This window comes from Candidatus Stygibacter australis (assembly GCA_030765845.1).
In the GTDB taxonomy this organism is placed as follows: Bacteria; Cloacimonadota; Cloacimonadia; order Cloacimonadales; family TCS61; genus Stygibacter; species Stygibacter australis.
The window spans coordinates 1-57,671 of record JAVCDJ010000037.1; the positions used below are offsets into that span (position 1 = coordinate 1).

General features: G+C 38.0%; 33 protein-coding genes (1 of these 33 running past the window's edge). 23 read left to right on the forward strand and 10 right to left on the reverse strand.

All coding sequences use genetic code 11. The features are described 5' to 3' along the window. Positions 1-216: 216 nt before the first annotated feature. Positions 217-438, reverse strand: coding sequence for a hypothetical protein (locus tag RAO94_02065; protein MDP8321116.1), 222 nt, complete (start codon positions 436-438; stop codon positions 217-219). 676 nt (positions 439-1,114) lie between these two features. Then, positions 1,115-1,519, reverse strand: coding sequence for a hypothetical protein (locus RAO94_02070; GenBank protein ID MDP8321117.1), 405 nt, complete (start codon positions 1,517-1,519; stop codon positions 1,115-1,117). Between the two features lie 262 nt (positions 1,520-1,781). Here RAO94_02070 and RAO94_02075 point away from each other — a divergent pair, with 262 nt between their 5' ends. The 4 genes from RAO94_02075 to RAO94_02090 are packed head-to-tail and all read left to right on the forward strand — an operon-like array spanning position 1,782 to position 5,437. Next, positions 1,782-2,612, forward strand: coding sequence for a PHP domain-containing protein (locus tag RAO94_02075; protein MDP8321118.1), 831 nt, complete (start codon positions 1,782-1,784; stop codon positions 2,610-2,612). Beyond that, positions 2,609-3,172 carry a hypothetical protein gene (locus tag RAO94_02080; GenBank protein MDP8321119.1) on the forward strand — a complete coding sequence of 188 codons (564 nt, stop codon included), beginning with the start codon at positions 2,609-2,611 and terminating at the stop codon, positions 3,170-3,172. The genes RAO94_02075 and RAO94_02080 overlap by 4 nt, the downstream gene beginning before the upstream one ends. Beyond that, positions 3,165-4,445 carry a glycosyltransferase family 4 protein gene (locus RAO94_02085; protein MDP8321120.1) on the forward strand — a complete coding sequence of 427 codons (1,281 nt, stop codon included), beginning with the start codon at positions 3,165-3,167 and terminating at the stop codon, positions 4,443-4,445. Before RAO94_02080 ends, RAO94_02085 begins: the two co-directional genes overlap by 8 nt. Further along, on the forward strand, positions 4,442-5,437 hold the full coding sequence (locus RAO94_02090) for a D-glucuronyl C5-epimerase family protein (GenBank protein MDP8321121.1): 996 nt from the start codon (positions 4,442-4,444) through the stop codon (positions 5,435-5,437). Before RAO94_02085 ends, RAO94_02090 begins: the two co-directional genes overlap by 4 nt. 1 nt (position 5,438) lies before the next feature. On the opposite strand, the gene RAO94_02095 is transcribed toward RAO94_02090, so the two are convergent. Continuing rightward, a complete protein-coding gene (locus RAO94_02095) occupies positions 5,439-10,523 on the reverse strand; it encodes a C25 family cysteine peptidase (GenBank protein MDP8321122.1) in 5,085 nt (1,694 codons plus the stop codon). A 317-nt stretch (positions 10,524-10,840) separates the two neighbouring features. Here RAO94_02095 and RAO94_02100 point away from each other — a divergent pair, with 317 nt between their 5' ends. The 13 genes from RAO94_02100 to RAO94_02160 all read left to right on the forward strand — a co-directional run bounded on the left by RAO94_02100 (position 10,841) and on the right by RAO94_02160 (position 27,008). Then, complete coding sequence (locus RAO94_02100) at positions 10,841-12,076, forward strand: glycosyltransferase family 4 protein (GenBank protein ID MDP8321123.1); 1,236 nt, start codon at positions 10,841-10,843, stop codon at positions 12,074-12,076. 35 nt (positions 12,077-12,111) lie between these two features. Further along, positions 12,112-12,498: a hypothetical protein gene (locus RAO94_02105; GenBank protein MDP8321124.1), complete on the forward strand. Its 387-nt coding sequence runs from the start codon at positions 12,112-12,114 to the stop codon at positions 12,496-12,498. Between the two features lie 1,053 nt (positions 12,499-13,551). After that, on the forward strand, positions 13,552-14,115 hold the full coding sequence (locus tag RAO94_02110) for a dockerin type I domain-containing protein (protein MDP8321125.1): 564 nt from the start codon (positions 13,552-13,554) through the stop codon (positions 14,113-14,115). After that, positions 14,097-15,152 carry an N-acetylneuraminate synthase gene (neuB, locus tag RAO94_02115; GenBank protein MDP8321126.1) on the forward strand — a complete coding sequence of 352 codons (1,056 nt, stop codon included), beginning with the start codon at positions 14,097-14,099 and terminating at the stop codon, positions 15,150-15,152. Before RAO94_02110 ends, neuB begins: the two co-directional genes overlap by 19 nt. Further along, entirely contained in the window at positions 15,152-15,787 is a 636-nt protein-coding gene (locus tag RAO94_02120; GenBank protein ID MDP8321127.1) for an acetyltransferase, read from the forward strand. The genes neuB and RAO94_02120 overlap by 1 nt, the downstream gene beginning before the upstream one ends. 56 nt (positions 15,788-15,843) lie before the next feature. After that, positions 15,844-16,638, forward strand: coding sequence for a TIM barrel protein (locus RAO94_02125; protein MDP8321128.1), 795 nt, complete (start codon positions 15,844-15,846; stop codon positions 16,636-16,638). Next, a complete protein-coding gene (gmd, locus tag RAO94_02130) occupies positions 16,635-17,666 on the forward strand; it encodes a GDP-mannose 4,6-dehydratase (protein MDP8321129.1) in 1,032 nt (343 codons plus the stop codon). The genes RAO94_02125 and gmd overlap by 4 nt, the downstream gene beginning before the upstream one ends. After that, positions 17,663-18,769 carry a DegT/DnrJ/EryC1/StrS family aminotransferase gene (locus RAO94_02135; GenBank protein MDP8321130.1) on the forward strand — a complete coding sequence of 369 codons (1,107 nt, stop codon included), beginning with the start codon at positions 17,663-17,665 and terminating at the stop codon, positions 18,767-18,769. Before gmd ends, RAO94_02135 begins: the two co-directional genes overlap by 4 nt. Before the next feature lies 1 nt (position 18,770). Next, positions 18,771-19,589: an acylneuraminate cytidylyltransferase family protein gene (locus RAO94_02140; GenBank protein MDP8321131.1), complete on the forward strand. Its 819-nt coding sequence runs from the start codon at positions 18,771-18,773 to the stop codon at positions 19,587-19,589. A gap of 325 nt (positions 19,590-19,914) precedes the next feature. Then, positions 19,915-21,360, forward strand: a complete 1,446-nt coding sequence (locus tag RAO94_02145) for a hypothetical protein (GenBank protein ID MDP8321132.1) — start codon at positions 19,915-19,917, stop codon at positions 21,358-21,360. A 21-nt stretch (positions 21,361-21,381) separates the two neighbouring features. Continuing rightward, positions 21,382-22,872, forward strand: a complete 1,491-nt coding sequence (locus RAO94_02150; GenBank protein ID MDP8321133.1) for a polysaccharide biosynthesis C-terminal domain-containing protein — start codon at positions 21,382-21,384, stop codon at positions 22,870-22,872. 781 nt (positions 22,873-23,653) lie between these two features. After that, entirely contained in the window at positions 23,654-25,981 is a 2,328-nt protein-coding gene (locus RAO94_02155) for a hypothetical protein (protein MDP8321134.1), read from the forward strand. Between the two features lies 1 nt (position 25,982). Further along, positions 25,983-27,008 (forward strand): glycosyltransferase, encoded by a 1,026-nt coding sequence (locus tag RAO94_02160; GenBank protein MDP8321135.1) that lies wholly within the window; start codon positions 25,983-25,985, stop codon positions 27,006-27,008. 406 nt (positions 27,009-27,414) lie between these two features. Here the strand turns inward: RAO94_02160 and RAO94_02165 are convergent, their stop codons facing one another. From RAO94_02165 to rplM, 7 genes are all read right to left on the reverse strand, one after another. Next, positions 27,415-27,606, reverse strand: coding sequence for a 4Fe-4S binding protein (locus RAO94_02165; protein MDP8321136.1), 192 nt, complete (start codon positions 27,604-27,606; stop codon positions 27,415-27,417). A 5-nt stretch (positions 27,607-27,611) separates the two neighbouring features. Continuing rightward, positions 27,612-28,169, reverse strand: a complete 558-nt coding sequence (frr, locus tag RAO94_02170; protein MDP8321137.1) for a ribosome recycling factor — start codon at positions 28,167-28,169, stop codon at positions 27,612-27,614. A gap of 36 nt (positions 28,170-28,205) precedes the next feature. After that, positions 28,206-28,922, reverse strand: coding sequence for a UMP kinase (pyrH, locus tag RAO94_02175; protein MDP8321138.1), 717 nt, complete (start codon positions 28,920-28,922; stop codon positions 28,206-28,208). A 2-nt stretch (positions 28,923-28,924) separates the two neighbouring features. Further along, positions 28,925-29,551, reverse strand: a complete 627-nt coding sequence (gene tsf, locus RAO94_02180; GenBank protein ID MDP8321139.1) for a translation elongation factor Ts — start codon at positions 29,549-29,551, stop codon at positions 28,925-28,927. A gap of 55 nt (positions 29,552-29,606) precedes the next feature. Beyond that, positions 29,607-30,395, reverse strand: coding sequence for a 30S ribosomal protein S2 (gene rpsB, locus RAO94_02185; protein ID MDP8321140.1), 789 nt, complete (start codon positions 30,393-30,395; stop codon positions 29,607-29,609). 111 nt (positions 30,396-30,506) lie between these two features. Then, entirely contained in the window at positions 30,507-30,893 is a 387-nt protein-coding gene (gene rpsI / locus RAO94_02190) for a 30S ribosomal protein S9 (protein MDP8321141.1), read from the reverse strand. 11 nt (positions 30,894-30,904) lie between these two features. Continuing rightward, positions 30,905-31,336 carry a 50S ribosomal protein L13 gene (rplM, locus tag RAO94_02195; GenBank protein MDP8321142.1) on the reverse strand — a complete coding sequence of 144 codons (432 nt, stop codon included), beginning with the start codon at positions 31,334-31,336 and terminating at the stop codon, positions 30,905-30,907. Between the two features lie 658 nt (positions 31,337-31,994). On the opposite strand from rplM, the gene RAO94_02200 reads away from it, so the two are divergent. The 6 genes from RAO94_02200 to RAO94_02225 form a co-directional block, all read left to right on the forward strand. After that, positions 31,995-32,765, forward strand: a complete 771-nt coding sequence (locus RAO94_02200; protein ID MDP8321143.1) for a M23 family metallopeptidase — start codon at positions 31,995-31,997, stop codon at positions 32,763-32,765. Between the two features lie 109 nt (positions 32,766-32,874). Continuing rightward, the gene (locus tag RAO94_02205; protein MDP8321144.1) at positions 32,875-33,915 is read left to right on the forward strand and encodes a DUF1573 domain-containing protein; all 1,041 of its coding nucleotides are present in this window, start codon (positions 32,875-32,877) and stop codon (positions 33,913-33,915) included. Positions 33,916-34,536: 621 nt separating this feature from the next. After that, complete coding sequence (locus RAO94_02210; GenBank protein MDP8321145.1) at positions 34,537-40,929, forward strand: carboxypeptidase regulatory-like domain-containing protein; 6,393 nt, start codon at positions 34,537-34,539, stop codon at positions 40,927-40,929. 119 nt (positions 40,930-41,048) lie between these two features. Next, positions 41,049-56,837 carry a tandem-95 repeat protein gene (locus RAO94_02215; protein MDP8321146.1) on the forward strand — a complete coding sequence of 5,263 codons (15,789 nt, stop codon included), beginning with the start codon at positions 41,049-41,051 and terminating at the stop codon, positions 56,835-56,837. A 47-nt stretch (positions 56,838-56,884) separates the two neighbouring features. Continuing rightward, the gene (locus RAO94_02220) at positions 56,885-57,022 is read left to right on the forward strand and encodes a hypothetical protein (GenBank protein ID MDP8321147.1); all 138 of its coding nucleotides are present in this window, start codon (positions 56,885-56,887) and stop codon (positions 57,020-57,022) included. Further along, positions 57,019-57,671 carry part of the coding region annotated (locus tag RAO94_02225) for an Ig-like domain-containing protein (GenBank protein ID MDP8321148.1) on the forward strand (this coding region is incomplete at its 3' end). The annotated region continues 1,798 nt past the right edge of the window, so 653 of the 2,451 annotated nt are shown. The genes RAO94_02220 and RAO94_02225, both read left to right, overlap by 4 nt.

Here is a 57,671-nt window from a genome sequence, read left to right on the forward strand (position 1 = left end):
AGAAGATAAAAATACTAATAATTATTAATAGCCTTATTGATCAAGTGGTGGTGGGTATTATCAATTTGATATACTGGGTGATATATCTTATCTTTTTGATAAGATTAGAGGAGCTGTGATTTAATCTTAATAAAGTAAGTAGCTGGAGAGTGAAAGTCTGAAGAATTAGATATAAGAGATCAATTTACTAATGTTATTGTGAGGGGATGATCAGAATTAGTATCCACGATCATTTCCTATTTCAGTGTCGATACCAGTTACTTTAATGGTTCCGTCATCATTTGCCAGAACAGAGTAGGTCCCGGAAGCAGTTGTGGAAATGTTACCAGACCAGTGGAGATAAAATTCCAGTTGTGCCTGATCTGCTGTGGTGATAGGTTCAATGAAAGAGAAGAAGCTGAGAAAGGAAAAACGACCACTTACTCCAAGAGAGATCAAATTTAAAGTTGTTTCGCAGTTAATGCTGACTGGTTTAATTGCTTTTGGAGCTGTTTTATATTGGGTTACTTATTTTGTACTTAGATGATTTAATAAACTATTTATTCAGAATCGAAAAGGTATTATAAAAAATAAAACCGGCAAGCTTTTCAACTTGCCGGTTATTTTTGTTTCTTTCGGGCTTTCATGATCACCCCCGTGTATAACGACTGCGTTTTTCCTGCCATCTGCTAAGCAATGAAGTTCGTCTCATCTTGAGCCTCCTTGGTATTTTTGTTTTCTATTTCTCCAGATACTGATCAGGTTTTGCTTTTTCATCTTGCATTTCTCCTTGGGAATCTTGCTTTTCTTTCGTTCCAGCGAGTAACAAAGTTTCTTTCTTTCATTTTCTTGCCTCCACATTATCAATTTCACTGTTTATAAGAGCAATCATCGTGCCAAGCTTAAAATTAGTGTATTAATGCGGTAATACACCTGTGTTATTATGTTGATATATAAGAAGATAAAAATACTAATAATTATTAATAGCCTTATTGATCAAGTGGTGGTGGGTATTATCAATTTGATATACAGGGTGATATATCTTATCTTTTTGATAAGATTAGAGGAGCTGTGATTTAATCTTAATAAAGTAAGTAGCTGGAGAGTGAAAGTCTGAAGAATTAGATATAAGAGATCAATTTACTAATGTTATTGTGAGGAGATGATCAGAATTAGTATCCACGATCATTTCGGCACGAACTGGATTTTCATTATCATTTCCTATCTCAGTGCCAATACCAGTAACATTAATGGTTCCGTCATCATTTGCCAGAACAGAGTAGGTCCCGGAAGCAGTTGTGGTCGTGTTACCAGACCAGTGGAGATAAAATTCCAGTTGTGCCTGATCTTCTGTCGTAATAGTGGGTGCTCCACCGCCCATACTGACTGGAGTCCGCCAGAACCTGAGAGCTTCAGTACCCAGGAAATTAAGGTCAGTTACCAGTAGCTGGCGGTTAGTATTCTGCGACTGGTTTTGAAAGATGAAAATACCAAGAGCTGTCCCCACAGCAACGAGGACAACACTCAGAATAACTAGCAAATTTGATTAGTACCCAATTTAAACTCCCTTTTAGCGAGATAACCAGGTAGATGTATGATAACAGTATAGCAAAATACCTGATGCTGTTTAATAAAGCAGCAAAGAGAACAAGAATATCAGTCAAAATTATGTCAATAAGTTTTTGAACTAAAATAAAATATGAATAAAAAAAGATGATTGTGAGCTTTTACTTTACATGAAATACTGAAAAAGATAAATAGGTATTTAAAGATAAAAAATATTTAAAGGGGTATTGGTGAAGATGGATAAGCTCGATTTACATATCCACACCAGTTATTCTGATGGGGTGTTTTCACCGCGGGAATTGCTGGAGATGCTGCAGCAATACAGCTATGAGCTGATTTCCATAACCGATCACGACACAATCGAAGGATGCATTCAGGGGATGAAACTGGCAGCACATTATGACATTCGGATACTGCCCGGAGTGGAAGTGAGTTCACTCTGCTGGGGTAGAGACGTTCATATACTGGCTTATGGATTTGATGTGAAAAATAAATCATTCAAATCATTTCTGCATGGTATAGAGAAAGGCAGGCTAAAGCGAGCTAAGAAAATCGTAAAACTGCTTGCAGCTTTGGGAATGTCACTTGATTTTCGTGATGTTATCAATCTTACTGGTAAGCTGAACCTGGTAGGCAGACCGCATATTGCCAGGGCATTAATTGATGCAGGCTATTGCCGTGATACCCGTGATGTTTTTGATAATTATATTGGCGAAGGAAAAAGTTGCTATGTGCCCAAACCAGCTCCTGAAGCAGAATTTGTAATTGAAGCGATCAAAAAAGCCGGAGGAGTATCTGTGCTGGCTCATCCCTATATCTACAGGGATGATGATCTGGTGCAGCACCTGATCGATATTGGTATTCAGGGTCTGGAAGTATTTTACAGTCGGCATACTGTTGATGAAACTGCCAGATATAAAAAGATGGCAGATGAACATGGTTTGATAAAAACGGGTGGCAGTGATTTTCACGGGCATGGCTCAGACTTGAATTTTTTTGGTTTTTTCAGTGCTCCATCATCAGTGGCAGAAGATCTGAGTGAATATATTAAGAAGTGCGGGATATGAGTAAATTTCAAGAATATCTGAATATTAACGAAAGGAAGGGATTCCCTCGTTCCTATTGGTTTAACAGATTTATTCGCTGGTTCACGATTATATTCTCCCTCCTGGCAATTGTCTACGCTGGCTGGCTGATTTTTAACAAAGTGGATGCAGATTCATCTGCTTTCACTAAGTTAGTACCTTTTTTAATTATTTTTTTTGCTTTAAATTCTCTACTGCGCAACCTTTTTACACTTAATAGACTTATTTTCCGGCAGGAAGGGATGGAATTTACTTACCTGCTGAAAAGAAATGTGTATATACGCTGGGAAGATTTTGTATCCATTAAACTCACCAAAGCTCGACGAAGGATCCTGGATGTTCATTATAGGGGAAGTGATGGTGAGCTGAAATTGCAGGAGTTAACCATGGCTTTTCCTAATATGCTGGAGATATTGAATGCAATTATTGAAATGGTGCCGCAGGCAGAACTTGATGATTTTGTGGGCAGCATTGCTGTAGCAAAAGAAGAAAAGCGAAAAGCCGAAAATATTAAGGGTCAATCAAAAGACGATAATGCCTAAGGTTTTAATTATCACATACTACTGGCCGCCTGCGGGTGGACCAGGAGTGCAACGGTTACTGAAATTCGTTAAATACCTGCCTGAATTTGGTTGGGAACCAATAGTTCTCACGGTTGATATAGGTAATTTTCCAGCTTATGACCACAGTTTGATCTCCGAAATACCATCTGATGTGAAAGTATATCAAACAAAGAATTATGAACCTGATGTGATTTATAGAAAGTTTACCGGGAAAAAGGAAGATAATATTCCTGTAGCAGTTTTGGCTGCCAGGAAATTGAACTGGAAGATGCGTATTGCCCACTGGATAAGGCTTAATTTATTTGTTCCTGATGCCAAAATCGGCTGGATAGCCTCAGCAGTGAAGACAGCTGGCAGGATTATCAGAGAAGAAAATATTGATCTTATCTATTCCAGTTCTCCTCCTCCAACCACTCATCTCATTGCGCAGAAACTGAAGAAAAAATATAACCTTAAATGGATAGCGGATTTCCGTGATCCCTGGACAAAGATACATTATTATCATAAGGCAAATCGCTGTTTCCTGGCAAAATACCTGGATGAATATCTCGAGAGGAAGGTTTTGCAGGAATGCGATGGTGTGACCACTGCCAGCAGTATGTTTCAGAAGCTGTTGCCGATAGAAGATGGTAAGCCGCGTGAAACGATCACAAATGGCTATGATGATGAAGTGATCAATGCTAAGGTTGAAAAGGGAAAAAACTTTGTCCTCCTGCATGCTGGAGGCATTACATCAAATAGATTCTATTTTGAATTCTTTGAGGGACTTCAAAAATTCCTTGCTGATCATGAAAAAAGAGCAAAAACACAGTTAGTGCTGGTAGGAAAAGTTAATAACGAGATAGTTGATGAGATCAGAAAATATGTTCCGCCAGAGGTTTTGCAGATTAGTGGTTATCAGCCACATAACAAGGCTTTATCGATGATGGGATCAGCCTCAGTGAACCTGATATTTCTGGAGAAGCTGGCAAATTATCAAGGCCATATACCGGGTAAGATCTTTGAATATATCGCTATGCAGCGTCCCGTGCTGGGAGCAGGAGATCCTGAAGGTGATACCGCAAAGATTATAAGGCAAAGTGGTTGTGGAAATGTATTTGCTGCTGGCTCTGACTGGCTGGAAATAATTAATAATGCCTTTGAAAACTGGATGAATAATAATGAAATTAAGGTTGATGATAAGTATATTGAGCAATTTCATCGTCGTCAGCTAACAAATAAACTGGCAGATTTCTTTGGAGAAGTATTATGACGGAAAATAAAAAGATATTTATGTTAAAAAAGTTCCTGCATGATCTGAATACGCCCAGATTGCGTTATCGGATCGCAGATGATGTAAAGGGTAATGAGTTGGGGTATTATTACTTTGTGTTTGATGAGAAACGGGTTTCCAGTGGTAAAGACCAGAAACTTCTTAATCATTTTGATGAAAATGGTATTCCGGTTAATAAGACCTATATAGATGTGGAAGGTGAGGAATATGTCTATTTTCCCATCACAATTGGTCAAATGGGACTGGCGGTATTTCACACCTGGCTGAAAAGAGGTAAGGAAGAAGACAAGGAACGCTTCCTGAAGTACCCGCACTGGTTTGAGACTAATGCCGAAGAAAGTCACAAATATGGTGCCCGATGGCTTACAAATGTGCCACTACCTCAATATCACAATTCTGGTCCCTGGCAATCAGCATTTTCCCAGGCAAGAGCAATAAATATTCTCCTTAGGGGCTATCAGCTTACAGACAACGAAGACTGGGCTGATCTGGCACGGCTGGCACTGACTCCATTTACTTTTCCAGTGGAAGATGGGGGAGTTACCAGTATGATAAAGACAGCGCCATTTTATGAGGAATATCCAGCTGAAGCACCAACAATGGTCTTGAACGGTATGATCTTCGCCTTATTCGGTATCTATGATTATATTAGAGTATTTCCTGACGATAAGCTTGCAGCGGAGCTATTCAATACGGGTATCCAGACCGTGGAGGATATATTACCGATATACGATCTGGGATATTGGAGCAGGTATAATCTCTGCCAGGCAGACTGGTATCCTGAGATCGACCCAGCCACTATTCAATATCAGCGACTTCATATTGCCCAGTTAAAGGTTCTCTATAAAATTACAGAACAACCAGTTTTTCGGAAATATGCCTACCTGTTTCAGAAACAGGACAATATCATCAACGCCCTGCGGATGTATTCTCTAAAATATAAATCCCTGAAGAAGATCAACAGGTTGTAGCTTACCTGAGTAAAAGCATTTTCTTATTGCATCTGATAATACCATCAGTTTTTAAAGAATAAAAATATACCCCACTACCTACTAATCTATTTTTGTTGTTATCCCCTGACCAAGAGACGCTGCCCTGTCTTGTAATTTCTGGATCTAGGACATAGGTTTTTACTTTTTGCCCTTTAATATTATAGATAATGATTTCGGCTTCAATAACTTCTACTAATAAATCGTACTCAATTATTGTAGCTGCTCTGAAGTTAGAATCCAGGAATAAGGGATTAGGATAATTTTGGGATAACTGGTTAGAATAAGGAATCTCATTTTGATCTTCAGATGATGGGACAACAGTAACTTCAATAGGGATAACGATATTTTGAGCTTCAGGATCATTTGTTTGCATAACAAGGTTTGTCTGGTAGGAACCCCCTAAATCAAGCCAGGCAGTATCAACCTGCAGATTGAAAACATTGCTTTCACCACCCTCAACGACCAATGACTCAGTATCGATGCTACTCCAGTCATTAATAGGTGCTTCAGATTGAAAATGATCAACAGCAGGAAATGGAGTAGTGTCAATTCCACTATCTGTTATTTCCTGCCAGTTAAACAGGCTATTAAAAGTCCAGTAAGCAGTGAGATTTTCTGAATCTGGATCAACACTATGATACTGGTGATCAAGAATTTCCAGGGGAGTCAAGTCTCTATCCCAAAAACGCACTTCATCCATCATACCATTAAAGGATGACTTCAAAATTCCACTATATCTGTGCGCTCCAATATCAACATTGTCTACCCCGGAAGTATATCCCCCTGATTCATTATTAATCTCAGTAACCTTTAATAGACCGTCCTGATAGAGATTTATAAAATCTTCGTTAACAGTCACGGCATAATGATGCCAATCACCAAAGGGTGGAGCAGGAGTATTTAATACTGTGCCAGTACTATTAGCACCCTGCAAAGTGAATGAGTTATTACCTGAAATTGTTCTCGTGTGGAAGGTCATGATAGCCCTGTAGTCTTCGGGTTCATTGTCCCTTTGTTCATAGATTGTGTTCGTTTCCCATACATGAAATCCGGGACCATCCATCCGTGCCCAGGCTTCAATGGTGAATTCTTCACCAGTGATAACAGGTTGAGAAAGATTCAGATATCCACTACTAAATAAAGCCCCATTTCTGGAATTATAGAAACCTTCCAGGTGAGCTGAAACGCATAATGTCCCATCTCCAGTATTGCTGATATCAATAGGGAAGCAGTTTATTTCATCTAATTCCGCATCAAAACAGTGTAAAGTGCTATCAACTTCTATTATGGGTGGAAATACTACTATTCCCATTACTGGTATTATGAATGTATTTGAATTAATTGAGTTACTGATAATTGTCAGCGTTGCGCTAAATTCCCCGATTTCATCAATCAGCAAGGTAAGGAGCAGATTTTGTTCATCACCAGGGTCAATCACGATTGGGGAAAAATCTGAAATAAGATTTGGGGATGAACTGACAACTTCTGTAATTTCCAGAGGTGCAGTACCATCATTTTCCATTATCAATTCATAGGTTGCTTCATAATTGCAATAGACTTCACCAAAGTTAATAATATCTTCATCAAAATCTATTAAAGGGGCAGAGACAACTACATTCAAGCCATAGTTCCAAACCAGTCCACCGCTGATGATTTCAAGGTTAAACTGTAATTCTTCCAGAGGGGGATAGTTTTCACTGATACAGAAATTTAATCCAATAATGTTTTCAGCCAATGATCCTGGTAGAATTTCAGTGATCAATATTTCATTATCAATAAATTCAATAAATGAGTTATTTTCGCAACTCATTATTAAATTGATCACTTCAGTGGGTTCATTTCCAATATTCCATAAATCTAATGAAAGAGAAATTGTATCTCCAGGAGTCACAAGTTCCTGCCCGGTTGAATTAATAAAACGATAATCATCGATCACAACCCAGGCAGAATCCTCAGGTACTGGTTGTCCGCTTATCATCAAAGCACTTTGATCACCAAGTTGGGAACCAGTATCAGGATAATCATTATTATAAGTATATTGCAGTCCATGTCTGCCAGTTTGATCTTCAATGCCAATAGTGGCATATTGCCCGTGATTGGCATCATGTATTCCCTCATAATTTCCGGCATTAGTATTATTGAAATCCTTATACTGGAATTTCATAATATTATTACCATTTGAGCTGGGATAATAATCCCTATCATAAATAATTATTTCAAATGTTTCCTGACTGTTGTCCCAGTCATTTCGCAAGCGATCCCACTCGATAATGAAAAAGTGCTCTGCCGGGTTGTAATAATAGTATATACCGCTAATATTATCCGTATTAACCAGGTCATCCCAGAATACAGCAATTATCGGTGAAATTCCACCTTCACCTGGAATAGCCCAGTTCATAAAAGATGCACTTTCAGTGATTCCTGGAGCTACCCAGCCATTTGAACAGACAGTAACACAATCATAATCAAAATCATAATATCGGAAAGTAAAAGGCAGCATAACCGTACAGGAAGCACCCTCATCACCTGAGTCATAAAGAGGCAATTCCGGGCAATCATTGATCTCAATCCAGTCATAAGCAAGTTCTTGATATTCCGAGTCATTTTCATCGTAAAGGCAATACCCGAAAGCATCAGGTCCGGTTGGTTGATCAATACCGGTTTCACCAATACATACCTCCAATTCAATAGATTGCTCAAAACCATCGGGATTGCTCATGCTCAAGATCAAAGTCTCATTATTCCCAGCAATAAATTCCTGGGCAATATCTAATACAATTGAGTTAGTAGATTGATATATCTCTTCTGGCTGAAGATTTTCAAGGGAGATGATATTGTCAGTGATCCACACGATATTACTTGCTGTGCTGAATTCCAGGCTAATATTTGTTAATACATAATCACCCGAATTTGTGATCTCATAATCAAAATATATTTCTTCTCCCGGCTCTGGAATATTATTATTATTATCAGTGAAACTGAAATCAATTAACGAAAATTCGAGAAATGTAACTGGAAGTTGGTATGAATCAGAGAATGAGTAATTATCCGACTGTACGGTGATTCCGATTATTTTTTGTAGATCACTATCAGGATTACATTGATATTCCAATTCAATTCCATCAATCAATACAGTCTCATCTGGCTCAAGCTGTTCAATGAGTATTTCTCCATTAGTAATGATAATTTCTTCTGAATTACTGAACAACGTTATTTCCACTGGAGAAATGGTATAGTCACTATTATTCATTAATTCAAAAGCCAAATTTCCAGTTTCACCTGGCTCAAAACTTCCATTATTTCCATTATCATAAAATGTAAGATCACTAATTGACAGATCATATTCCGAATCAATATAAATTGTATCCTGCCTGGGATAAAAATTATTACCATTCACTGTAAGAATATATTCATCTGAATCCAGGTCAGCTATATCAAAATAGGCAAAGCCATCCTGATCACTGTAACTAAAATGCTGTTCATCATTAGATGCATTATACAGGCAGCAGTACAGATCACAAGCCGGATCAGCATATTCATTTAGTACCTGTATGCCAATATTATTCATGCTGCTGGCATAATGATTTTCACAAGCAATAGATAATTCTCGCGGAAAGCCCTGCCAAACTGCTACTGATGGGTCTCCCATCAGATTATTCCAATATGAAAACTTTGTCGATGATTGATCAGGATTTTGGGGATAATTTAAGAACAAAGACGTTTTTCCTCTTGTATGAGAAGCTCCCATAGTCTGCAATTTGTCCGAAAATAAACCATAAGCTACTCCAGTTACAAAGCAGTTATTGAAGCAGGTATGGGTAGTGATTGTTGCTGTTCCAATTGCTCCAATTGCTCCCCGGGGATTTGATGGTGAGCCGGCTTGTAAAAAAGCTTCACTGCGGCAGCCTTCTGTTCCTGCAAAATCTCCTGTAGCACAGGTACTGATAACTGCAAAAGGAAGCATCATCCCATTGGTTAAATAATTTGCGGTACCGTCATACCAGCCACTCATCCCTCCATAACCGCGATAATTAAAGTAACTCACACCCATATCAACCATTAACCTCATTGCAGGTTGAAACGGATAATCATATAATTCCAGATAATCATATTCTGGATAGTTATGCTCTATCGATTCACGGATATTTATATTGGTATATACACAAGACATACCAGAAGATGTAGGGTCTCCAACCAGTAATGCCCTGCTGAACCAGTCAGGGTTGTCTATATATGGTTCTCGTTCATACATGACAGTTTTATAGACAATTGATTGCCACTGCAATATATTATCAAAGGAGAGCCGGCCAATATGAACATCAGAAATCTGATCTTCTCCAGCCAGAGTAGTGTAGTAATGATCACCTTCTCCGTTGCCAAAATAAGAAGTTGGTATATTATAGTTTCCTCCGGCATCGCCAATAAGGCAGACATATTCAGGGGGGTCTTCCCAGGTATCATAAGCATTCTGGATATAGTCTTTTATTGACTGACTTGAAGGGTTATTAGCAGCATATTGATAAACCTTAAACCCTTTCTGTTTTTTCCATTCCAGTAAATAATCAAATGCCTGCCAGAAAGAAGGTTCATCAGTATCTGGATAAATATAAAGAATATTTGGCTGAGCTGGTTCCACATCTCGCCAGTTTTCACGTTCTGCGAGTTCGGGAAAAAGAGCTATATACATCTTTAAAAATGATTCCGCAGGTCTGTATAGTTCTACTTCCTCCTGGCAATCACCTTCTAAAACAATCTGAAGACTATCTCCAGCTACTAAATTTTCTGCAGGGGATATAGTTAGAATAGAGAACTCAAGATCACGCAATTGCATCACTGAACTGATTTCCACCTCACAATTAGTGCTGCCTGCAGTTATATAATTTTCTCCATTAATCACAGGCAATAATTGATGAAATACACTATCTGATTCCGCCTCAAGAATTATTTTTCCTAAAATAGTCAGACCATTATCGGATTCTGTATGAAAATTGTTCAATTCTGAAACAGAACTGAATAACGCTAATGCTAATGCTAAAAATATAAATAAAGCCAACCTTACTTTCATTACAACCTCCCAAAATACTTATATCTAATCTATTGATTTAATATGATATAAAACTATATTCTACGGAGACTTCCCACAAAGATGATTAACTTGTATGTATATGACAAAACCACGTTATTATCGTCAAGTAAATTATTATTTACTTGGGAAGATAAAATTCTTGAATTAGTAGTTGAGATTTAATTTCTGATGCTAATTAATGGGAATTGGAAGAGATCAAAGTCAATCCTGTAAAGCGGATTAACGGTGACTTTGGTAGATATAATTTGACAACATTTTTTAATATAAAATAGAAGAAGATAAAGGTGTTGTAAGAAATGGATAAAAAAAATAATTATAGAATAGGGATGGTTCTGGATGACAGATTCCCTCCGGATGGCAGAGTAGAGAAGGAAATCAGGAGTCTAACTTCAGCGGGTTTCACTGTTTTTCTGCTATGTTTCAGATTTGGAGATGAAAATGAGGAATCTGATTTCTATGGTGCAAAAATAATCAGGATCAGGATAAATCGCAAACTAAGTCGCAAACTAAGGGCATTAACGAATACAATATTTGATATATATACTGCTTACTGGTGCCGTAATATGGTAGAATTTGTGAAGAAATATAATTTAGAGATATTGCATATCCATGATTTGTATTTAGTGGGCGCAGCGTTGAAAGCAAAAAAGAAGTTAGGGAATGGTGTAAAAGTCTGTGGAGATTTGCATGAGAATTATGCTGATGCATTGAAGTATTACAAATTTTCAAATACTTTTCCGGGAAACATCCTGATTTCAGTTAAAAAATGGCAGCTAACAGAAAAGAAATGGCTTTCGCAGTTGGATAGGGCAGTTGTAGTGGTAGAGGAGATGAAAAACAGGATAGCAGGAGATATTGCTTCTGAACAGGTATTTGTTTGCGAGAATTGTCCAGAGATAGTTTCATTTCAGGGGGAAAAAAATGATAATAAAATTATAGAAAAATATAAGGATAAATTTGTGCTATCCTATATTGGTGCTTTTGACTGGCATCGAGGAATCGATACTCTTCTAAGGGCTATAAGTGAATTAAAAACAATTGAAAATTTAGTAGTTTGTATAGTAGGAACAGGGAAGATAGCTCTTGAGTTGGAAGCTTTAGCAGTTAAACTGGGTATCAGAGAAAAGGTCTATTTTGAAGGATGGCAGCCACCAGATATACTTCCAGATTATTTCCGCATAAGTAATATCGGGATCATACCGCATAAAAAATCAGTTCAGACAGATAATTCCAGCCCGAATAAATTATATCAATACATGTATTATGAAGTTCCAGTAATAGCCACCAATTGTATGTCATTAGAGCGAATATTAAAAGAAACAGGAGCAGGATTGATATATCAAAGTGATAATCATCAGGATCTGACTATTCAGATAAAAAAGCTATTTAATGATGTGGAATTGAGAGAAAATATGAAACTAAAGGGGAAAAGGGCTATTATAGAGAAATATAACTGGGAAACAAGCAGTGAAGGTCTCGTGAAAATGTATAATGATTTAAGTATTACAAGTAAAATTAAGGTAGAGAATTGATACATAAATAACGGATAGAGTATATTTTATATCATTTGAGCTTACTGGTAGGGCTTGATGGAGTAAGAGATTATTTTGTAATTGGTGATGAATCAGAGGTAACTGAGAAGTGCATATATTTTCCATTGAGTAATAATAATCTTGATGAAAAGAAAGTAATCTATCTTGATGATGATATTCCGATATTGTTTCCTGTTAGTGATCTTTTTCGTTATTATAAGCAGGAAGGTGGGATCATAGTATTTGATCATGATCTTCTATCAGGAGCATTTTATCTATTATCAGGTATGCAGGAAAATGGGTTAAATACGGAAAGACCTTTAAACCGTTATTCCTGGCAAAACTCTAAACAGAAGAAATTAAAAATTACAGCAAAAACCAGTGGTAAATTATTCTTTAGAGATAATAATCGAAGCTATTGAGAAGTTTCAAATTCGCTAAATCCTAAATGCCAGCACATTGACTTTAAAGCCATTAGCAGCCAGAAACTCAGCTTCTTTTCGAATTCTTGAGTCACTAGTATATTCATTTTCCAATATTATGCCAATTTTCATTATTACCTCTTTATAACAATTATACTTCTTTGATAAAAAAATATTATCGATTTTATTGCAAGAGATATTATCACCCCCTAATTTTAATAAAATTATTTGGACAATCAACTAGAGAGACTGTTCAATATAAGTAATTGAAAATTATAAAGAAAAGTAATTTTTGGCAGAAAAAAATGCACACATCCATCATATATGTCAATTTTTGTGAAATTGACATATTCCCTGAAGGGGAATAACTATAATAGCCCCGGGTTTTCGTATTTCGACAACTCGGAGTCAAATTTACCACCTGCGTCTTCCCCTCCCCCAAACACCGGCGCAGCCGGTGTTTGGGGGAGGGGAAGTGGTTTTTGGCATCAACCCCAGGTAGTCACTTCGTGCCAACCTGGGGCTATTATTGTAAATCCCTTTCAGGGATAAACAATAATAAAAATTTGAACAGTCTCCAAAATCGAGGGATGTGTGATTGCAAAAAACCATGAATCCCCCTGTTTTTTATATATTCAGGGTATGTTTCTAATAGATAATTGACAAGATAAGTAAGACTTGCAGCGCTGATGGTACTCCGGGTGCTGCGAGAACTATGGGCAGTTATCTGTTGCTGTCTATGTATTTATTTTCAGCAGTTTTTTTATACGGAAGAATGGGTGATAGTGGTCGTCATCTGCGCCGCACCTGTGATTACACCGGCGCTGCACATATGACTTAGCAGCAGAAAATATTTTAATTTCGGGGGGATGCCAGATTGCAAAAAACATCTTGACAAAAATTAGAGTTAGCAAATATTATTGATATAGTAATTAATAGGTTTTTATATATAATGGTGAATAGGTTAAAATGGCGCAATAAGAATAGTAGAGATGTATTTTCTGATTGCTAAAAAAAAATCATTTTTTAAGATATTAAAAGAAAAGGTATTTTATGAACTTACAACGTTTGTATTTATTGCTTTTACTGCTGATATTTGTTCTTCCAGTTGTAGCAGCAGTTGGCTGGGATGTATCAGACCAGGTGCTGCTTTCTTCCATGGAAGAGGATTTAGGGCATATTGGAGAATGTATTTCCAGCCTGGTGTATCTTTCATCTATGAGTGAGGAGGAGAACCATGTTGGTATTGGAATATCAGAAATTATCTATTTATCGTCAATGGAGGAAGAGCTTAATATTGGTGAAGGAATTTCTGAGATGATTCTTTTAAGTTCTCTGCATTATGGCGATGTAGATAATAATACCGAGGTGGAAAGCTTTGATACTTCTTTGATTTTGCAATATGCAGTTGATCTAGATCCAGCACCAGAAGCACCTCTACCCTGGGAAAATTGGAGATTAACTGTAGCAGATGTGAGTGACGCTGGTTTTGTTGGAGCATACGATGCGGCGTTGATATTGCGCTATGTTCCCGGTTTAATTGATGTTTTTCCGGTTGAAGGCGAACCGGTAATTGATAGAGTCAGGGGACTATTAAAATGGAAGATTTCAAGATAGGTAATCGAATAATTGGTAATGCGCATAAGTGTTTTCTTATTGCAGAAGCAGGAGTAAATCATAACGGAGATTTGGAAACTGCCAGGAAATTGATAGATATTGCAGTTGATGCGGGTGCTGATGCTGTGAAATTTCAGACGTTTATTACTAAGAATTTATTGTTAAATGATATTGAAAAAGCACCATATCAGAAAGTGACATCTAAAAAAGATGAATCTCAAACTGAAATGATCAAACATTTAGAATTAGATAGGGATTTTCATCTCCAATTAGTCGATTACTGTTCAAAAAAGCAGATAATATTTTTATCCACACCTTACTGCTTAGAAAGTTTAGACTTACTGGTAGAGTTAGATGTTCCTGCAATAAAGATTGCCTCAACTGACGCCACTAATTTAATTTTTTTGGAGCAGGTAGCAAAATGCAAAAAACCAATTTTACTATCAACGGGGATGTGTTCTTTAGCTGAGATAGAGCAGGCATATCAGTGTTTGAAACAAAACGGTTGCCAGGACATTTCAATATTTAAATGCACTTCAAATTATCCAACAGAGGCTGTCGAAGTAAATTTAAGAGCAATTCTAACACTGAGAAATGCATTTGATGTAGTGATTGGTTTTTCAGATCATACTGAAGGAGTGGGAGCATCTCCTTATGCAGTCACAATGGGTGCAAAGATAATTGAGAAGCATTTTACAATTAGCAAAGATATGAAAGGACCTGATCATAAGGCTTCGCTAAATCCTGATGAATTACGGAAATGGGTGAAAGAAATTAGAAAGGTAGAGGTAATGCTGGGAAGCAAAAGTGTATATCCAACAGCAAGCGAACAGCTCAACAAAAATTATTTACAGAAAAACTTAGTGGCAAAATCGAGAATTGAGAAAGGTGAACTCCTTACCAAGGACAAGTTAGCAGCCAAAAGAACAGGTGGAATAGGTATAAGAGCAAATGCGTACAAAGAAATTATTGGGTCTCGTGCAACAAGGACTATCGATGAAAACCATCCAATAATGTGGAGTTACTTTCAGGACTAATGAAAGCAATTAAGAAGGATCTATTAATCTTAGGTGCTGGTGGTCATTCTCGTGTGCTCATCGATACAGCAGAGCTTTTAGGATATGTGGTTTTAGGAATAGTAGATGTAAATTATTATGGGCAGGAGGAACGAATATTGGGTTATCCTGTAATCGGAGATATATCTGCCTTATCTTCATATAGCGTAGAGACAACTGAAATAGTTATTGCATTCGGCGACAATGCTAAGCGCAGAGAGTATTTCACAAAGGTAAGAGAAATGGGTTTCAATGTACCTGCTTTAATACATCCTTCATCAGTTTTATCGAAATATGTAAAGCTGAAGGAAGGAGTGTTTATTAATGCAGGAGTAATAGTTAATGCATTGGCAGAAGTAGAGGAGAATAGCATAATCAATACAGGCTCGATTATTGAACATGAAGTAAAAATCGGAAAAAATAGCCATATTTGTCCTGGAGTGAGAATTGCTGGAAGAGTTATGATTGGTAATAATACTTTTGTTGGAACCGGTTCAACAATAATAGATAAGATCACAATTGGTGATAATGTAATAATTGGTGCTGGTTCGGTAGTAATCCGTGATATAAAATCCAACTCAAAGGTTGCTGGCATTCCGGCAAGAGAGTTGAAATGATATATCTCTCTACAGCATGTTCAAGTCATCATAAGATTAAGGATTCGATAATTGAAATGGCAAAATGTGGATTTAATCGAATTGAATTATCTGGCGGGACTGACTATTATCAAGGGATTTTTGCTGACTTAGTGAATCTCAAGAAAGAATTAAATCTTCATTTCCGGCTTCATAATTATTTTCCACCACCCCAAGAGCATTTTGTACTGAATTTAGCTTCTCTAAATGGAGAAATATTTCAAAGAACAATAAATCATTATCTAACTGCAATTGAAATGTCTCATGAATTAGGATGTAGTAAGTTAGGAATACATGCCGGATATTTAATTGACATTGAAAAAGAATATCTTGGTAAAACAATTTCAAATGCTGGAATTATCGACAAAGTTAAATCAATGGAACAATTTTGTGTGGGATGGAATATTTTGAAAGAAAGAGCAAATGGTTTGGAGTTATATATTGAGAATAATGTAATTTCCCAAAACAATTACAATAGCAATAGAAATTCAAATCCATTTATGCTGACAAATTATGAAGAATACAAAGAACTAAGAGCTTTGATAGATTTTCGACTACTACTTGATGTAGGACATCTATTTGTGAGCTCGAATACATTGGGATTAGATTTCAAAGAAGAATTAAATAATATGATAACTGAATCAGATTATTTACATATAAGTGATAATAATGGATTTTCAGACCAAAATAAAGGTTTAAATCCGCAGGGAATAATCTATTCGAATTTAAAAAAAATGAATTTAACCGGTAAGACAATCACATTAGAAATTTATGGTGATATGAATGAAGTGAGTAATAGTACTCAATTGCTGAGAGAGGATTTGTTGATATGAAAAAAGCATTAATAACGGGAGTTACAGGGCAAGATGGATCATATCTTGCCGAATTTCTATTAAATAAAGATTATGAAGTGCATGGTTTACGTAGGAGAACCAGCTCATATAATTTGGAAAATATAGCTCACTTAGAGCTTGATCCACATGAAAAGAATAAGAAATTTTATTTGCACTATGGTGATCTAACTGACTCAAGTAACTTAAATCGGATAATTGAGAAAGTAGAGCCGGATGAGATATATAATTTGGCAGCCCAGTCCCATGTACATGTTTCATTTCAGGTGCCAGAATATACAGCAGAAGTTGACGCTATCGGGACATTGAGATTGCTGGATGCAATTCGAGATACAGGAATTAATACAAAGTTTTATCAAGCATCAACGAGTGAATTGTTTGGTAAAGTGGTTGAGACACCACAGAGTGAGCAAACGCCATTTAATCCTCAGTCTCCGTATTCAATTGCGAAATTGTATGCGCATTGGATCACCAAAAATTATCGTGATGCTTATGATCTTTATGCTTGTAACGGGATACTATTTAATCATGAATCTCCACGGCGCGGAAGGTCATTTGTTACCCGCAAAATATCAACTTCAGTAGCACGAATTTATTATAAGAAGCAAAATAAAATGTATCTTGGAAACTTGAATTCACGAAGAGACTGGGGATATGCTCCAGACTATGTGGAGGCAATGTGGTTGATGTTACAGCAACAACAACCAGCTGATTATGTAATAGCATCAGGTACAAATCATTCCATCAGGGACTATGCGGAAGCAGCTTTTAAAATGATCAATATTGAAATTGCCTGGAGTGGGACTGGTATTGAAGAAAAAGGGATAAATAAAAAAACTGGTGAAACGCATGTTGAGATAGATCCATATTATTTTAGACCAACGGAAGTAGAAGTATTATTGGGAGATCCATCAAAGGCAATGCGCGAATTAGATTGGAAACCTAAAGTGAATTTTAATAAACTGGTTGAGATAATGGTAGAAGCTGATCTTGCCAGAGAGAAAGCATGATGATACCGATTGCGAAAGCCTGTTTATCTGGGAATGAGCGTAAGTATATAAATAATTGTATTGATACTCAGTGGATATCTTCATCAGGAAGCTATGTAACCCAGTTTGAAGAAGTCAATAGTAAATATTACGGTATGAAACATGCAATTGCAGTATCCAATGGAACCTCGGCATTACATTTAGCCCTAATTGCGTTAGGGATAGAAAAAGGTGATGAAGTAATTATTCCTGCATTTACTTTTGCAGCCACGATTAATGCGATTCTATACGTAGGAGCTACACCTGTAATGGTAGATGTTTATAAAGAGATCTGGACAATAGATGCTGAATTGTGCGAAAAAGCCATAACGAAAAGAACAAAAGCAATTATCCCTGTGCATATCTATGGACATCCTTGTAACATGGAAAAGTTGACTGAGATTACAAGAAAGCATGAGTTATTTCTTGTGGAGGATTGTGCTGAAGCCCATGGTGCGAAATATAAAGACAAAAAAGTTGGGTCTTTTGGCGATATCAGTTGTTTTTCGTTTTTTGGCAATAAAATAATAACTACTGGTGAAGGTGGGCTGTGTCTAACAAATTCAATGATTCTGAATGAGAAAATGAGAGTTTTACGCGATCATGGAATGAGTAAGAAAATCAGGTATTGGCATGAAAGAATTGGGTATAATTATAGAATGACCAATTTACAGGCATCCATAGGGGTTGCACAAATGGAAGAAATGGAGAACATATTAATCAAACGTGCTAATATTAAAAATTACTATAGACAATTATTAAAGAAAAAAGATTATATCGTATTGAAACCAGAAAATGAAATTATTGATAGTGTAAACTGGTTATTTTCATTTCTTATCGAAGGAGATGAAAATATTGAATTAAGTGTCATGCAGGATAAATTGCAAGTCAAAGGTATTGAAAGTAGAAGGTTATTTTATCCACTTTATCAAATGCCGCCTTATAAGGAATTTAATGTAAATTATCTTAAAAACACAGAAGAAATATCTAAGAAAGGGATTAGTTTACCAACTTTTAATGACCTTAAATATGAGGAAATTGATTACATCGTGAAATCATTTACGCAGATCATAGAGGAAAATTAGCATGGAAGTATTAGGAATAATTCCAGCAAGAGGCGGAAGCAAGGGAATTCCCGGAAAGAATATAAAGTTATTGTCAGATAAACCATTGATTGATTACTCAATAAAAGCAGCTCAAAATTCAAAGTTACTAAACAAATTTATTGTTTCCACTGATTCCGATGAGATTGCAAATATCTGCAAACTCAGTGGAGCAGAAGTTCCTTTTATACGACCTGAAGAATTTGCCAGAGATGATACACCTGATCGACCAATGATATTGCATGCATTAGAATACTTGAAGGAAAATCAGAATTATATTCCTGATATGGTTGTTTTACTAAGACCGACTACACCCTTTAAGACAGGAGCAATAATTGATGAGTGCATTACAAAGCTGTGTGAAAATAAAGAATATTCAAGTTTAAGAACAGTAACACAAACAGAGGGAGTTCATCATCCATATTGGATGTTTAGCAATAAAGATGGCTTTCTTAAAACATTCATAGATGGTATAAACTTAACCGAATATCATAGGAGACAACTTCTTCCGGAATGTTATCGGTTGAATGGAGTCGTTGATGTCTTAAGAACTGATAATTTACTGAAATATAATGATATATACGGTGATAAAGTAGGGTATATTAGCTTATCAGAATATGATTCAATTGACATAGATAACCAATTTGATTTTGATTTATGCGAATATATATTAAGAAATGTAAAAAGTAAAATCAGCGGACTTTGTCCGAATGTAAAATTGAAAATTGGTGAAGCTTACGCTTCATCTAAAACAAAAGTAAGAGAAGAGATAAATGAAAGTAGTAAAATTAAATATATTTAACAGAATGTTAAATCACCTGTTTTGTTGATAAAGCTATGATTTAAAACACCCAAAAGGTTTCAAGGAAAAAATGAATCGCTCAGGTTAGGTATTATTTAAAGAGGTTTAATGGTATTTTTAATATCAAACATAAAAATACCCAAAGCAAGGCATTTGGGTCAGCTCTGGTTTAGAGGAGATTTTATTTATTCAGAAAACTCAGCTAACATATTAGAGGGGCACATCCTGAAACCCGAGAAATTCAATATTAAAGATTTTTTATATAGCCATCTAAATAATGAGCAATGCGTGGGAATTGATACATTATTAAAAAGGAATTTTAATTATGAGTAAACAATTTAATATTGAGGATTTTTTAGCTTTTGAGATAAAGTATAAACTGTTTACTCGAAAGTATAAAAATTTACACTACTGGGCATATATCCGATTTATCCTTTATTATGAAATATATAGAGAAAAACATTCAATAGGTCCCAACCAGTCAAGCATATTTAACTATACAAAGCTCCAAAAAATATTTATTGTCATCAAAAATATTGGTTGGGCACTAATTCGCAATCCTTTTTTGTATAAGGGCAAAAGGGAGCTCTTGATCTTTAATCAGCAAAGACGGGTAATGCTTGGGCGAGAGTATGTTGACCCTCTGTTTGACACCTGGGTCAAGCAAGAAAAATCATTTTCATACGTGATGTTAGAGGATAATCATTTGGGAACGCATTTTCCCGTATCTGATAAAAATAATTTACTCTATCTTGATTACTTTATACTTCTAAGGAAAATAGTAAGAAGCTTTTTAAGAGTTAATACTACCAATTTAGCCAATGAAATATGTGATTTGATAGAATCTGAATTTTACGTAAAAATCAATAAGAAGCAATTGTCTTTTAAGCTGGATTCACTTTACGTGGAAAATCAATATCTGAGAGCTCTTTATAAAAAATTATTAGTAAGGTATATGCCAAGAGCCTTGCTCATTAATTGTTATTATAATTTTACAAAAATGATATTTATTGAATTAGCTCATGAAATGAAAATTCCTGTCATTGAATTTCAACACGGTTCAATGGGAAAGGAGCATTTAGCATATAACTATCCAGAGGACATAAGAATAAATTCTTTTCCTGACTATATATTTGTTTGGGCAAAGTTCTGGAAGGATATAACAAGATTTCCAATAGAGAAAGACAAAGTAATCGTTACAGGCTATCCCTTTTTCGAACAACGAATAATAGATGAAAAAGAAAAATTAAATAAGAAGACAAATATAAAACCGGTAATACTATTTATATCTCAAGGAACCATTGGCAAAGATTTAAGCAAAATAGCTGTTGAATTATTTTCTATGGAAAAAGAAAACTATGATATTATATATAAATTGCATCCAGGTGAATACCACCAATGGAGAAAAAAATATCCCTGGTTAGTTTCATCTGGAATCAAAGTTATTGATAACAGTAACAAAGATATTTATCAGTTTTTTTCTGAAATTGATATTCAGATCGGAGTATATTCTACTGCTTTGTTTGAGGGATTAGGGTTTGATTTATTAACAATCATAGTTCAATTACCTTTTTCAAGTTTGATGGAAGATGCTTATCAGCAGGGATATGTACTAAAAGCCAAAGACTGTTTTGACATTGTTGAAATACTTAAAAGCCAACAGAGGAAGAAGAAATTTACAGAAAACAAATTTTGGGAACCTGATAGTGTGAATAAGATCACTGAAAGCCTTCATGTGATACTCAATAATCAAAATGATAATCAATCATAATACGGAAAACATCAAATAACTATGATAAAAAAGATCAGGAGTTCCATCAAACAGTCTTTTTACTACGGGATCGGTAATGTCGCAGTTAAATTTGTGGGATTGATATTACTGCCGATATATTCCCGTAAGTTTGCTATTGAAACCTATGGCTTATTAGCTTTATTTGAAGTTTTTGCTGAAATTGTTATTGCGTTTTCATCTTTAGGAATTATGGGTGGATTTAACCGTTGGTATTGGGATCAAGATTGTCAAAGTAAACAGAAGTCTTTGTTTTTTACAACTCTGCTGTTTTCAATATCATCTACATCAATTTTTTTATTAGTTTCCTCCTGGATTATTTGCCATTATTCGATGCCGATATTTAGTGTTGAAATCGGTACTGGCTTGATGTTGATTTATTTAATCAATATATTCTTTCGTGTTATAGTGAATCGATTTTTGCAGCTATTGCAAATAAGACAATTAGTTAAAAAACAGACCAAATATGTATTGCTAAATATGGGAGTAGTACTAATAAGCACTTTATTTTTTATCTTGGTGCTTAACATGAATTTAGAAGGTATATTCTTAGGACAGATATGTGGAAACCTTATAGTTATTATTTTAATTCTTCCCACCATCTTAAGCGAGATGGAATTTAAAATTGAGTGGAAGCTCCTGAAAAAAATTATAGTTTATTCTTATCCTTTGGCAATTTCCGGTGTAATGTCAATAGTTATGACACTTAGTGATCGATTTATATTGAAGCATTTCTTTACTTTAGGAACAGTAGGACAATATTCGCTGGCATATAAGATTTCCAGCATGGTAAAATTATTTGTGGTGAGGTCATTTTTAAAGTCATACAGCTCTAAATATTATCTTGAAATAAATGATGAGATGCATAACAAGTTTTTCTACAAATCAGTTACTTATTTCACTTTTATATCTATATACAGTACTTTAGTTCTTTGTGTTCTAAGTGGATTGTTAATAAAGGTTTTACTTAATAACGAAAATTATATTGACTCACTAATTATTGTTCCATATTTATTGATCGGAATAGTGTTGGAAGGCATACGTGCCATGTTAACGATGCCGTTGATGAAACTAAATAAAACAAAAATTATTTCATTAGTTTCGATTGGTAGTGGATTGTTAAACGTAATATTGAATTTTTTGCTTATTCCCTTTATGGGATCAATTGGGGCGGCTTTAACAACTGCTATTTCTAAAGCAGTTGCTGTCACTATATTTTTGATCTACAATAGAAAGTATGGATATCGCGATTATGAGGTTGTCAAATACCTAAAAGCAATTTTTGTAGGTGCTGGATTGATCTATATCTGGATAATTATCCCTGAATTATGCATCTTTCTAAGAATTGTAATTGATCTGATTATACTTATTTTGTATCCGGTAATTTTAAATTTTATCGGTTTTTTTGAAAAAAGCGAGATAAAAATGATTAAACAATCTTATGTTAAATGGAGTAAGCTGTCTAATATTGTAGCTCATTTCAAAGGGAAATAAATTGCTTGCTGCAGTGTAATTACACAATAGTTAAGTTACAGCTTATTAAGCAGATAAGTTATTTTAGGGATTAAAGTACTTAATAATATTTTTGGAGCGCTTATATTTAAATGAAAAATTATCATAAATAGAGATGCTGGATACTGAGGGCTTAAGCCAAACAAATATAGCCAAATACCTATTTTTATCTAAAACAACAGTGATGAAAATGTATTTGAATTTAAGTCTCGTAGAAGTTAAATGGATACTGCTTTCCAAATCCAGACTAATTAAATTCGATATAGCTATAAATTTTATAAAATATGGATTTTCACGGATAGAATATATACCAGAGGTTATGAATTTGAAGTCCAGTAAATTGTATCCTCTTATTACTTTCAAAAATCATATTTAGCAATTTTTTCTTCATTGCAGGTAGAAATGCATGAAGTTTCTTTTCATATTTTTCCGACCGGTTATTTTCTAATATTAATTCACCCAATACGAATTGCTATAAATCCAGATTGCTATAGTAAATATACTACGAAGGGAAAAGTTTTGCTAATTTAAGAATAATTTTATTGCCAGTTATTTGGTATACTGATAAATTCGTAATGTTATTATATCCTTTTAGTTAGGGGTTTTTAAGAATATTGAAAAATAACATGGGAGTAAACAGATGAATAAAGAGAAAAAGGTGACATGGATTAGTCGATCTAAAAGTAAAAGTTTTATACACCAATGGAGAAATTTGCTGCTTTTTACACTGTGTTTTGTACTGATTTTAATTATCCTATTTCCTATGGCATTTAAAGGTTTGCGTCCAGGTGGCGTTGACGTATTGGGTTCCATAGGTTCATTACACCAGATACGTGAATATCATAAAAAAACCGGTGAAGACGTACTTTGGAATACTAATATATTTTCAGGGATGCCTATATATCATCGTAATAGCGGCAAAGCATTCAGTTTTGATTCCATTATACATCGTTATTTTGCCAAAATTATCTATTTGAATATCTGGCTTTATCTGGTGGGATTTATCGGCATGTTCTATTTGCTGAGATTTTTTAAGCTGAGCTGGTGGACTTCGGCTTTCTGTGCTTTGGGGTTTATTTTGATCCCACACTATATGTCCATACTCTCAATTGGTCATTTTCAGAAATTCCGCCCGGTAATGTATATGCCCTTAGTTATTTTCTTCTTTGTCAGTTTTATTAATAAAAAGAATCTGTTATGGCTGATCGGATTTATATTTAGTTTCTCAGTTCAAATTCGCACACATCATTATCAGGTGATATTTTACCAGATCATTATCCTGGTTTTTCTGGGTCTTTTTTATCTGATAAATCTGATCAGGGAAGGGAAAATAAATGTTTTAGTTAAAAAGATACTGCTGCTGATCCCAGCCTGCGTACTAATTATTGGTATGGTAGCTCAGCCATTATTCGTAGCAGGGGAATATACTCCATATTCCATTCGAGGAGGTACAGGAGAAGAGGGTTCCAGCGGATTGGATACAAGTTATGCAACCAGTTGGTCGATGCATCCGCTGGCGATTTTTAATTGGACAATGCCCCGCTTTTTTGGTGGTACTTCTCAGGAAACTTATGAAGGCGGTGCTGTACCTCAGCTTACAGGGAAGAAGATACCGGGTTACTGGGGTTATATGCCCTTCACGCAGACTTATGATTATATTGGGATAATCCTGGCATTTCTGGCACTCACGGGTTTGATAGCAAACTGGAAAAAGCCTGTTATCAAGCTATTCAGCGGATTATTTTTACTATGTCTGCTGCTTTCATTCGGCAGACATTTTCAGGCTTTCTATAATATATTTTTCTTGTATGTGCCGGCTTTTAATAAATTCCGAGTACCGGCAATGTTGCAGCTTGTAATGTTCCTGCTGACTGTTATTTATGCCGGTTTTGGACTGGAGAGTATCTTCAAGGGTGATATTAAGCTGAAAAAAACGATCATTATTGTAACGGTCTTATTAGTGCTTTCAGGATTAGTTCCCTATTTATTTGGTGGTTCATTTCAAATGATAAAGGGAGATGAAATTTCTCAGTACGGCGCTGACACTGCAGGATTGATTGCCTCAGCCCGTCTTGATATGATGCATTCTGACGGATTAAGATTGATTTTATACACTTTAGCCTGTGCCGTGATCACCTGGCTATTCCTTACTAAAAAGCTGAAGCCTGCACTATTTATGATAATACTTCTGGGTTTGATGTTATCAGATCAGGTGCCGTATATGATCAAAGCTGAGGGGGAATTGAATAATCCCAAAGCCTTGGAAAATTCACATTTTCGCATGACAAATACTGATAAGAAGTTATTACAGGATACAGGTTATTACCGTGTTTTTCCTCTTACGGAGAATCCCTTCAATTCCAATGATTATTCATATTATCATAATTCCATTGGTGGGTATAATGCAGCTAAACTAAGGATATATCAGGATATTATCGAATCATGTTTATATAAAGGAAGCGATCCTCAGTTGCCCTTGAACTGGAATATTCTCAAGATGCTGAATACTAAGTATATCATCAGTTCTCAGGCATTACCGGAAGATCATCTGATCCTGCATTATTATGACAAATCAAAGCAGATGATCACCTATTTGACAGATTTTGAAGCGAAACCAGCCTGGTTTGTGACAGAGTATGAGGTTAAGCCTGATAGAGAAGAGCGCTTTGATGCTCTAAATGATCCGCAATTTGATGCTTATCAAACAGCGATTCTGGAAGAAGATCCCGGGATAAATATTACAATGCCCAATGATAGTTCAATAGAGCTGGAAGAAGCATCTTATAATTATATAAAATACAAAGTTTCTCATGATGTCCCTGCTCTTTTTGTGGCTTCAGAAATATATTATCCTAAGGGCTGGAAATGCTATGTTGATGGAACGGAAGTGGCTATCTATAAAACGGATCACGTATTGCGTTCAGTATTTCTTGATCAGCCGGGTGAGCAGGAAGTGATCTTTAGATTTGAACCAGAAACATATCTGAGATACCTGGCTATTTCCCAAATATCTCACGCAATTGCCTGGTTACTGCTGGCGGGATTAACAGTATATTATATCATCCGGAAAAGGAAGAATAAAGTATCATAAGATGGAGAAGCTGATATCAATAATAGTACCGGTTTACAATCGGGCTGATGAGATAAAGGATTTTCTGGGATCATTTTGCAGTCAGACAGTTCAGACAGGCTTTGAGATCATAATAGTTGATGATGGTTCCACAGATGAACTTGATCAGGTATTGGAGAATTTTACTGAGAGGTTGGCAATTCGCTGTTTTCACCAGCAAAATCAGGGTCCTGGAGCTGCGCGTAATCGAGGAATGGCAGAAGCTGAAGGTGAATTGATGGTATTTATAGATTCTGACTGCACAGTACCGAATGATTATATCAATCAATTGCAGCAGGCACTTGATCAAGAAAATTTTGATGCCTTTGGCGGTCCTGATACGCAGCGGGATGATTTCCCTCCATTTTTGAAAGCGGTTAATTATTCCATGACATCTTTTATCGGAACAGGGGGTACGCGAGGTTCTGCCAAAGGTAGTGTCGCTAAATATTATCCCCGCAGTTTTAACATGGGGATCCGCAGAAGAGTATATGATAAGATAGGTGGCATGAATGATCTCAGGCATGGACAGGATATGGAATTTTCCAACCGGATCTATAATGCAGGATTTAAAATTATTTTTCTACCTGATCTCAAGGTTTTTCATAAACGGCGTACAAATCTCAGGCGATTTTATAAGCAGATATTCAATTGGGGCGTAACGAGAATTAATCTGGGAACAATAGACCCTCAGATGTTGAAACCGGTACATGCTTTACCTGCAATAATACTGCTTATATTTCTGGTAACAGTGTCAGGCAGCATTTGGTTAAGGAACCTGCGTTATCTACTCTTATTTGAAGTAGCAATGGGGCTGATAATTGCCTTATTTTCCTTTATCCAGTCTTCTGTTCGAAATCATTCTCTGCTGGTGGGGATATTGTCCGTGATCACATTATTCACTCAAGTGCTGGCATACGGTATGGGATTTATAACTGGCTCGATCAAGAAGATATTTTTGCCACATGGAGCCTGGGTTTCAGGATTCACCCGTAAATATTATAAATAAAAAAAAGCACTCCCCCGAAATTGATTGCAATTGTGTCAGAGCTGAATTATTACATTAATCCATTCTCATTAACCACCAACTTTAGTTGGTGGAATATATATACGAACGATGTGTAGTCACTTTAGTGACTTCAATATATTTTATATATAATTATGTAATTATCAAATAAATAATTTAAGGATAGATTTCTAAAAGTGGCTGAAGCCACTATATGTTTATGTTATATTCCGCTCACCCGATTAAAAATCGGGTGTTAATGAGATTGAGAAAATTAACAACTGAGATGATGTTTAACTTATATAATATCATATTGTTAGACAATATAATTCCCAAAAGCAGGGGGACTATTGTATAAAAAAAACCTCCCGGATGGGAGGTTTAATTAATATTACACCAGAGTGATCAGTTATTTACCCTTGATAGCCTCTATAGGGCAGGCAACTTTGCATTTTCCACAATTGATGCAGGCATCGGTGATGATATATTGTTCTTCACCTTCTTCAATAGCAGATATGGGGCACACATCCAGGCAGATACCGCACATGATGCACTCGCTGGTGATAAAATAATAGACTTTTTTCTCATTCTTTTTATCCATTTGAGTTAAACTTCCATAATTTCGTTTTCTTTAGTTTTTGCAACTTCCGAGATCTTATCAGTCCATTTATCAGTGATCTCCTGAATTTTTTTCATCCCGAGTTTGAGATCATCTTCAGTAATATCACTTGATTTTTCCTTATTTTTGAGATCATCATTAGAGTCACGTCTAATGTTTCTAACAGCAATTTTCCCTTCTTCAGCCATTTTTTTAACCTGCTTCACGATGTCTTTTCTGGTTTCTTCTGTAAGCGGTTGAAAGGGAAGCCTGATAACGTTTCCGTCATTTTCCGGAGTAACCCCGATATTCGAAGCCAGGATAGCCTTTTCGATCAAGGGAAGTGAAGTTTTATCCCATGGTTGAATAACAATTAATCTTGGCTCAGGGATAGTGACATTGCAAAGCTGTTTGATTGGTGACTGCTGTCCATAGTAATCGATCGAAATATTATCCAGGGCAGCAGTATTTGCTCTGCCGGTTCTGGTTGTAGCGAATTTCCTGAGTACAGCATCATAAGCTGCTTCCATATTCAGGTCAAATTCGAGAATTATTTCATCCATCATAAAAGAACTCCTTTGGGGCAATCACCCCGATTGATCTCAGGCATGCACAAGTGTGCCGACTGAGGGCTCCAGAATAGCCTTAAGTATCATTGCCGGGTCAGAGATATTAAATATCTTGATGGGCATCATATTATCCCTGGCAAGTGAAAAGGCTGTCATATCCATGATCTGCAGCTGATCGGCAAGTGCCTGATCATAAGTTACATCTTTAAGCAGTACGGCATCTTTATTCTTTTTAGGATCAGAAGTGTAAACTCCATCGACCTTAGTACCTTTAAGGACAAGGTCTGCATTCAATTCAACCGCTCTCAGAACCGCTGCTGTATCTGTGGTGAAAAAAGGATTCGAAGTTCCGGCGCAAAAGAAACAGATATTTCCTTTATTAAAAGAATGAAGAGCAGTTTCTGCCGTAAAAAATCTTACTATCTTATCACATTGAACAGCCGAGAATATTTCAGCCCGGTGGTTCTTTGTATTTAATATATCCGCCATCAGAAGCGTATTTTGAATAGTTGACAGCATGCCAATATTATCAGCGGTAGAGCGGGTGATTTTATCACCAAGAGAGGATGAACCCCTGAAAATATTACCGCCACCAATCACAACACCAATCCGGAAACCCTGGTTTCGAACAGAGATGATACCCTCAGCGAGTTGCTCAACAATATTATAATCAAAGCCGAAACCACGCTTACCGGCAAGTATTTCACCGGAGAGTTTAAGTATTACGCTACCAGGTTTAAAGACTGACATGATCAAGCACCGAGTGAGAATCTGACAAATCTGCTTATCTGGATATTTTCACCCAACGTCACAATGGCGTCAGTAATAATGTCCTGAACAGTTCTATCAGGGTCTTTTACAAATTCCTGGCTGAGCAGGCAATTGGTCTTTTTGTATTTATTAATCTGACCTTCCACAATACGATCAACGATTTTTTCCGGTTTGCCATCATTAAGAGCCTTATTGCGATAAATCTCTGATTCCTCATCGATTTTGGATTGATCGAGTCCGGATTCATCAATTGCCAGAGGATTAGTTGCAGCAATATGCATAGCTATATTCTTACACAATTCCACAAATATTTCATTACGGGCTACAAAGTCAGTTTCGCAATTCATTTCCAGTAAAACACCAAGTTTACCATTGGCATGAATATATGAATATATAAGACCCTCACGGGTTGTTCTTTCGGCTTTTTGGGCGGCTTTGCTGATACCTTTTTCTCGCAGATATTTCACAGCAGCTACACGATCGCCATTAGTTTCCTGGAGCGCCTTTTTACAATCCATCATGCCGGCTCCAGTGGTTTTTCTTAATTCCATTACATCTTTTGCAGATATATTCATTATTAAACTCCTTTCAAATCTATTCTGTAATATAAAATCAGATAAAGGGGACTGAAAAACTGATCTTCCAGTCCCGTTAAAATATTTTCTAAGAACCTTCAGGTTCGTTATTTTCTTTTTCTACGTCAGCTTCGGTTTCTGTCTGCTCAGTTTTGGCTTTTGCATCGGCATCGGGATCACTGGCACCTTCTGTAAGAATACCACGTCCTTCAATAATTGCATTTGCCATAATATCACTGATCAAATCAATTGCCCTGATAGCATCATCATTAGCAGGGATCACATAATCTACGAGATCGGGGTCGCAGTTTGTGTCAACCATTGCCACGATTGGGATACCAAGTTTACGGGCTTCATTGATAGCGATACTTTCTTTCATAATATCAACTATAAACACGGCTCCTGGAAGTACATCCATAGCACGGATACCGCCCAGAGCATTGTTGATCTTTACAAATTCTTTGCCGAGTTTGTTATGTTCAAGCTTAGTGAACTGACTGATAGTGCCATCTTCGACGATCTGTTCATAATAATCCAGCTTTTCAATCCTTCTGCGGATAGTTTTCATATTTGTGAGCATTCCACCATACCAGCGGTTTGCCACAAAGAAAGATGCTGATTTTTTAGCTGCATTTCTTATCGCGTCTTTTGCCTGCTTCTTTGTGCCGACAAAAAGAACACTTTGACCATTGGTGACTGTCTCACGAATGAACATAAAAGCTTCATTCACAGCGTCCAATGTTTGTTTAAGGTCAAGAATATGGATACCATTTCTTTTAATAAAGATATACTTATCCATCTTGGGATTCCATTTATAGGTCTGATGACCAAAGTGAACCCCGCTTTCGAGAAGTTGCTTCATAGTTACAACTGACATACTATCTCCTTAATACGGTTATAATACCACAGGCCTCGGGCAATACAATCCACCATCCGGTGAACACCGCTTTGCCGTGAACAGGTCTGTTTGAGTTGCCATCATGGCTGTTTAACGTTTTGAGAACTGGAATCTTTTACGTGCTTTAGGCTGACCGGGTTTCTTGCGTTCAACCATACGAGGGTCACGAGTAAGGAATCCACCTTTTTTCAGGGTACCGCGTAATTCTTCATCGTACTTTAACAAAGCACGTGAAATACCGTGTCGGATTGCTCCGGCTTGACCGGAAAGTCCACCACCGCGAACATTGACCTTAATATCTACCTTATCAGAAAGGCTTACGATATTAAGTGGCTGTTCTACAACCATTTCCAAAGTTTCGCGTGAAAGATAATTCTTCATAGTTCTGCCGTTTGCGGTACGCTTGCCTGTCCCTGGGGTAAGTCTTACCCGGGCAACTGCATTCTTCCTGCGACCAATTGCATCAAAATACTGCATTAAATTTCCTCCTAATCAAGTGTAAGTGATTCAGGCTTCTGTGCCTGATGTGGGTGATTTTCACCAGCATAAACTTTTAGCTTCTGAAACAACTGTCTGCCGAGGATATTCTTGGGTAACATACCTTTCACTGCATGACGAATGATCTCTTCCGGCTTCTCTGCCATCATCCGCTTGTAGGATATAGTTTTTAACCCATCCGGGTAACCGCTGTAACGCTGGTAAGTCTTCTGCAATTCTTTATTGCCAGTAAGACGAACCTTTTCTGCGTTGATCACGATCACAAAATCCCCAGTATCCAGATTGGGCGCAAAATAAGGCTTGTTCTTGCCTCGTATCACACTTGCCACTCGCGTGGCAAGACGACCCAATACCTGGTCAGTCGCATCAACTATGTACCAATCTTGCTGGATTTGATCCGCTTTTGGTATCAATGTTTTCATTTCGACTCCTTTATATAACTTTCGAGACAGCAAAAATTTTATTAACCTGTTTTACTGTCAAGGGTTTAATGATGATATTAATTCATCTTCAACCTATATAAGCCCTGAATAACCCGTAAGTCCTATACAACCTATAGGTACTATACCCCTGATTTCAGAACTTAGATGAGGTAGAAATTTCAATATATATTTCCTGAAACACTCTCCCAAAAACAGCCTGTCAAGAACCAAACAGGCGTAACAACAAAGCACAATCTAACAAAAAAATGTCACTATGTGCTTTGTTGTTCCACTTCCCGGCCACCTTAAGACAGGGAAGATAGCTAAAGATATGATAAATAGTAGGATATGCAGTGATATGGCAAGTTTACATAATATTCAAGTTAAAATAAGATTAAATTGCATAATTAAGATATTATTTGGGGGTAAACGTTAAAAATGTTAAATCTGGTAAGTAAAACCAATTTACAGAGATTGATAGACATGTTTCCGGGAGGGAAAACACCGGGTTTTTCAAAAGTGTATCAGGCGGATGAAATGAAAGGTGAGAAATAGAGAAAAATAGAGAATGATAACCTCGGCAGCAGAAAATAAACTTGTCAGGAAAAAAGGATTGCCAGAAATTTCAGATGAATAAAATTTGCATGCTGGAGGCAAGATGGGAAGTAGATCTGTGATACTGGTGATACTGCTTATAATAATACTGGCCGGGATAATTTTGTTTGATCAATTGCGGATAGGACGGCTGGAAGACACTTTAAGCAAGATAATGATACTATCCTACAGTGGAGATTCTCTGGTAGTATATCATCCCCTGAAGCTGGAAGAGAACGAGCTGTTCGTCACGCCTTCATTTGTAGATAATTTTACAAAATATAAATCACCTTTCTGGGATGGTATCCGGGGAGATAACAGGAGTTTTCAAAATCTGATCAATGAATATGTACATAATCGGAATCAGGATCATTATGGGTGTCCGCGTTCAGGCAAAGGTATCAAGAGAATACATGAAGGTATCGATTTATTTGTTCCGGAAAACACCGAGGTTTATCCCCTGGGAGATTATGGGGTAGTGATTGACGTGAGTCATAATCCCAACCATCTGGAATGGGTAGAGGGTGAGAATGAGAAAGGTGAACTGGACAGTATTCAGGTGGAATATGGCAAGATAGTGAAGGTATTATATCCTGAGGGATTGATCTCGACCTATGTTCATTTGAATAAGGTGAATGTGGATATAGGAGATGAAGTACATGGAGATACAGTTTTGGGATTAACAGGAGTAACTGGGAATCTGGTGCGCTCGGGCAAGGCATCGCATCTGCATCTGGAATTACGTTATCTGGATGGCAGTTCATTTGATCCGCGTCACCGGCTTCATTATCGAGGCACATCATTTGCGGATTTTGTGAAGATGTTGAAGATGTGAGTCGTGAGTCGTGAGTCGTGAGACGTGAGACGGGAGACGGGAGACGGGAGACGGGAGAAGTGAGAAGATAGGAGTTTTATAAATGAGTAAATTAATTTTGATCGTGATAATGTTGATAAGTGTGGTATTTATTTTTGCAGAGGCTAAATTTGCTCCGGCATTACGGGAATATGATTTTGGTGAGATCTATGAGAAAGATGGACCGGTGAAATACAGTTTTGAATTTACCAATACCGGGGATGAGCCATTGCTGCTGATAGACGTTCATGCCGGCTGAGGCTGCACAACACCCAGTTGGTCAACTGGAGATGTTTTACCCGGAGAGAAGGGATTTGTGATGATAGAATTTGATCCGAAGAATCGGAGCAAAGTATTTCATAAATCAGTGCGGGTAACCACAAATGGTAATCCCCGGGAAGCGGTGTTGCGGATCAAGGGATATATAATCCCCGATCCTACGAATTTGCGTAAGCGGGTTGGAGATTTACAGATAACCCGGGCGGAATTCAATTTTAGCGAGATTTTGGATACGGAAACGAAACTGGATTCGCTAATGATCAAAAATGATGGACCAGCCGAGATGTCATTGAAGTTAGAAGAAGATGAGATCCCCCCAAATATGGAAATAATAATTGACCAGCCGGAATTAGGGGTGGGGGAAACCACCTTTATTCATAGTAAAATATGGGGAGATAAAACGGGTAAATATGGTTTCAGCCGGGCGCGGGTGAAGTTCTGTGATGACAATAATCCCCAGAAGACACTTGGTAATCTTCAGATCACTTGGTCACAAAAAGAGGATTTTGGTGCCTGGACCAATGAACAGAAGTCAGTAGCACCGGGTTTGAGATTCAAGCAGACAACATATAATTTTGGGGAAGCCAGTTACACTGAAGATATAATCTGCGAATTTTCTTTCAGTAATCGGGGCAAGAGCGATCTGATCATCAGAGATATTCGGTTGTCAAGCTTTGTGGAGATATTGAGTTATGATGAGAGTGTTCCTGCGGGAGGAGAGGGGAAATTGTCATTTAAGATCAATCTTGAACGGGCAGTAGGAGATTTTATCAGATATGTGACCGTGATCACGAATTGTCCTACCCAGAGCAGCAAAAGATTGACCATAAAAGGGAAAGTTATTGACAAATAATTGAGCAGATATTTAATTTGGTAGAGTAGAGTAAAGAGATCAATTAGAGAGAAGAGAGAGATATATAGCAATTAAACCAGAATGAGTAGTATGATTTTTGACCTGTGAGGGGTCGTAATTTTAATCAAATGGGAGAAAAATATCAAAATAATAGTGAGAGCAGTATATTCTGTGCAGGGAGCAGAGAATTAATTTGTAAGGTAATGTTATTGTGGTAGTTATGAGATTGGCTATAAGGAGTGATAAATGGCGTGTAATTTTGGAAGGGAGTGTAATCAATGAAGATAGCGAATTATCGATGTAGAGAGGATATGGGTTAGTCTGGAAATAATGAATAATAATTATTTGACAGTTTTTTTAAAAAATGGAAAAAAGGTAAGAGGGAATAATAAGAGTTCTAAGAATGGGAAAGTAATGGAAGTAAGGAAAAAAATATGAGGAGCCAAGTGGAAGAAAATTGATAATGAGAAACATTTTAGGAATAGAAGTCAGGCAAAGAGTAAGAAAAAGTTTAATCGCCACTATCGCAATGAAGTTGGAGCGGGAGGAGTACCCTTCTGCTTCTAAAGAAGACCCAAAAAAAATGAAAAAGTTAATTTTCAATTTCAAAGGAGAGACTTTATGAAAAAGTTGATTATTGCAGTATTACTGGTTTGCGTAGGATTACTAATAGCAGACCCGATTCCAATTGGAGAAGGCATGGAAACAGGTACCTATCTTCCAATGGAACCTTATTATGGTTACACCTATTCACAGGTAATTTATACCGCAGATGAAATAGGTGGAGCAGTTGACATCGAGAATGTAGCCTGGCATTTTAATGGAAACAGTGCCTGGGTAGAAGACTGTACAATTTATATGGGACACACAACTCTTGATGAGTTTGGTGTATATCCGAGCTGGATGCCACTAACAGAACTGACAGAAGTCTGGACTGGTGGATTTTCAGTAATGGATTTTGATCACTGGGTAACAATAGAGCTTCAGAACATTTTTGCCTATAATGGAACAGATAATCTGGTAATAGCATTAGATGCTAATACCCCGGGTTATCACAGTTCATTGGACGAGTTTTATGGATCTACAACAACCCTGAACCGTTCAATTTATTTCTGCAGTGATTCAAATAATCCTGATCCTGCTAATCCTCCTACCGGGACTTACAGAGATGATCCTAATCCTATAGAAGAAGCTCATCCTACAGACAAGGAAGTAATGAGAGCAGCAGGTGTTCAGCCATACATAGCTAATATCATTCTTAATAATGATGCAGTTATGCCGAGTGGATTTGTATCTGGAGAAGTTGTTGATTTCGATACCAATGCTCCCATCGAGGGTGCTACTGTATTAGTCGGTAATTTTTCAGGGACAACAGATGCTACGGGATTTTATGAAGTCGAAGTAATGGTTGAGGGTACCTATGATGCAATAGCATCAGCATACGGATATTTCAATAGTACCGTTTCAGGCGTAGAAGTAATATTCGATCAGACAACTACAGTAGATTTTGCTCTGGAAGTATTTGAGACAGCGGGAACAAGCTGTGCAGATCCTTATGTGATAGATGCCTTACCTTTTGTTGAGACAGGAATGACCACAGAAGGATTTGGAAATGATTATACCAGCACCATGGCTTGTGCAAGCTATTACATGGGTGGTGATGATTTTGTATTTGCTTATACACCAGAAGAAAATATGTCGGTAGATATTGCATTAACAAATACAGATACCTATACAGGACTTTTTGTAATCCAGGGATTTGTAGATGATCCAACAGCAGTATGCGTAGCTCAGGCTGGGGCTTCTGCAGGTAACCCCATGTTAGAAGACGTGATCTTACCAATGGGTGAGACTTATTATATAGTAGTATCAACCTGGCCAGCACCATATTTTACTCCCTTTGATATTGCAATAACAGCTAATGAACCACCAACATTTGGAAGTCTGGATGGAACAGTGACAGCACTTGATGGCGGAGCAGCAATTGAAGGTGCTGTAGTAACTGCTGGTGGATTTAGCGAAATAACAGATATAAATGGATATTACATGTTCGCAGGTCTGGAAAGCGGTTTATATGATGTATCAGTAATGGCTGATGGATATTATGGAGCAACTGAGATGGGTGTAGAGATTCTGGAAAATCAGACTACTACAGTTGACTTTGCTCTGGAAGTATTTACAGATACTGGTGACACGATTTTGGATCCCATCGTAATTGATGCTTTCCCATATTTCATGTCAGGAGATATTTCTCTTTATACAGATTACAGTACAGGAGCTGGTTTAGAAGGCTCACGTGCAGGACAGGATATTTTCTACGAGTTCACAGTTACAGAACCATCTATTATGGATCTTCACAGTTGCGGATCAGAATTTGATACATATATGCACTTATATGACAGTGCATATACACGTATTGCCTATGATGATGATGGCTGCAGCAGTTGGGGTTCAGGTAGCACTATGGCTTCATGGATCAATGATGGTAATGGCTTCTTAGTTCAACCAGGAACCTATTATATCTGTAATGAAGGATATTCATTTGTTGCCGGATATAGATATTTTGAATCTCATTTTGATATATTGCCACCTCCACCAATGGGAAGCATTGATGGAACAGTGACAGACCTTGTAACCGGCGAACCAATAGTCGGAGCAAATGTGACAATAGACGGTACAACCCTGATGACAGATGATATGGGATATTATATGTTAACTCTGGAGTTAGGATTTTATGATATAGCAGTTTCCTTAACTGGTTATAATCCTGATGGAGCTACAGGAGTGGAAGTGCTTGAAGATCAGACAACTACAGTCGATTTTGCACTTGATCCAATTACAGGTGTAGTATTTGAGCTTACAAGCGATTCCTGGGGATACGAATGCACATGGAACGTGTGGGATGTAGCGAATAGTGAACTTGTTTGGGCAGCTGATTGGACATTCCCAGGCAATAATATGACAATGACCGTATCAGAAGATCTTCCTGATGGCAGTTATATAGTATATGTACATGACAGTTATGGAGATGGTGGTACATCAGGTATCGTCAGTAAAGAAGGCGTGGTACTTGTAGAATGGTTAGGTGGAGATTATGGATATGAAGGTGAATTCCCATTCATCTTAGGACCAATATTATTTGGTGGACTGGAAGGAATAGTAACCGACAACTTTACAGGCAATCCAATTGACGGAGCCACTATTATGTGTGGTGGATATTCTGGAATGTCAGATGCTACAGGATATTACAATATACCAGATGTTCTGGTAGGTACATATATAGTTACATGTGATGTAGCTGGCTATACAGGACAGGAAGCACTGGATGTAGTAATTGCAGAAGATGTAGTAGCAACTCAGGATTTTGCTCTTGATATCATTATGGCAGAGCCAACTAACCTGGTAGCAACAGTTGACGGATATGATGTAGGACTGGCATGGACAGAACCATATGTTCCACCAACAGATATGCTGCATTGGGATGATATGACTAATTTTGATGCTATTGGATTAACCGGTGGCGGAACATTCAGCGTAGCAGTCAGATTCACACCAACAGAACTGGCACCATTTAATGGTTTAGTAATGGATAACGTTACAGTATATATCAACGATCTGCCAACAGCAATGACTTTATATGTATGGACTGGGGAAAATGCAGCTAATGTACTGGTTCAGCAGACAGTAACTCCAGTAGGACTTGACTGGAATAACTTTGTATTGAATACACCAGTAACAATTGACGCAAGTCAGGAATTATGGATAGGATACGAAACAACCTCAGTATCTGGAGCAGAATTTACCTCTGGTTGTGATGGTGGTCCTGCTGTAGCTGGTTTTGGAGATATGATCAGTTTAGACGGTTTAAACTGGGATTCAATGAGTATATCCTATGGTCTGGATTACAACTGGAATATCTGGGGTGGAATCGCTGGAGAACCTGGAAGAAACCAGGTATTAGCACGTCCACAGCCATGGCATCCAGAAGCAATTCAGGTAGATAACAGAGTAGAATTCGCAACAGCCGGATATGGCGAGGTAGCTCGTCCATTTACCGGATCATATAATGTATATAGAGATGACGTTGTGATAGCAACATTGTCAGAGACAACCTATGATGATCTGGGACTGGCTGCAGGCATATATGAATATTATGTAACTGCAGTATATGATGAAGGTGAATCACCAGAAACTAATCATGTAATAGTAGAGGTTGGAATGGTTGACGTATCAGTTGATCCAACTGTAATAAGTGAGACCCTTGATTATGGCTTAACCTCAGATCATAATATTTTATTGTCTAATGATGGAGATGCAAACTTCTATTGGGCAGGATCAGTTAATAATGTAGTTCGCTTCAGCGTTCCAGAGATGAAACCACGTCCAGCAGGAAAGACAAATAATGGTGCTGATATGAATTCTGATCTTATGATGTTTGACGTTCCAGCTTCCCGTGACATGTGGGATCTTCTGGATACATTCACAACTGACGTAGTTAGTCAGGCTGGTATTGAATTTGACGGAACCTATTACTACACAGCAGTGTGGAATCTTGATGTTATCAATAAGTTTGACATTGATGGCAACTTCATCGAAAGTTTCGCAATTCCAGGCGTTTCAGGCTTAAGAGATCTGGCCTATGATGGAGAATATTTCTATGGTGGAGCAGCCGGAACCGCTTTATGGCAGATGGATTTTGAAACCCAGACATTGGTATCAACAATCACATCACCTATGGCAGTTCGTGCAATTGCTTATGATGATGAAAGTGATGGATTCTGGGTAAATAACTGGAGTACAGATATCACCTTAGTAGGCCGTGATGGAAGTATTTTGGATAGTTTCCCATGCTCATTAACATTAAATAGTCTTTATGGCTTAGCTTATGATAATTATACAGATGGCGGACCATACGTATATGGATTCAGCCAGGCAGGAAGTGGCTGCGTGATCTCACAGTACAATATCGCAACAGGTGCTGAAACCGGTGTTACGCATGATGTACTTTTAGATGTAGGTGCAGCTGGTGATTTAGCTGGTGGAATGTTCACCTCAGCAGATCTCATTCCTGGAACCTTTGTAATTGGTACACTTAATCAGACTACTTATACAGTGGCAATTTATGAATTAAGTCCGGCATCAACCTGGTTAGATATTGTACCGACTAGTGGAACATTAGCACCAGGCGAAAGTATCAATATCACAGCCACCTTTAATGCTATTGAACTTCCTGGACTTACTTACTTTGCTGACATAGTATTCACTGATGGTGCAGCAATGGCAGCAGTAGCTGCTGATCTTACAATAACAGGTAGTATTCCAACAGCAGAGATCACAGTTGATCCTCTGGAATTTGACGTAATGGTACCAGTTGACGGGTTGGCAGAATATACTTTGAATATTGGTAATCTGGGAGATCTGGATCTGGAATATGATGCAGAGATCATGTATTATGAGGGTCGGTCAGTAGTAGAAGCTTATCCTCAAAGTGCAGATTACTGGACAGGCTCAACTGATGGAACCAGCTTTACATCAACCAGCATGATCAATGGAGTCAACTTAGAAGATGGCTGGGCTATGTTTGATGTTTCTGGAATTCCAGATGGAGCAGTTATAAATAGTGTTGATTGCAATGTATATGTAAATGACGCTTATTATTGCTGGTGGTCAATCACACCATGTACCCTTGATCCACTGACAACTGATGCAGCAACCTTGAGTGCACATATAATTGCCGGAGAAGGTACAGGAGTTGCATATTCATACAATAATGAAGCCTACACTTTTGCAACCGGCTGGCACACATATACTCTTGGTACAACAGTAATTGCTGATCTGGAAGCTGCTTTAGCTCAGGACTGGTTTGCCTGTGGTATGACATCACGTGATAATTCAATTTCATATTGGATAAACATTGATGGCTGGAATGAAGCAAATCCACCATCTCTGACAATAGACTATACTGTTCCAATCAACCCATGGGTAACTTTTGGTGGTGACATGATGGTTGATGGAATAGTAGCAGTAGGTGCTGGTGCAGACATGCACACCCTGAACTTTGATGCCGCCGGACTTATGGATGGCGACGTAATGATGGGTGAGATCATGATCACCAGTAATGATCTTTATAATACAGAGATCATAGTTCCAGTTACCATGACAGTAGGTGCAGCTTACATGTATGGAGATGTAACCGGTGACGAAGTAGTAGATGCCTTTGATGCAGCTAACGTACTTCAGTTCACGGTTGGCATGGATCCAGTGGGCGCTCCCTTACCATGGACCTGGGAATTAATTGCAGGTGACGTTGATGGCAATGGATCTCCTGAAGCCTATGATGCCGCTCTTATCCTTCAGTACGCTGTTGGTATGATCGATATCTTCCCAATAGAAGCCAGAATAGATTCACCAGTAGCTGATGTAAGCATGACAGTAGAAAATGGCGAACTTGTATTTAGCACAACAGGCGATCTTTATGGATTCAGCGTGATGACAGAAACTGAATTAATCAGTTTCCAGGCACCAGTGACCGAATATCTTCATGCAGTTAATGGCAATGCAATCGCATTGGCAAGTGCTGAAGCGATCAGTGGTGAATTCCTGCGTATTCCATATGAGAAAATTGCTGAAAGTGGTGAATTTACAATGACCATGACAGTAAATGGTATCAGTAGTGAGAATACATATAATGTAGAGGATTTGGAAGTAGCTCCAGTAGTAAATGCAGTATTGAAAAACTATCCTAATCCGTATAATCCAAACTTAAGCAGAGGAAATGGTATAACAATCTCGCTGTCAGTGGCAAATAATAACACACCAGTGACGGTTAGTATTTATAATGTAAAGGGTCAGTTAGTGAACAGCCTTGTAAATGAGACGGTAGCAAGTGGAATTCACGACTTCGTATGGAGTGGTAAAGACAAGAGCAATCGTCTAGTATCTTCAGGAATATATTTCTACAAAGTGAAGATAGGCGAACTAAATGAAACCCACAAGATGATAATGCTTAAATAAAGCATAATAAATGCCGGGGCGGTTAACCGCCCCGGTGTTTTTTCTTTTTTTAGCAGCATGAGGGTGCTGTTAAAAAAAGGGAAAGCCTTAAAAAAATAATAATTTAACAGGAGGGATACATGAAGCGAGTTATAGTTTTTAGTTTTCTTTTATTAGCAATAATGTTTATTTATGGTCAATTCGAGAATACCATAATAACAGTATCAGATGCAATGGTAGAAGAGGGCGACACATTATGGATTGAAGTAAGCACGACAGAAGTATTAGATGAATGGGATGTGATAGCATTCCAGTTTGATCTGGCATTTGACGAAAGTTTGATTCAGTATGAGGGCGTGGCACTGGGAGAGATGCCATTACCTGCAAACCTGATAGCCAATGAATATGAGCCAGGGATATTACGTACAGCATATGCAAACTATTTGAATATCTCGGGAACAGGAACTCTTGTAATAATAGAATTTATTGCCATCGGAGAAGGTGTAACAAGCTTAGACATTTATGATTTCAAGTATAACTCAACATTCCTTTTGGATGAAAATCAAATTGACGGTAACGTAACAGTATTGGTACCTAATCCATTTTCAGATGTAATCGTCAGTGTTGATTCACCAGTAGCAGGCTTGGTAGAGAACTTTGATCTGGCAATTCTAACCAGTGAACTAACCACAGAGATGGGTGGTATATCCTTCCAGTTTGAGCTGATATATGACCCCGAAATGATGACATTTACAGGGAATTATGCATTAGGCGACGTGCCAAATCCGGGAAATTTGATCGCAAATGAAACGGGACCTGGCGTAGTAGTAGTAGCTTATGCGAATGTGATGCCGATTACCGGTGTTGGTTCTCTATGTACTTTGGAATTTGAACCAGCAGGTGAAGAGGGAGAGTCAATTGTTAGTCTGGATTATTTCAGATATAATTCAACTAATTTATTAAATCTGGAATCCGGTACAGTTTATTTTATGGGTGGACCACAGGAAATAGAAGTAAATAAAGATATGGTACCTGGCTGGAACTGGTTTTCTTTGAATGTAGCCGGTGAAGACATGACAGCCAACGGGGTTTTGGCTTCAATTGGTGAGGATGCTTCCAATATTAAAAGCCAGACCCAGAGTGCAATTTATTATGCAGGAATGGGCTGGTATGGCAGCCTCACATCAATTAATAATTTAACATTTTATAAAATTGAAGTAGAAAACAGCACTACATTAACATATACGGGAATTCCAGTAGATCTGGCAGCGACCACATATAGTTTAACAAGTGGCTGGAACTGGATATCCTATGCACCACAACAGGCAGAGGATATTAATTATGCACTGGAGACAGTAGTGAATGGTTCCAACATCAAAAGTCAAACCCAGAGTGCGATATATTATACGGGTATGGGCTGGTATGGTAGTTTGACAACGCTTAATCCTTTGGGTGGTTATATGCTTCAGATGAATGCACCAGAACTCTTAAATTATCCTGAACCTCCAGCAATGTCAGCAGAAAATTTAGATAACAATTCTGTGGAAACATTAAGTCAAAACCGTCAATTACGGGACGTTCCAGCGTGGAGTGTAAATCCTGCTGCTTATGAATATAATGGGTTTATTTGGGGTCAAGTCCTGGTAGACGGGGTTTCAGCAGATGATGTAAATGACCTGGTAGCAGTATTTGTAGGTGATGAATGCCGTGGATTAGCTCAGCAGAGTGATAATAGCGTTCAGAATTTCGATCCAGTGCCTTTTGGTTATATTGCTTTTATGCCACAGGTATATAGTAATGTAACGGCAGGAGAGACCTTAACATTTAAATATTATGATGCCAGTGCAGATATGGAATATGACGTAATAGGAGATTTAGCCTTTACTGCTGACATGGTAGTAGGCGGGGGCTTTGATCCTTATATATTTGAGGTAAGTGCAACACCACCTCCAGAACCTCATTTTGAGACAGTCTGGGCAGGGGATCCATTATACCCGCATAATATAAGTGTATTAACAGCAACAATAAATGGAACAGCATTAGAAGCAGGAGATGAAGTAGCAGTCTTTGATGTGGATGGGAATGATGATGAAATATGCGTGGGAGTTACCACGGTTGCAGGAGCAGCACCTTATGTAGTGTCAGCTTCCTGGGATAGTTATATGACACCAACCATAGTTGACGGATATGTAATAGGACATCCAGTTATCTACAGAATTTGGGATGCAAGTGCTGAAGTCGAGTTGACAGAGATAATTTCAACCCCAATTCCTACTTGGACAGGATTGTATGTATTCCAGGGAAATACGCAGGTATTGCTGGAAGCAAGTGGAGGAAATTTACCACCCGTAGCAGATGCTGGAGAAGACCAGATGGTGATTGAAGGTGATCTTGTTCAGTTAGATGGAAGTGCATCTTATGATCCTGATGGAGAGGAAAGTAGAGAAATACCAGACTGGAGCGTAAATCCAGCTGCTTATGAATATAATGGATTTATCTGGGGTCAAGTCCTGGTAGACGGGGTTTCAGCAGATGATGTAAATGATCTGGTAGCAGTATTTGTAGGTGATGAATGCCGTGGATTAGCTCAGCAGAGTGATAATAGCGTTCAGAATTTTGATCCAGTGCCTTTTGGCTATATAGCCTTTATGCCACAGGTATATAGTAATGTAACGGCAGGAGAGACCTTAACATTTAAATATTATGATGCCAGTGCAGATATGGAATATGACGTAATAGGAGATTTAGCTTTTACTGCTGACATGGTAGTAGGTGGAGGTTTTGCTCCTTATATATTTGAGGTATCAACTGTGGTAACTTCAGATCTTGATTTTCTCTGGACAGCACCTGATGGAGTGATATTGAGTGATCCCACTGCGGTTCAACCAACATTCACCGCGCCTGATGTGACAGAAACTACTCTTTATACTATATCTTTAATTGTTAGTGATGGAGAAGCCTGGAGTGATGCCGATGAAGTAGTTATTACTGTAGAGAATGGTAATATTGCTCCAATAGCTGATGCTGGTGAAGATCAGATGGTGATTGAAGGAGACCTGGTTCAATTGGATGGAACAGCGTCTTACGATCCTGATGCTCCTATCGAAAGCAGAGATGTACCTGATTGGAGTATTAATCCACCAGATTTTGAATATAGTGGAACAATCTGGGGAGTAGTAAACGTAGATGGTACTTTATCAGTAGATGTAAATGATATGATTGGTGTATTTTTTGGTGAAGAATGCCGAGGAATAGCACAACAAAGTGACGGTTCCGTACAGGATTACACAGCTTTGCCATTTGGTCATGTAGCCTTTATGCCAATGGTGTACAGCAATGTAACAGCAGGTGAGACATTAACATTTAAATATTACGATGCCAGCGCAGATATGATCTATGATGTGGAAGGAACAGTGGATTTTGTGGCAAATATGACAATTGGTAATGGATTTGATCCCTTTATATTTACCGTGACCACCATATTTATCCCTGATCTGGATTTTGTTTGGACGGCACCTGATGGTATTGAATTGAATGATGTAACATCAGCAATACCAACATTTACAGCTCCCGAAATTGACGAAGAAACTCCTTATACCTTCTCTTTGATAGTTAGTGATGGAGAAGCCTGGAGTGAAGCTGATGAAGTTGTGATCACAGTTCAGAATGGCAACGAAGCACCAGTGATAGAATTACCACCAAACTTTACGTTTGATGAAGATGGCAGCCTGGGAGTAGATTTTGCTGCTGAAGGTTATATCTGGGATCCGGATTTGAATGATCTCACATTGACCGTGGAAGGTAATGTTAATATTAATGTAGAAATAACGGGTGGAGCTGTAATATTCTCAGCATCTGAGAATTGGTACGGTTCAGAGATTATGACATTCACAGTTGACGACAATGAGGCAAGACTTATAGCTAGTGATGATGTGGAAGTGATAGTGAATCCAGTGAACGATCCTCCAGTATTTACCTATGCAGAGCCAGAGATAGGCTTTGATGAAGATGAAGATATAATGGTAGATTTTTCCAGCTATATCAGTGATGTAGATGAAGATGAATTAGTAATGTATCTGGATGGATTGGATGATATAACAGGTGATATTGAAGGATTTGTAATAACCTTTAGTGCTGCTGCTAACTGGAATGGAACCGATGCAATAATCATCGGAGTTTCAGATCAGCAAGGCAGAGAAGTTGCAGAAGTAAATGTAGATATCGTGGTATTACCAGTAAATGATGCTCCGGTAATTGACTTACCTGAGATGCAGGAAATTGATGAAGATGGCAGTCTGGTGCTTGATATTACTCCTTTCGTGAGTGATATTGACGGAGACGTGCTGGAAATTTCCGATCTCTCAGTATATGATAATGGCGAATGGGAATTAGCATATTATGGACTTATCGCATATATAACTCCTGCAGCAGATTATTATGTAACTTGTGATGTGGAGATCACAATAACTGATAACGCAGGCCGTGAGACAGCAAGCGATATGTTCCAATTAGTAGTGAACCCTGTAAATGATGCACCATATCTGATCATGGAACTTCCAGATCTGGAATTTGATGAAGATTTTGAAGAGACATGGCTTGATCTGAGTGAATATTTTGGTGATGTAGATGAAGATGTATTAACCTATACGGCAGATTATAATGCTGCAGAAATTATGATTTCATTTACAGACAACCAGATGTATCTTTATAGTGTAGAGAACTGGTCAGGAACAGCAACAGTTACAGTAACGGCTTCAGATAATGTTGGTAGAGATATAATCGCAGATACATTTGAGATTCTGGTCAATGCTGTGAATGATGAACCTTATTTGATCATGGAATTAGTAGATTTGGAATATTACGAAGATTTCGAAGAAACATCATTTGATTTGAATGAATATTTTGCAGATGATGATAATGTATTAACATTTTCGGCAGAATATAATGCAGAAGAGATCATGGTTACTATAGCAGATAACATGATGTATCTGGGCAGTGTAGAAAACTGGTATGGATTGGCAGAGGTGACAATTACAGCTTCCGATAATATGGATAGGGCAATAATCACAGACACATTTGAAGTACTGGTGATTAGCGTAAATGATGCACCTTACTTATATAATATGATAGATGATATGGAAATGGAAGAGGATTTTGAATCTGAGACATTGATTCTTTCTGATTATTTTACTGACCCTGATGGAGATTTGAATAACTACTGGGCAGTATGGGAAGAAGGAACTGTCAATATTGAAATCATTGAGGTTGAATTATCTATAACCTCAGTTTTAGACTGGAATGGTCAAATTGATGTAACCGTGTATGTGGAAGACAATATGGGTGATCAGGCAGATTTCACATTCCAAATTACAGTACTTCCTGTGAATGATGCACCAGAAATAGATCTTCCGGAAATGTTAAGTTTTGCTGAAGATGGTATGCTGGAAGAAGATTTTAGTGTTTATATTGAAGATGTGGAAGAAGATGCACTGTTATTGACATTTGACGGTAATGAAAACGTAATTGTGGAAATAACCGATTTAATGGTGACTTTTAGTGCAATAGAAAACTGGAATGGCAGTGAAGAAATTAATTTTGCTGTTTATGATTTACCGGAAGGCAGACTGATGGCAGAAGATATGGTCATTGTCGAGGTAACTTCAGTTAATGATGATCCAATAGCAATGCCAGGCGGTCCTTATGGAGCCGAGGCGGATGCAGAGGGATTTGCAGCGATCATGCTTGATGGCAGTGGATCATATGATATTGATGGTGAGATAGTATCCTGGGTCTGGAACTGGGAAGGTGGTTCAGGTGAAGGAGAAACATTTGCAGCCATATTTGCGATAGGTGAAACTCCAGTGGAATTAACAGTAACAGATAACGAGGGTGGAATCGGAACTGAAACCACGATAGTGAATGTTACTGAACTCGGTAATACACCTCCTATTGCTGAACCAGATATGTATAGTGTATTTGAAGATGAAGTTCTGATGGATAATGTGCTTGCAAATGACCAGGATCCTGATCAATATCCAGAGCCTTTAACTGCTGAATTAGTGGCAGATGTAAGCAATGGTGTATTGGAATTACTGGGAGATGGCAGCTTCACATATACCCCTGCAGCGAACTGGAATGGTGAAGACATGTTCAGTTATCGGGCTTATGATGGAATGGCATATAGTTCAGAGACAGAAGTAGCAATTACAGTAATGCCGGTTAATGATGCACCTGAGATGGTGATGCAGCCGGAAGATATTAATCTGGCAGAAGATTTTGAGCCATACGAATTCAGTTTAGTCGGATATTTCAATGATATTGATAATGAAGTACTGGATTATGTAGTTAATAATAATGTAGAAGAAATTGCGATTGCTGATATGGGTGATGGCGTATATGAAATTACTCCAATTGCAAACTGGAATGGTGAAAGCTATGTGGGAGTAACCGTAACAGATGGTGAATATGATGTAGAAAGCAGTTTCGTGGTATATGTGGAAGCTGTGAATGATCCTCCTTATGTTTACAATGAGATTCCTGATATGGAACTTGATGAGGATTTTGAGTCCGTAGTATTAACATTATCAGATTATTTCATGGATGTAGATAATGATATACTTGGCTACTGGCTTGAATATGATCTGGAAGCCGTAGTAATTGAAATTGCCAATGATGAATTGACTTTATCATCAATAATGGACTGGAATGGTGAACTTGATATTACAGTCATCGCTTATGATGAATGGTACCCGCAAGAAGATGTATTCCATCTGGTTGTGAATCCTGTGAATGATGCACCAACGATTGATTTGCCTGAGATGTTAAGTTTTGATGAAGATGGGATGCTGGAAGCAGATTTCATGGACTACATTGGTGATATTGACGGAGACGTATTAGCATTAACCGTAGAAGGCGGGACGGAAGTGGCAGCGTCCATTGAGGGTTATATAGTAACCTTCACAGCCAGCGAGAACTGGTTTGGCGAGGAAGTTCTTACCTTTACAATCGATGATGCAATGGGAAGACTTACAGCCAGTGATGATGTGATCATTTCTGTGGGATCGGTTAACGATAACCCCGTAGCTATGCCCGGCGGACCCTACAATGGACAGGCTAATACCGAGGGTTATGCAGAGATAGAGCTTGATGGCAGTGGATCTTATGATATTGATGGTGAGATAATGAGCTGGGAATGGAGCTGGGAAGGTGGCTATGGAACAGGAGAAACCTTACTGGCGGAATTTCCGGCCGGAGAAACCATTGTTACTTTAACTGTGATGGATAATGAACAGGGCGTTGATGAAGAGACAACAACTGTCAATGTAAGTGAATATGTTAACATACCTCCGATTGCCGAGCCTGATATGTTCACCTTAGATGAAGATACATACGAATTTACAGGTAATGTACTGGTTAATGATTATGATCCTGATGAATATCCTGAACCATATTTAACTATGGAAGTAGTAACATCTCCTTCGCATGGATTGATGGGTTGGGATGAATACGGGAGTTTTCTTTATTGGAGCCTAGAGCCTGACTTCAATGGCGAAGACATGTTCACTTATCGGGCTTATGATGGAGCGGCATATAGTCAAGTGGTAGAAGTGACATTTACAATAATGCCTGTAAATGATCCACCTGAGATGGTGATGCAGCCCGAAGATATCAATCTGGCAGAAGATTTTGAGCCCTACGAATTCAGTTTAGTCGGATATTTCAATGATGTTGATAATGACGTACTGGAATATGCAGTTGATTATAATATTGAAGAGATTGAGATTGCTGATCTGGGTAATGGCGTCTTTGAAATTACTCCAATCGCAGACTGGAATGGTGAAAGCCTTGTAGGAGTAATCGTAACAGACGGTGAATATGAAGTAGAAAGCAGTTTCATGGTATATGTGGAAGCTGTAAATGATGCCCCAGAGCTGGTAATGCAGCCTGACGATATATATCTGGCAGAAGATTTTGAGCCATACGAATTTAGTTTAGCAGGATATTTCAGTGATATTGATAACGAAGTGCTGGAATATGCAGTAGATTTTAATGCCGAAGAAATTGAGATTGCTGATCTGGGTAATGGCATTTTTGAAATCACTTCTTTGGAAAACTGGAATGGTGAAAGCTATGTGGGAGTAACCGTAACAGATGGTGAATATGAAGTAATGAGTAATTTCATGGTATATGTATCATCAGTAAATGATGAGCCAGTCGCCGAGGCAAACGGACCATATTATGAACAGGCAGATGAAGAAGGGAATGCTGAAATAACGTTAGATGGCAGCGGTTCTTACGACATCGATGGTGAAATTGCAGCCTGGGATTGGAGCTGGGAAGGCGGTAGCGTCAGTGGTGAGATGCCTATGGCAGTTTTTGCTACTGGTGTATTTGAAGTAATGCTGACAGTAACTGATAATGAAGGTGGAATAGGCACAGATATAGCAACTGTCACAGTATCAGGCTATGAAAACATGGTACCTGTTGCTGAAGCAGATAGTTTTGAAGGTGAAGAAGATACTTCCATCTCTGGCAATGTTCTCTATAATGATGTAGATCCAGATGAATATCCGGAAGCAATGACAGCTGATCTGATCACAGATGTAAGCTGGGGAGTTCTGGCGCTTTCAGCAAATGGAGACTTTGTATATATGCCTAATGAGAACTGGAATGGAGATGACAGTTTTGAGTACAGGGCATTTGATGGAATAGATTATAGTGAACCAGTAATGGTAGCATTAACCGTAATCCCCGTAAATGATATGCCATATCAGACAGGGGATCTGGTAGATATCTACCTGCTGGAAGATTTTGAGCCATATCAACTTGATCTAACAGGATATTTTGGAGATGTGGAAGAAGATGAATTAATTTATGAATATACTTTCACACCAGAAGAAATCGTATTAGTATTTGATCAAAGCGCCATGATAGAAATTCAGTCAGTAGAAAACTGGAATGGAGAAAGCTGGGTAGGTGTAGCCGTGAGTGATGGTGAATATACGATAGATACCAGCTTCACAGTTTATGTGGAATCAATAAATGATGAGCCAGTAGCCGAGGCTAATGGACCTTATTACAGTCAGGCAGATGAAGAAGGGAATGCTGAAGTAATGTTAGACGGCAGCGGTTCTTACGACATCGATGGTGAAATAGTAGCCTGGGATTGGAGCTGGGAAGGTGGTAGCGTCAGTGGTGAGATGCCAATGGCAGTTTTTGCAACTGGTGTATTTGAGGTAATGCTGACAGTAACTGATGATGAAGGTGGATTTGGAACTGATCTAGCAACCGTCACAGTATCAGGCTATGAAAACATGGCCCCTGTAGCTGAAGCAGATAGCTTTGAAGGTGAAGAAGATACTTCCATCTCTGGCAATGTTCTATATAATGATATTGATCCAGACGAATATCCGGAAGCAATGACAGCTGATCTGATCACAGATGTAAGCTGGGGAGCTCTGGCGCTTTCTGCAAATGGAGACTTTACATATATGCCAAATGAGAACTGGAATGGAGATGACAGCTTTGAATACAGGGCATTTGATGGAATAGATTATAGTGAACCAGTAATGGTTGCCTTAACCGTGATTTCAGTAAATGATATACCATATCAGACAGGAGATCTGGTAGATATCTACCTAATGGAAGATTTTGAGCCATATCAACTTGATCTAACAGGATATTTTGGAGATGTGGAAGAAGATGAATTAATTTATGAATATACTTTCACACCAGAAGAAATCGTAATAGTATTTGATCAAAGCGCCATGATAGAAATTCAATCAGTAGAGAACTGGAATGGAGAAAGCTGGGTAGGTGTAGCCGTGAGTGATGGTGAATATACGATAGATACCAGCTTCATGGTTTATGTAGAATCAGTTAATGATGATCCAGTTATCGAATTGCCAGACAGCTTTACAATGGACGAAGCAGTACCATTTGAAGTAGATTTTGCAGAATTTACCAGTGATTTTGATGAAGATGTACTGGAACTGACTGTAAGTGGCAATGAATATATCAATGTGTTGATAGAAGGATTGAATGTAACCTTTGATTCTCCCAGCTGGTACGGTGAAGAATTATTGACCTTCACGATAAATGACAATATGGGAAGAGCTATCGATACTGATGATGTGTTATTGATAGTAAGACCGGCATTATTTGAAGCAGAGATCACAGTAGGTTCAGCAACCGTTTTAGAGGATGAACTTTTCACAATAAGCGTAAGCACAACAGAATTGTACGATTACTGGAATGTGATCAGTTTTGAATTTGATATAAATTATGATGCAGAATCATACGAATATGTAGGATACGAGGCAGGTAATGTGCCTAATCCTAATGCGATGCTGCTGGTGAATAATAGTGCCCCGGGAGTGCTTGCAGTGGCTTATGCTGATGCAATAGTAATGTCCGGAATCGGAGACCTTGTAATATTTGAATTTATGGCAGTTAATGCAGGATTAAGTGAGATCAATGCAGTAGATTTCCATTATAATTCAACCGAGATATTTAATGTAATACAGGGTATGGTGGAAGTGATTGATGTAAATCATCCACCAGTTGCTGATGCCGGAATGGATCAAAGCCCATATGAGCTGGAACCCGTTATGCTGGATGGAACAGCTTCATATGATCCTGACGGACAGGATCTGGATTATGAATGGATAGTTCCAGATGGTATCGAATTAGACGATCCCATGAGTGCAACACCAGGCTTTATAGCCCCGGAAGTTATTGCAGACGAGGAATTTGTATTTACCTTAAACGTAAGTGATGGTGAATATACAGATAGTGATGAAGTAATAATTACAGTATTGAATATCAATCATCCTCCGGTAGCAGATGCAGGAGAAGATCAGATCGTTGAAGAAGGTAATTTCGTTCAATTAGATGGATCGGGATCATTTGATCCAGATGGCATTGTATTCAGAGATGTACCAGACTGGATGATAAATCCACCTGATTATGAATATAGTGGATTTATCTGGGGAATGCTGATGCTTAATGATGTACCAGGTGATGATGTAAATGACATGATTGGAGTATTTGTAGGAGACGAATGCCGTGGAATCGCCCAGCAGAGTGATAACAGTGTACAGGATTATACAGAGCCATTTGGTCATATAGCCTTTATGCCACAGGTTTTCAGCAATGTGACAAGTGGTGAGACATTAACATTCAAATTATATGATGCCAGTGCAGGAATGATCTATGATATAGATGAAACTCTGGACTTTGTAGCTGATATGACTGTGGGAGATGGTAATGATCCATTTATTTTCACGGTCAATGAAGAACAGCCTACAGGTCTGGAATACAGTTGGATAGTGCCAGCAGGTATTTTCCTTGAGAACGCTGACGGTCCTAATCCCACATTCATTGCTCCTGCAGTAAATGAAGATACAGATTTTGTGATAACTTTAGAGGTATCTGATGGTGAATATACTGACACTGATGAAGTGATGATCACTGTAATGGATGCTGAGATACCGGAAATAATTGCAGAAATTACAGTAACTTCAGGAGTTGCTGAGCCAGGTGAATCGGTAAACATTGATGTTCTTACAACTTATATTGACCCATTATGGAGTGTATTCAGTTATGAATTCTGGTTAGAATATAATGATGCTGAATTGAGTCTTGATGGCTGGTCACTTGATGGCACAATTGTAAATCCTGATGGTGAATTAGAAGTTATTTTTGAACGTGGTGTAGTAAACATAAAATTCGTAAGCCAGGTAAGTTCCGGTGGAAGGGAATATATCCCAATCGAAGGTGCAGGTAGTTTGATCAACCTGGAATTTACATCTCTCACAGGTGGTCAGTCTCCATTAGAAGTTTATGATTTCACTTTTAACTCTGTGGAGGTTGGAGTGATCAACCAGGGTGTGATCAATAACAATGGTCCAACTGTACTGATTCCAATTCCCTTACAGACAGTATTTGAGGATTTTGGATCATTTACACTTGATTTAGATGGCTATTTCATTGATCTTGATGAAGGTGATGAATTAACCTATATAAATATAGAATCAGGAGATGGCATTGAATGGGGCTTACTGGATAATGTATTAACGATAAATTCTGTTGATAACTTTAATGGTACTATTCCAATGTCAGTAACAGCCTGGGATGGTTATACTGATTCGTTAACAGTAACTTCAGAATTTGATATTGTAGTTACACCAGTGAACGATGTTCCGGTGATAGATCTGCCTGAGATGTACAGCTTTGCAGAAGATGGTGAACTGATAGTAGATTTTGCACCATTTATCAGTGACGTGGATGGAGATGGATTGACATTAAGCGTAACGGGTAATGAAAATATCACTGCTGTAATAACTGGTACAATGGTAACTTTTGGAGCCCTTGAGAATTACTTTGGAAATGAGACATTGACCTTTGCAGTTGATGACGGTGTAGATCGCGTGACAGCTACCGATGATATTTTGATTGAAGTAACCTCAGTAAATGATCTTCCAGTTGCAGATGCAGGTGTGCCTATAAATGCTATGGCAGGTCCAGAGGGTATTGCTCTGATAACTTTAAATGGAAGCGGTTCTTATGATGTTGATGGTGAAATAATTGAACATTACTGGAGCTGGGATGGTGGAGAAGCCTACGGTGAGAATCCACAGATAGAGCTTGCACTTGGCAACTACACTATTTCATTGTTGGTCACTGATAATGAGGGTGGTACAGACAGCGACAATGTTCAAGCATCTGTGGCTCCATATAGTGGAACAACTCCAATTGCTTATCCAGATAATTATGAGGTAGATGAAGACATGGTATTGATCGTATCTGCTGCTGAAGGAATTCTGGCAAATGATATTGATGATGGATATCCTGAGCCACTTACTGCTTTGATGATTGAAGAACCAACAGTAGGTACCTTAATCTATAATTCAGACGACTGGGATGGCAGCTTTGAATACAGTGCACCGGCTAACTGGTATGGAATAGTGAGCTTCAGTTATGTAGCTTTTGATGGAGGAATCTTCTCAGATCCTACTGAGGTGACAATTATCGTGAACAGCGTAAATGATCTACCAGTAGCTGATGCAGGTGGTCCTTACGAAGCAGTAGCTGAAGTTAATGGCGAGGCAATTGTGACATTATCCGGTTCAGGAACTGATGTTGATGGTGAAATAGTTCTTTATGAATGGTATTATAATGACGAAATGATAGGATCCGGATCTGTAATTGATTATGGATTTGGAGTTGGAGACCATGAAGTAACTTTGATAGTAACCGATGATGAAGGCGGTACTGGAGAAGATATAGCAACTGTGATCGTAAGTGAATATATCAATATTATACCAGTTGCTGTTGATGATTATTACTCAGTATATGAAGATGATGTACTGGTAGTAGATGCCGGGGCCGGTGTTTTGATCAATGATTATGATCCAGATGAATATCCCGAAATACTAACTTGTGTATTAGTAGAGCAAAGAGATTTCAACCTGATGGAAGATGGTTCATTTGAATATACACCTGCACCTGACTTCAATGGTTCAGTGAATTTTGAATATTATGTAACTGACGGTGAAGCGGTTTCTAATCTTGCAACGATCTATATTGATGTAATGCCAGTAAATGATCCACCAGTAATAGAGCTTCCAGAAGAATTCACATTCCTGGAAGATGAAAGTCTGGAATTAGATTTCTCAGAATACATTAGCGATATTGACAGTGAATTTTTGACATTGTCAGTTTCCGGTAATATAATGGTGCTGGTAGCTATTGAAGAATATATGGTGACAATATCAGCAGAAAGTGACTGGTATGGCAATGAGACATTGAGTTTCACGATCAGTGATAATGAAGCAAGGTTGTTTGATAGTGATGATGTGATAATTAATGTAACTGCAGTAAATGATGCTCCAGTTATAAATGAATATTTGCCCGTAGAAACAGATATCACCATTTATGATGATGCAATAATAGATTTCTATGTGGATGCAGTAGATATCGATAGTGATCTAGAATACAGCTGGACTTTCAATGGTGAATTTATGCCTATTATGGGTAATATCTTTACCCCGGAATTTACTGAAGAGGGTGATTACGTTATTGTAGTAGAGATCACTGATGGTGAATATCCTGTGATGATCACCTGGTCAGTACACTATCTATTAGCTCCTGACTGGGTAGTAGTTACCTATGATAACTTTACTAATGCCCATGGTTATGTAACAGTTGATGGTTTATCTGCAGATATAGGTGACATGATAGGTGCCTTTGTGGATGGAGAATGCCGTGGAATGGGTACAGTAAATGGATCATCAAGAGTTAATTTCCAAATTTATGGAGATATAGTAGAAGTAGTAAACTTCAAGTTCTGGGATCTGGAAACAGATAGTATTTATGATCTGGAGTACTTTACACAGACTTATCCAGGTGGAAATATAGGATCAGTACCAAATCCATTACCTCTGGCAGTTACTACTGGAGAGGGACCGGGCTGGGTTCCAGTTATTTACACAAATAGCACCATTGTATATGCACTTGTAACTATCGAAGGAGTAGATGCTGAAGAAGGAGATATTGTTGCAGCTTTTGTAGGAGATGAATGTAGAGCAGTAACTCAAGTACAATTATTGACCCGTGAAGCAATTGCTTCTCTGGTAGTACAGGGTGAGATTGTCGAGACAGTTCATTTCAGAATCTGGGACAGCAGCGAAGATATAATCTATAATGTTGCTACAACAATCCAGTCAAATCCAGGAGGTGTAGTAGGATATCCACCAGATGAGATATTGCTTGATGGATCAAACTTATCTGATGTAACACAGACCTTAGATCTCAATGGGGGCTGGAATCTAGTATCATTATATGTCAGACCAGTAGATATGAGTGTGGAAACAATATTTGCACCGATCATGGAAAACCTGATGAAAGTGAAAGACATTTACAGCAGTTATGATCCATCCTTACCTTCAGTATATAATACACTTCAGGAACTTGAAGATGGTTCAGGATATTATGTAAAAGTAAGTGCAGTATCTGTACTTGATGTTACAGGATCTATATTGGATCCAACACAAACTCAAATTGATCTTAGTGCTGGCTGGAATCTGGCAGCATATGTGAATCAAACAGCAATGGACGTAGAAACAGCCTTTGCAGGATTAATTAATGCTGGAACTTTATTGAAGGTTAAAGATATATTCTCAAGCTATGACCCAAGTCTGCCATCAGCATATAATACATTAGTGAATATGGAGCCAGGTAAGGGTTATTATGTGAGAGTTTCAAGTGACACAACCTTCTATTATCCGATGGCAACTCGTAATAATCACAGTCAGTCTGATGAGTTATCTGAATCAATTTGGTCACCTGTAATTTATACAAACAGTATGATCGTCTATGTACAGGTAGATCTAACAGGTAGTGAAGGGATGATCCTGGGTAGCTTTGCTGGAGATGAATGTCGGGGAGTATCACGGATAAGAGAATACAACGGAGCCAATATTTCATCATTAGTTGTAAATAGTGAGCAGCCGGAAGAAATCGGCTTCAGGATATTTGATCCATCCAGCAGAGAGGTTTATGAGTGTAACGAAGTAATCATTTCAAATCCCGGAGAGGATTATAATGGCATGCCAACTTTGACAGTCAATAATGGGGATGATGTTGTGACGGTGAGTGGATTAACCAGTATTTATCCTAATCCCTTCAATCCAGAGACCAGTATCAGCTTCTATCTTGAGACAGATCAGTTTGTAAGCGTAAAAGTTTACAACGTCAGAGGACAGTTAGTAAAGACAATTATTAACACTGATATGACAGCAGGAGAACATATTCTGACTTGGAATGGCAGTAATGACCATGCAGCAGGATGCACTTCTGGAGTTTACTTCGTAAGATTTATAGCTGATGGAGTTCAGGAAATACAAAAGGTTATTTTAATGAAATAACCTGAAATAATCCGGGGACGGCTCAGCCGTTCCCGGAGCTTTTGAAATTGGAAATTATTAGAATCGAACCAGGACTAAAAAAATTTAAAAAAAGAGAACAAATGAATTATAAGAAAAAGAAGAGAAAAGAAATGAAAAAATTATTAAAAGAAAAAAAAAAGATATATATGGGAGGCGTTTTATGAAACATTTACGCTTGGCAATAGTGATTTTATTTTTATTTACAATGTCATATTTAATTGCAGAACCAGATTGGAGTCCAGTGATTTATACGGATACTGGCTCAACTTTTTATGGAGATGTAACTATCGACGGTGTCGCCGCTGGTCCTGATGATTTGTTTGGTATTTTTGTGGGTGATGAATGTCGAGCAATTGCGAACCCTGGAATTGGGGGTCACGTATATGGACTAACAGTGCAGTGTCAAACAGGTACAACAGAGACACTTAGTTTTAGAATCTGGGATGCAAGTAATGATGTAATCTGTGATGGTGAAGAAACACATGAAGTAACTCACAACGAAGGAAACATAATGTTTAATGTAAATGCAATAACACCTGAAATTTTAGATTCAGAGATAACCCTGGGGAGTGCTGCTGGAAATCAGGTAACAGATTTCACGGTAGAATTATCAAGTTACCAGGGTATAGCAATTGACTGGAATATTAATAAAATAGAATTTGAAGTCCATTTTACAAACTCATTACTGGCATTGACAAATTATAACACTACAGATATGCTTGCTTCAGGAAATACGGTATCTATCAGTGGAACATCGTCACCAGTTACAGTGACAATAAATTCAGGTTCAACAATTTCCGGGGTAGCACCAAT

Bases quoted from the DNA above. Each gene is read 5' to 3' on its own strand.
- RAO94_02160 (MDP8321135.1), top strand. From the start codon at position 25,983: ATGGAGAAGCTGATATCAATAATAGTACCGGTTTACAATCGGGCTGAT.
- RAO94_02125 (MDP8321128.1), top strand. From the start codon at position 15,844: ATGGCAAAATGTGGATTTAATCGAATTGAATTATCTGGCGGGACTGAC.
- RAO94_02150 (MDP8321133.1), top strand. From the start codon at position 21,382: ATGATAAAAAAGATCAGGAGTTCCATCAAACAGTCTTTTTACTACGGG.
- RAO94_02120 (MDP8321127.1), top strand. From the start codon at position 15,152: ATGAAAGCAATTAAGAAGGATCTATTAATCTTAGGTGCTGGTGGTCAT.
- pyrH (MDP8321138.1), bottom strand. From the start codon at position 28,922: ATGTCAGTCTTTAAACCTGGTAGCGTAATACTTAAACTCTCCGGTGAA.
- RAO94_02090 (MDP8321121.1), top strand. From the start codon at position 4,442: ATGACGGAAAATAAAAAGATATTTATGTTAAAAAAGTTCCTGCATGAT.
- rpsI (MDP8321141.1), bottom strand. From the start codon at position 30,893: ATGCAGTATTTTGATGCAATTGGTCGCAGGAAGAATGCAGTTGCCCGG.
- RAO94_02145 (MDP8321132.1), top strand. From the start codon at position 19,915: ATGAGTAAACAATTTAATATTGAGGATTTTTTAGCTTTTGAGATAAAG.
- RAO94_02200 (MDP8321143.1), top strand. From the start codon at position 31,995: ATGGGAAGTAGATCTGTGATACTGGTGATACTGCTTATAATAATACTG.
- rplM (MDP8321142.1), bottom strand. From the start codon at position 31,336: ATGAAAACATTGATACCAAAAGCGGATCAAATCCAGCAAGATTGGTAC.
- RAO94_02085 (MDP8321120.1), top strand. From the start codon at position 3,165: ATGCCTAAGGTTTTAATTATCACATACTACTGGCCGCCTGCGGGTGGA.
- RAO94_02215 (MDP8321146.1), top strand. From the start codon at position 41,049: ATGAAGCGAGTTATAGTTTTTAGTTTTCTTTTATTAGCAATAATGTTT.
- RAO94_02095 (MDP8321122.1), bottom strand. From the start codon at position 10,523: ATGAAAGTAAGGTTGGCTTTATTTATATTTTTAGCATTAGCATTAGCG.
- RAO94_02135 (MDP8321130.1), top strand. From the start codon at position 17,663: ATGATGATACCGATTGCGAAAGCCTGTTTATCTGGGAATGAGCGTAAG.
- RAO94_02075 (MDP8321118.1), top strand. From the start codon at position 1,782: ATGGATAAGCTCGATTTACATATCCACACCAGTTATTCTGATGGGGTG.
- RAO94_02110 (MDP8321125.1), top strand. From the start codon at position 13,552: ATGAACTTACAACGTTTGTATTTATTGCTTTTACTGCTGATATTTGTT.
- RAO94_02210 (MDP8321145.1), top strand. From the start codon at position 34,537: ATGAAAAAGTTGATTATTGCAGTATTACTGGTTTGCGTAGGATTACTA.
- neuB (MDP8321126.1), top strand. From the start codon at position 14,097: ATGGAAGATTTCAAGATAGGTAATCGAATAATTGGTAATGCGCATAAG.
- frr (MDP8321137.1), bottom strand. From the start codon at position 28,169: ATGATGGATGAAATAATTCTCGAATTTGACCTGAATATGGAAGCAGCT.
- RAO94_02080 (MDP8321119.1), top strand. From the start codon at position 2,609: ATGAGTAAATTTCAAGAATATCTGAATATTAACGAAAGGAAGGGATTC.
- rpsB (MDP8321140.1), bottom strand. From the start codon at position 30,395: ATGTCAGTTGTAACTATGAAGCAACTTCTCGAAAGCGGGGTTCACTTT.
- RAO94_02100 (MDP8321123.1), top strand. From the start codon at position 10,841: ATGGATAAAAAAAATAATTATAGAATAGGGATGGTTCTGGATGACAGA.
- gmd (MDP8321129.1), top strand. From the start codon at position 16,635: ATGAAAAAAGCATTAATAACGGGAGTTACAGGGCAAGATGGATCATAT.
- RAO94_02155 (MDP8321134.1), top strand. From the start codon at position 23,654: ATGGCATTTAAAGGTTTGCGTCCAGGTGGCGTTGACGTATTGGGTTCC.
- RAO94_02165 (MDP8321136.1), bottom strand. From the start codon at position 27,606: ATGGATAAAAAGAATGAGAAAAAAGTCTATTATTTTATCACCAGCGAG.
- RAO94_02140 (MDP8321131.1), top strand. From the start codon at position 18,771: ATGGAAGTATTAGGAATAATTCCAGCAAGAGGCGGAAGCAAGGGAATT.